The sequence below is a fragment of the Hymenobacter glacieicola genome (assembly GCF_014640315.1).
Lineage (GTDB): Bacteria > Bacteroidota > Bacteroidia > Cytophagales > Hymenobacteraceae > Hymenobacter > Hymenobacter glacieicola.
On record NZ_BMGS01000006.1, the window covers coordinates 283,808 to 341,213 of the forward strand.

The following is a 57,406-nucleotide window of genomic DNA, read 5'->3' on the forward strand; positions in this document are numbered from 1 at the left end:
TCGTAGCGCGGCCTTTATCCGAATCGGGGTAAGAAAACGGCAGGTCCGGGATGATGGCTTGGAGCTCGGAAATCAGGAAAGCTTCCGTCTGGGCTTGCGTAGCCTGGGGCGCCCGGGTTGCCAGGGTTGGCTCCACGGTAATCAGGGGTACATTGCCAAAGAAATAGGCCAAATCAAAATAAGACAGGGCCCGGACAAACCGGGCTTCGGCCACTAGGCGCTTTTTGAGCGTCTCCTCCATCTGAATGTCGGGCACGTGGGTAATTACCTGGTTGGTCCGGTAAATAGTCCGGTAGTAATCATTCCACGCAAACGAGGAGATGAAGAAATCCACGTCGGGTTGGATGAAGCGGGTAAAGTCGGCCAGGGCTACGAACGGGCTTTGGCTGTACGATTCATCGGAGCGGTGAGCCATGAAGTGCCAGCTGCGGTAGTAGCAGGCAAACTGCTGCAGTCCGGAGTAGCAGGCAAATACCCCTTTTATGGCATCCGTTTCAGTTTTCCAGAACTGATCGGTGGTGGGGGCGTTAGGATTGGACTGATCCAGTAGGTCCTTCTCGCAAGCCGTAGTCATGAACAGGCTACCCGCGAGTAAAAGGGCGGCTATTTTATTGGTTTTCATTTAGAGCTAGAAAAAGCGGTGGGAAGTGGGATACGGGTAAGCACCCGGCGCGCCGGGAGGCGTTAGAAGTTGACCTGCAGGCCGCCCGTGAAGCTGCGCACGTTGGGGTAGGCACTGAAGTCAACTCCGCGGCTAAAGAAGCCGGTACCAGTAACTTCCGGGTCGTAGCCCGTATAGTCTGTGATGGTGAATACGTTACGACCCGTTACGTACACCCGTATGCTACCCAGGCTGGGCACTTTGCTGGTTAGCGTTTTGGGGAAGGTGTAACCCAGCTGAATGTTGCGCAGCCGGATGTAGGAGCCGTCTTCCAGCCAGCGCGTGGTGTTGGCCAAGGAGTTAGAGGAGGCCGCCCGACCTAAGTTGCCCAGGCCCCCACCTTGCAGCAAGCGAGGGGTAGTAGAGGAAGGGTTTTCCGGCGTCCAGGGCTCTACGTCAGCGTTGTAGTTGTTGGGGCCAGCGTAGCTTTCCAGGTCCCGGCGGGCAGAGTTGTAAATTTTGTTGCCGCTCGATGAGTTAAAGAAAACGGACAGATCAAAGCCTTTGAAGCCGGCCGTTAGGTTTAGTCCCATCAGTAGGTTAGGAATAGACCTGCCGGAATACACTGCGTCGCTGTTGGTAATATTTCCGTCGCCGTTGGTGTCTTTGTAGCGCACATCCCCGGGTGAGGCATAGGGCTGAATAATCGTGCCGGCGGCATTCTTATGGTTGTTTACTTCTTCCTGCGACTGGAAGATGCCGTCAAACGGAATCAGGAAAAACTCCCCCAGAGAAGTACCTACTGCCGAACGCGTGAACAGCTCCCCGCCTTCAAATACCTGACCTTCCACGGGCACCGCCGTTAGCTTGTTTTTTACAGTGGTTAGGGTAAAGTCAGCGCCGTAAGTGAAGGCTTTCCGGTTTTCGTGGTAGCCTAGGGCTACTTCCAGCCCCCGGTTCTCAATGTCACCGGCGTTCTGATAGAGCGCCTGACCGAAGTGGCCTAGGTAAGTCAGCACTTGCACTGGAGCCAGCGCGTTGCGGGTTTGCGAAACGTAGTAATCCGTGGCAAGCGTCAAGCGGTCATCCAGCACACTCAGGTCCAAACCAATGTTTTTCGTGTACCGGTCTTCCCAACGAATGTCGGGGCTGGGTAGGGCCAGCTGCGAGGCACCATTTACAATGGTTTGGCTGGTACCGATAACGTAGTTCACGTTCTGGCCAACGATGGGGTAGGGTAAGTAGCTGCCACCATACAGGCCATTTAGGGCGTCGTTGCCATTGGATCCATAGCTGGCCCGCAGTTTCAGGTTATTGATGGCGGGAACGGCATTCTTGAAGAAGCCCTCCTCGCTGATGCGCCAGCCCACAGAAGCGGCCCCGAAATTACCCCAGCGGTTTTGTGGAGTAAAGCGCGAGGAACCATCCCGGCGCCCACTTACCGACAAGAGGTAGCGGTTCTTAAAATCGTAGGTGGCCTGCGCAAAAAAGGAGCGTTTGGTGTATTTAAATGAGCTACCCCCTATAACGCCTTTCTCCTGGCCCGAGCCTAGCTCGAAATAGTACTGAGGCGAGCTAGTAAAGCCCTGCGCCCCCGCCTGCACGTTATGCTGACGGTAGCTTTGCTCGGAGTAGCCAGCCACCGCATTAATGCTGTGGTCGCCAAACTGCTTGGTGAAATTCAAGCTGTTTTCGCCCAGCAAAAACAAGTCGTAACCCAAAAATTCGTTGAGGCTGGAGGTAGCAATGGGTGTGTTTTGCCGCAAAATACCTTCCTGCTGAGCATCGGCATTGCTGTAGGTGTGCCCATCCATAGCCACATTCAGCCGGTAGCTCAGAAAGTCAAAGAAGGAAAAATCGGTGCTGATGTTGCCAGCCAGGCGGTTATCGGATTGGGTGCGGCGCAGGAGCTGCTGGGCCCCAATGGGGTTGGTAGCGAAGGTGTTAAGGGCGGGCGAACCAGTGCCAAAGCCGCCCGTGTTGGCGGCATCGTACACCGGAATATTCGGAATCATCGTCAGAATGTCGATGAAGGGCGCGCCATTTAGCAACGTGGCGTCCAAGTGGGTAAGCTGGACGTTCTCCTGGAACTTCAATCGGCCCCGAGTCAACCCCGAGTTCAGACGGAGGCTGTATCGCTTGAAATCCGGACCTTTGGCAATGCCTTCCTGATGGAAGAACTCGCCCGAAACCAGGAAGTTAGTAGCTGTTTTCTCGCCGGCGCTACCCCCTGACAGCGACAGGTTGTAATCTTCAATGATACCTGTCTGAAAAAACTCATTTTGCCAGTCCGTGTCAACATTCGGGTTGAAGGCTCCACCCGGACCTTTTACTGCCCCAGGCAGGCTATTCTGCCCGTTAAAGAGCGGGTCAAGCCCCGCGTTCCGGTAAGCAATAACCGCACGGTCGGCCCATTCACTGGCATTAGTCAGGTTGTAGCGCTTGTACACCTGGTCCACGCCCCGGTACCCATTAAAGCTGATGGCAGGAGCGCCGGCCCGGCCCTTCTTGGTGGTAATTTGAATAACTCCGTTGGCCCCACGCGAACCGTATACGGCTGTGGAGGAAGCATCTTTCAAGATGTTCAGGCTTTCGATGTCATTGGGGTTCAAATCCCGGATGTTATCTGTCCACAAGCCGTCAATCACGTAAAGCGGGCCGCTGCTGGCATTACCTAGCGTGCCAATACCGCGGATATTCACGATAGGAGCATCACCCGGGCCACCGGAACCTGTTACTTGTACGCCAGGTAAACGTCCCTGCAATGCTTGTGTGGTCGTGGCAACGGGGGCTTTATTGGCTTCTTTGACGTCAAGACTGCTGACGGCACTGGTTACGTTCTGGCGATTCTCTGTTAGGTAGCCCACTACCACTACCTCGGAGAGGCTGCGGCTGTCGGGAGCGAGGGCCACATTTACCGAGGTGCGGCCGCTGACGGGCACTTCCTGGGCAGTGTAGCCTACAAAGGAAAACTGCAGCGTGCCATTGTCGGGGGCCGTTAGCGTGAAGCGGCCGTCGGCATCGGTTTGGGTGCCGACAGTGGAGCCTTTTACAATAACGTTCACGCCCGGTAGGCCGCTTCCCTTCTCATCCACAACGCGGCCTGAGACGGTAATATCAGCGCGGGAAGCTGCTAGCTGATGAGTAGGAGAATCACTGGTAATGCCAACGCCGTGGGCTAAGGCAGGCTGCAAGGGTAGGCAGCAGAGCAGGGCTGGGATGGTGGCCCGACGCATCTTGGGTATAGGCTTTTTCATGTAAGAGGGTGTGGGAATTATGGAAAGACTAACACAATCGTTTGTGTTTATTTTACTTCACAAACGATTGTGTACTGGGTCACAAAAAAAGGCTCGATGAGAAATACGGACCTGGGAGGGCTGGGAGGAATATTTGGGTAAGAAACCGCTCTTCCGCAGCAGTGATAACTTGCGTGAGTAAGATTAGCGAAATCGTAACAAATAACCAATAAATTATTACAGGTCTTTTTTAGCACACACTGCTATTATTAAAAATGTAGCGTGACTACCTATATAATCTAGAGTAAGAGATGCTATGCGTTTAAGAAAAACATACCCTGCGGAAATGCCCTCTACTATAAACAGGTATCCGGCTATCACTATAGAGTTACTCGAGAAATACGTTCGCGGAAGCCGGTGGGAGCTGCCCTTGAGGCCGGGTCGCAACTTTAGAGGAAATAGGCTGTAATTCTGCCCGAACTGCCAGTAACCCAATAGCAGCGCCCAGCCCAGCTACGAGGGCAAACGACACACGCAAGTTCAGAGCTTCCGCTACTAGTCCAATTAGGGGCGGCCCCAGCAGAAACCCCAGGTAACCAATGGAGGACACTGTAGCCAAAGCCACGCCCGGCGACACCGTCGTAGATTGACCAGCGGCGCTGTACGCCAGCGGCGTAACGGAGGCAATGCCGAAACCCACCAACAGAAACCCTACCCCGGCGGGCACTACTGATGGCCAAATCACCGCCAGCAGCAACCCAAGCGTAATCAGGGCGCTGCTGAGTTGCAGCATGCGGCTGGTTCCAAAGCGGTGGGTGAAGTAATCGGAGATGAAGCGGCCCAGGGCCATGGTACTCATGCAGGCCACGTATCCAGCCGTAACCAGGGAGGCATCTGGCCGCACTACCTTCTGAAAGTACACTCCGCTCCAGTCAAACATGCAACCCTCGCAGAGCATTCCACAAAAGGCAATCAGGCCAATGCGTACCAGGTAGGGCTCTGGGCGGCGTAGGCTAGGTCCGCCTGCATCAGGGCGGGTATCCAGGGGCAGGGTACGCTGGTGGGCCAGCAAGGTGAGCAGCAGCCCACCACCCGTAATGAGCAGAAAGTGCTGGAGCGGGGTGTAGCGCCAGTGAAGTAGGAGGGTGCCCACAGCCCCACCCAGAAAGCCGGCCAGACTCCACAGCCCGTGGAAGGAAGCCATGATGGGTTTGCCGTACGCCGCCTGTACGCCAATGGCTTGGGTGTTCACGGAAATGTTGAGCAGATTGCCCGCAAAGCCAAAAAGCACCAGGCTACCCGCCAAACTCCAGAAGCCCCCGGCCCAGCCTAACAAAGGCAAAAAGCCAGCGTACAGGCAGGTAGCCGTCAGCACTATCAGCCGGCTGCCGTACGTATGGACCAGCCAGCCCGCTACCGGCAGCGCCAGCATGGAGCCCACGGGCAAAGCCAGCAGCAATTGGCCCAGTTCGCCTTCACTAAGCTTGAGCTGCAGCCCGATGTCGGGAATGCGGGAAGCCCAGGAGGCGAAACACAGGCCGGCCACAAAGAATAGGGCGCTAACTGCTACCCGGTGCTGGACGGGAGTACGCTCCGCCATAGAAAAACATGGTAAGAAAAAGCGGAGAGGGCCCCAGGCCTTCCCCGCTTCACGGTAACACTAGCAGTATTCACCAGCCGAAAAATGGCGCCGGGGCACTTACTTCAACAAGACCAGCAGGAGCTGAGGCTACCCCGGTTGCGCGGGTGGAAAGCCAGCTATGCCGGGGTGCTGGCCAGAGCTTCCTGGCGCTTCTGCTCCAGCACGCGCATGAGTTTGCCGAAGGGCTCGGTGAACTTCTGGGCGCCTTCCTGCTCCAATTGGTTGCTCAGGGCTTCCAGGTCGAGGCCCAGCTCCGGCAGCCGGTCGAGTACGGCAATTTCCTGCTTGTCGGCCAGGCGGTTGGCCGGCTGGCCCTTGGCCCGGTAGTAGTCCAGGGTTTCCACCGGGATGGTGTTCACCGTGTTCGGGCCGATGAGGGCTTCCACGTACTTCAAGTCGTCGTAGTTGGGGTTCTTGTTGCCGGTGCTGGCCCACAGCAAGCGCTGGGGTTGGGCGCCCTGTGCCCGCAGCGCTTCCCAGCGCGGACCGGCAAATAGTTCCTGGAACACCTCGTAGGCCCGCTTGGCGCTGGCAATGGCTACCTGCCCTACCAGGCTCTGGGCCAACGCTCCTTTTTCGCCGCCTTCCGCCGCCATTTTTTCCAGCTGGGGGTCAATCAGCACGTCAATCCGGCTCAGAAAGAAGCTGGCCACCGAGTCAATCCGGCGGATGGGCTTCCCGGCCGCCACCCGGTCTTCGAGGCCCGCCAGGAAGGCTTCGGCCACCAGACGGTAGCGCTCCACGCTGAAAATCAGGGTGACGTTGACGTTGACGCCCGCGGCAATCAGCTGCCGAATAGCCGGTAAGCCCGCCGGGGTAGCAGGCACTTTAATCATCACGTTGGGGCGGTTTACCTTTTGCCAGAAATGCAGGCCTTCGGCTACCGTACCCTCGGTATCGTTCACCAACTCCGGCGATACTTCCAGGCTAACGTACCCATCGCCGCCGTTTTCGGGGTGGTCGTAGAGGGGGCGCAGCAGGTCACAGGCCTGTTGCACATCGGCCACGGCCAGCTCGGCGTAAATCTGGTCGGCCGAGAGGCCCCGCTGGGCCAGTTGGCGGATGTCGTCGGCGTAGTCGTCGGAGCCGGCAATGGCTTTCTCGAAAATGGCGGGGTTAGAGGTCACGCCCCGCAGCCCATCTTCGGTAATCAGGCGCTGTAACTCTCCATTATGCAGGATGTTACGGCGAATATAGTCCAGCCAGATGCTCTGGCCGAAATTGTGAATGGCAACGAGTGGGTTCATATGGGAAAGAGGAGGAGATGAAGGTGATGGGGTGATGGGGTGATGAGGTAATGGAGTAGATGGGCTAATGAACGTCATGCAGAGGCGGAGCCGAAGCATCTCGCGGGCTGACGTTGTGGTGCTATTGTCATGCTGAGTTGAAGCGAAGCATCGCTACCGCTGGCTAAGCAAAGAAGCCTCAACGAAAACTGCTCACTAACCTGAACCGGGCAACAAAGCGGTAGCGATGCTTCGACAAGCTCAGCATGACGTTCTTTTGAATTCAACAAGTATTACGACAGCACTTCCTTCTTCTCGATTTCGGCGGGCTGGCCCTGCAGCACCTGGTGGGCCTGCTTCACCACATTCTCGACTGAGAAACCGAACAGCTCCAAAACCGCCTCCCCGGGGCCCGATTCGCCGAAGCGGTTCATGGCAATGACGGTTCCCTCGTCGGTCACGTACTTGTGCCAGCCCATCGGTGAGCCGGCCTCAATGGCCACGCGCTTGCGCACCGCGGGCGGTAGCACCTGCTGCTGATAGGCCTTGTCCTGCTTCTCAAACAGCTCCCACGACGGCATGCTTACTACGCGGGTGGCTACGCCTTGTTGCTGTAGCGCTTCCTGGGCCTGCAGTGCCAGCGACACTTCCGAGCCAGTAGCCAGTAGCAGCAGCTGGGGCTGACTGCCTTCGGCTTCGCGCAGGATGTAGGCGCCACGGGCCACGCCCTCCCGGGCCGAGCCGAACTGGCTTTGGTCGAGCACCGGCAGCTTCTGGCGCGAGAGAATAAGTACCACCGGCGACTTAGGGGTAGTCAGGGCCACGCGCCAGGATTCCACGGTTTCGTTGGCGTCGGCGGGGCGCAGCACCACAATGTTCGGGATGGTGCGCAGGGCCGCTACCTGTTCCACTGGCTGGTGAGTAGGCCCGTCCTCGCCCAACCCGATGCTGTCGTGGGTGAACACAAACGTGGCGGCCGACTCGGCCAGGGCCGTAAGCCGAATAGCCCCGCGCATGTAGTCGGAGAAGGTGAGGAAGGTGCCGCCGTAAGCGCGCACGCCGCCGTGGTGGGCCATGCCGTTCATCGCCCCGCCCATGGCGTGCTCGCGCACCCCAAACCAGATGTTGTTGTGCTCATAAGAGCCAGGCTGAAAGCTCACAGCCCCGCTGGTGGGCATTTCGTTGGAACTGGCCAAGTCGGCGGAGCCCCCAAACAGGAAGGGCACCGACTGCTTCAGGGCGTTCAGGGCCTTGCCCGAGGCCTGCCGGGTCGCCAGAGCCCCATCGGCGGCGGTGAAAACGGGCAGCGAGGCATCCCAGCCCGCGGGCAGCTCGCCCGCAAACGAAGTTCGGAACAGTTCCCACGCTGTTGGGTACTCCTGCCGGAACGCCTCTGTTTTCTGCTGCCATTCTGCCTGCAGCTGCGCGCCGCGCTGCCCGGCCTCGGCCAGGTGCGTGCGTACTTCTTCGGGCACGATAAAAGTGGCTTCGGGGTCGAAGCCGAAAAATTCTTTGGCTTTTTTCAGGTTGTCGGGGCCCAGCGGCGAGCCGTGCACTTTGCTGGTGCCTTCCTGGGGGCTGCCGTAGCCGATGATGGTTTTCACCGAGATAAGGGAGGGGCGCTCCGTTTCCTGCTGGGCCGCCCGGATAGCGGCCTCAATGGCGTCCAGGTCGTTACCGTCCGCTACACGCTGGGTGTGCCAGCCGTAGGCTGCGAAGCGGGCCAGGGCGTCCTCGGTGTAGGAAAGGTTGGTGGGGCCGTCCAGGCAGATGTCGTTGTCGTCGTAGAGGTAGATGAGCTTGCCCAGCTTCAGGTGGCCTGCCAGCGAGGCTGCCTCGGCCGCAATGCCTTCCATCAGGTCTCCGTCCGAGACGATGGCGTACGTGTAATGGTCCATTAGAGGGTAGCCCGGCTGGTTATAGACGGCCGCCAGATGGGCTTCGGCCATGGCCATGCCCACCCCGTTGGCAAATCCCTGCCCCAGGGGCCCGGTCGTGACTTCTACCCCCGGCGTGATGTTGGACTCCGGGTGGCCCGGCGTGCGGGAGTGCAGCTGCCGGAAGGCCTTCAAATCGTCCAGCGACAAATCGTAGCCATAGAGGTGCAGCAGGCTGTAGAGCAGGGCCGAGCCGTGCCCCGCCGACAACACAAACCGGTCACGGTTCGGCCAGGTAGGGTCCTGGGGGTTGAAGCGCAGAAAGCGGGAAAACAGTACGTAGGCCATGGGCGCGGCCCCGAGTGGTAGGCCCGGATGGCCGGAGTTGGCGGCCTGCACCATATCGACGGACAGCAGCCGGATGGTGTTCACGCTTAGTTCAGCGGGGGAAGTAGCAGAGTGGGTCACAGAAAGTCAGAAAAAGGTAGGATAAATGCCAAGCTACGGCTTCGCGGGGCCTTGGGCCAGGCTTACCCGTAGCGGAGCATGAGAAAAAGGACCGGAATCGATACCGAAATCGGTGCCGGTAGCTGGCGGCCTCAGATGTACGTTGAAAAGTAAATTTTCGTAGCAATGTACACAAACGATTGTGCATCCATGCAACGGTTTTGCCCTTAAGGCTGAACTACCGGCCAGCCCGCCGCATCCCAGCTGAGCTTTTCCAGCCGAAGCTTGGAGTGGCCCTTGTCGGCGGCGTCGTAGCCGTGAAAAACCAGGTAATCCGTCTTGTCGAAGGTGTACACGGAGTTGTGGCCCAGGCCAAACCAGTCCTTGTCGCCGGCCAGTACCTGGGTGCCGCCGCCCTGCTCCAGAGGCGTGCCGGCTTTGTCTACGTAAGGTCCTGTAACGGACTTAGCGCGGCCCACCATAATCTTGTACGTGCTTTGGGGGCCGCGGCAGCAGTAATCGAAGGAGGTGAAGAGGTAGTAGTAGCCGTTCCGGCGGAAAATAAACGGAGCTTCAATGGCGCCGTCGCCGGGCAATGAATCGTTGAGCTGGGGGCTGCGGGGGCGTTTGGCAAGGGTGCGCCACTGCTCAGGCTGGGCCGGGGCCGTGAGGTCGGGGCGGAGCTTGACCAGCTTGATACCCTCCCAGAAAGAGCCAAATGACAGCCAGGGCGCGCCCGCCTCGTCGCGGATCAGGTGGGGGTCAATGGCGTTCCACATGTCGCGCCCCGGCACCGACTGCACCACCCGGCCCTGGTCGACCCACTGGTAGTCTTTGGAATTGGGGTCCAGGGTTTTATTCGTGGCCAGCCCGATGCAGGATGTGTTTTTGCCAAAGGCCGAAACCGAGTAAAACAACGAATACATGCCGTTATGAAAGGAAATATCGGGCGCCCAGATGTGGTTGTTTTTAAAGCCCGGCACGGCCTGGGTGGCCCAGGCCGGCGCCTGGGCGAAAACGGGTTTCTCCCGGGTCCAGGTTTTCCGGTCCTTCGACGACCATACCGCAATGCCGGGCCCCGTGCAGAACATGTAGTACGTGCCATTCTGCTGCGCCATTACCGGGTCGTGGGCCGGAATAAGCGCCGGGGCAGTCTGGCTCCGAGCGTCCACCTGAGTCAGCAGCAGAACCAGGGGTAGCAGGCACTTGCGGAAGGCTGAGTACATAAACGATTGTGTGGACATAAGCGGAGCTAAGTGGCAAACCGAAAATTTACTTGGCGGGCTTCACGCCTTCCGTGGTCATGACTACCCGCTTCATGGTGCCATCCTTGTTGTAGTACAGGTAATCCACGCAGACGGAGCGGCGGAAGGAGCCCCCGTCGGTGGGGATGGCGCCGTTGTGGTAGATGAAGTAGGACTGGCCCTTGAAGTCGATGATGGCCTGGTGGTTGGTGTTGGAGTTGCCGGCTACCTCGTTGAGCAAGCCCTTGAACTCCCAGGGGCCTTCCGGGCTGCGGCTCATGGCGTACGCAATTTTTTCCGGGAACTGGTAAGCGTAGCTTAGGTAGTACCAGCCGCCGCGCTTGTGTACCCAGGGCGCCTCCGTGAAGTTAGGCAGGGTAGTCACCTTGTTGATGGGCCCGTCCAGCTCCGTCATGTTGGCTTTTAGCTTGGCCCAGTAGCAGTTGGTATTGCCCCAGTAGAGGTAGGCCTGGCCTTTGTCGTCCACAAACACGGTGGGGTCGATGTCGTCCCACATGATGGGGCTCTCGGTCAGGTTGTTGGTAATCAGGGCCGAGCCCCGGGCGTCCTTAAAGGGGCCCGTCGGACTATCGGCTACGGCTACTCCAAGGGCTTTGCCCGGCACCGAGCCGTGCTCCACGGCCGCGTACCAGTAAAACTTGCCACCCCGCTCAATTACCTGGGAGGCCCAGGCATCATCCTTGGCCCAGGCAAAGGCCTTGACGTTCAGGGGCGAGGCATGCTCTTTCCAGTGCACCATGTCCTGGGAAGAGTAGCACAGCCACTCGTGCATCACGTAACCGTCGCGGCGGGGCGGGGCCTCGTCGTGGCCGGTATAGAGGTAGACGGTGCCCTTGTGCACCAGGGCGGCTGGGTCGGCGGTGTACTTGTCTTTGATAACCGGGTTGCCGGCCACGGGCACCGGGGCCGCCTGCCCCAGCGCCGCAGTGGGCGCCAGGGTAGGGGCTGCGAGCAGCAGGCTGGCCAGCAGGGGTAAAGCGGCGGGACGCAGAGTGTTTTTCATAGGGTGAGGGGCCACTGCTTAGCGCTTACCAGGAATGCGCAGCACCGTGAACGAGTTCGGGGCCAGCGTGTAGGTCACGTTCGAGGAGGAAACCGTGAACGACTCGTTTTTGGGAGCAACGTTCTGGGGCTGGTCCAGGGTATTGACGGCGTTGAGGTCGTTGCTGGCCAACACCGTGGCTTTGCCGGTTTTGCCCAGCTTTTTCACGCCTTGCAGGCTGAGGGTAACCGGCCGGGCCTCGGGCGAGTAGTTTACCAGCTTCACGATGATTTCCCCGGTTTTATCGTCGGCGGTGGCGCTGCTGAACAGGTTTTCGGCCCCGTTCTTGGCGCCCGCCCCGCGCTGCACGGGTAGCATGGTGGTGCCGGGGTTGGTGCTGTACATCTTCTGCACGTAGTAGTTAGGCGTGCCGTAGGCCTTCAGGTTGTCAAACCAGATCAAATCGGGTGTCCACTGCCAGGCATCGACGTGGGCGAAAAGCGGGGCGTAGGAGGCCATAATCACCTTGTCGGCGTTGCGTTCCAGGCCGGTCATGAAGGCCGCTTCCGAAATGGCGCAGTCCCAGCTGTTCTTGTTGTCGGGGCTGCCGATGGCCACGCTCTGGGCGGCGTACTCGCCGGCAAAAATCTTGCTGCCGGTGGTGGGGTAGTTGTCGTAGCGGCCCACGTTCTGGCGGAACCACTCGGGCTTGGCGTAGTAGTGCTCATCAATGACCTCGGCCTTCAGCTCCCGCAGGCGCTCCGTGGCCTTGGTGAACAGCTCGCCGTCGGGGCTCGGCCCGGCGCTGGATACGATGTTGATGTTAGGGTATTTCGCCTTCACGGCTTTCATGAACGGCTCGTAGCGCTCCAGGTACTGGGGCCCCCACTGCTCATTGCCAATCCCGATAAACTTCAGGTTAAACGGGGCGGCGTGACCCATGGCTACGCGCTTCGCGCCCCAGGTAGAGCTAGCCGGGCCGTTGGCAAACTCAATCAAGTCCAGCGCATCCTGAATAAACGTTTCCAGGGTCGGGTCATCCTCGGCGTGGTTATGGGCCGCAGCCGGGGCGTTGGGGCCGCTGCCGCCCGTGGCCGCACTGCTCATTGGAGCCATTTCCGAGGAGTTAAACTGACAGGCCATGCCCACGTTCAGGATGGGTACGGGCTCGGCTCCAATGTCTTCGGAAAGCTGGAAGTACTCGAAAAAGCCCAGCCCGAACGACTGGTAGTAATCGGGAGTGGAGCGGTGCTTGAACTCCATGTTCCAGCGGTTAACCAGCGGTACGCGGGAGGCCAGGTCGCCGATGGACTCCTTCCATTGGTAGCGCTCCGAAAGGGTCCGGCCCTCCACGATGCACCCGCCGGGGAAGCGCAGGAAGCCGGGGTTCATGTCCTTGAGCAGCTGCACCAGGTCGGTGCGCAGGCCGTTTTCGCGCTTATTGTACGTGTCTTTCGGAAACAAGGACACCACGTCAATATCCAGAGTGCCGGCCCCATCCAAGGTGAGCTTCAGCTGGGCCCGGGCCGCCGTGGCAGAAGGCTTCAGCACCACCGTGTACTTTTTCCATTCGTTGGTCAGGCCCGTAAGCTGGGTTTCGGCCAGAACACGGCCCGAAGTAGCCGCCTCCGGCCCCGACCCCGGCCGGCCCTGCTCTTCCAGGGCCACCCGCAGGCCGCTCACGCTACCCGCCCCGCGCCGCAGATACACCGAGAAGGTGTACTCGGCGCCCTGCTTAACGCCCATGCCCCGGAACCCCTCGTTTACCAGGCCCGCATCGGGGCCCGCCTGGGCGGCCGTCAGGCGCGCGAAGTGGTTGTTCGTGGCACTGATGGGCCGGTCGCTTACCACAGTATAGGTTTGCAGGCCCGCCCCGCCCCGGATGGCGTTCCAGCCGATAAAGTGCTGGCCCTGAATCTCAAACGACTTGTTTTTGACCAGCTCTGGGTACAGGCCACCATCGGCGGCAAAGTTGATGTCCTCGAAGAAGAGGCCATACATGGTTTTGGCAATGGGCGCGCCGGGCTTGTTTACCTGAATTGTGAGGGTGTTAGCTGCCGTGGGCTTGGTTTGGGCCAGGGCGGCGGGTAAGCCAAGGGCGCTGCACAAAGCCAGGCCCGTAGCCAGCTGCGCAATACGGGTGGGAGAAGATGTGGGCATAGGAGAAAGGAAAATGAGCGAAATGCGGGTAAGCTGGTGAGGTGACCTTGGCCGCGGGCAGAGCGGCGTAGGTTAAGAATACCGGTGGGGCTTTGGCCGGTAAGGCGAATGGCAACTAGTAGATGGCACAATCGATTGTGTAAAGTAATAAGAAAAACTCAACATGCTGGTGCTTTATTTCACAAATCAGCTTGCGGCCGGATAATCGAGCGCAGAAGAGTTACATTTAAGTCAAGCCACCTATTTCGCTAGCATGACCAGTGGCGGGTTCTTCGGCAGAAGCGGCCCATAAGATTACAAATTCTTCTATCTTTACACAAAGCATTGTGTAGCGCCTTATAGTATGGCTCCCCGAAAAAAGCAAGCCCCGGATTCAACTACCACCAGTCCCGTTTCCATGGCCGACCTGGCCCGGGAGTTGGGCGTGTCCATGACCACCATTTCGCGGGCCCTCAGTGACCACCACAGCATCGGGCCGGCCATGAAACAGAAGGTGCTCAAGCTGGCCAAAAAGTACAACTACCAGCCCAACCGTCTGGCCTCGGCTTTGCGCAAGGGCAAAAGCCAGCTGCTCGGCATTGTGGTGCCCTACATTGAGGGGCGGTTTTTTCCGTCAGTGGTGCACGGCATCGAAACGGCCGCCAGCCGGGCCGGCTATAATGTCATCATCTGCCAGTCGAACGAGGACGTGGCCCAGGAGCGGCGCAACCTGGATATCCTGCTCAGCGCGCAGGTAGCGGGCATTCTGGTGTCACTCTCGCGTACTACCCATGACTTCCGCCACTTTGAAAAGGTGCGTAGCCGGGGCCTGCCGCTGGTGTTTTTCGACCGGATTGTGGAGGGCGACAACGTAAATGCCGTGGTGCTCGACGACCAGGAAGGCGGCTACGTTTCCACCCGCCACCTGCTCAACCAGGGTTGCCGCCGCATTGCCCACCTGGCCGGTCCCCAGCACCTGAACATCTACAAAAACCGCCGCCAGGGCTACCTCGATGCCCTGCGCGAAGCCGGTTTGCCCGAGGATGAAAGCCTGATTCTGTACTCGGATATGGCCCAGGACCAGGGCGCCGAGGGCATGCGCCAGCTGCTGGCCCTGCCCTCGGCGCCCGACGCCGTGTTTGCCGCCGGTGACTACTGCGCCCTCGGGGCCTTGCAGGAAGCCCACCGCCAGGGCCTGCGCGTACCCGAAGACGTGGCCATTGCCGGCTTTAGCAACGAAACATTCACCGTCATTACCCAGCCTCCCATCACCACCATCGACCAACGGTGTGAGGAAATGGGCCAGGCTGCCGTGCGGCTGCTGCTGGAAATAATTGAAGCGGATGGGCGCCCGTTTACGCCCCGCCAAGTGGCCCTGCGGCCGGAGCTGCTGGTGCGCGGCTCCTCCGACCGGCTGCCGGCAGTGCCGGCGGGCCCCCTGCGCGACCCCTCGGCCAAGTTTATCGGCACGCTTGCCTAGCAGCCCGGCCTGCTACCTCTCATGACGGACTATCTACTTTTCCTGGACACGGAAACCACCGGCCTGCCCACCCGCTGGGACCGGCCGCACACCCAGGAGAATGCCTGGCCCAGCGTGGCGCAGGTAGGGTGGGTGGTGTATACCGCGCAGGGCGAGTTTGTGAAGGCCGATCAGGCCTACCTTCAGATTCCGGCCGGTAGTATGCCGGCTGCGGCCATTGCCATTCACGGCCTCACTCCGGAGTTTTTGCAGGCGCAGGGCCAGCCCCCGGAACCCGTATTGCGGCGCCTGCTCCAGGATTTGACTACGTACCAGCCCCGGGTAGTCGGGCATTTTCTGCAGCTTGATTTTCACGTGCTGGGGGCGGCCTTCGCCCGGGTGGGCCTGCCCAATCCGCTACCCAGCCTGCCCCAGTTCTGCACCATGGCCGCCACCTGGCCCCCGCTGCCCGGTGGCCCGGCGCGCCGCCTGCGCCTGCCGGAGCTGCACGAACTGCTGTTCGCCGAGCCCTTGCTGCACCACCACGATGCCTACGTGGACGCCGAAGCCACGGCCCGCTGCTTTTTTGAACTGCGTCGCCGCGGCTTGCTCCCCGAGGAAACCCTGACGGGCCAGCAACCCCTGACCGTGCCCGAAGGTAGGGCCCCGGGCTGGCTGGGTCCCGTGGGCTGGCGGTGGGGGCTGCTGGTGGCAGGTTTGCTTCTGCTTGTATATTGGCTGCTCTATGGATAACCGCCTTGCCTTTCTTCGAACCGTTGCGCCCTTCAACCTGCTGCCCGAAGAGGTGCTGCTGGGGGTAGTAGAGTTACTGCAGGAAGTGCGCCACCCGCGCGAAACGCTGCTGTACCAGCAGGACACGTCCAAGGTGCGCAGCCTCGATATTATCGTGGAGGGCGAGTACGAAACGTTCTTCTACGACAGCCAGCAGCACAAGCGCCTGCCCGAAGTGTACGGCCCCGGCACCTGCTACGGCGGCATGTCCATTCTGCTCAACAAGAAACGCTCCTTGCGCACGGTAGTTGTGCACAAAGGCACGCGCGTACTCCAGCTGGCCCGCCGCGACTTTCGGGCCCTGTGCCAGGCCTACGGACCGTTTTTCCACTACTTCACGGCCCGCTACGGGGAGCGGATGCTCGACGAGGAGTTTGCCCACTTCGTGAAGCCCGTCAGCCCGCCGGAGCAGAACTTTCTGGTGGCCGATCAGCTGTTTTCCCGCCGCATCAGCACCCTAGAAGTGCGCGAGCTGGTGACCTGCCCCGGCAGCGAGCCAATTTATGAAGTAGCCCGGCGCATGGCCGCCGCCAAGGTCAGCTGCCTGTTCGTGACCGATACCGCAACGGGCGCCATCAGCGGCTACTGCACCGACATTACCCTGCGCGACTCCGTTATTGCCCGCCAGCTGGATGCGGCCCGGCCGGTGGCCGAAGTTGCGGCTACGCCGCTGGTTTCTATCTCGCAGGAAGCCTTTGTGTATGAGGCCATTCTGCTGATGTTCCAAACCAAAACCCGCTACCTGCTGGTGGAGCGCGGGGGCGAGTACGTGGGCTTTCTGAGCCGCAACAAGCTGCTCAGCGACCTGGCTCAGTCGCCGTTTATGTTTATCCAGGCCGTGAAGCTGGCCCAGGGCACCCGGGAGCTGAAGCGCCGCTGGGAAATGGTGCCCGACATTGTAAACCAGCTGCTGAGCCGGGGCGTGAAGGCCGACATCGTAAACCAGGTGATTTCCACCGTGGCCGACACCATTGCCCTGAAGGTGATTGAGAATGTGCTTGCCGAGCTAGGCCCGGCGCCGGCCAAGTTCGTGTTTATAGTGCTGGGTAGCGAAGGCCGTCAGGAGCAAACCCTGCTCACGGACCAGGACAACGCCATTATCTACGAGGACAAGGCCAACGAGCAGCGCGAGGTGGTGCGGGCGTACTTCCTGCGCTTTGCTACGGCCGTTTCCGACCAGCTCAACCACATCGGGCTGCACTACTGCTCCGGCGGCTTCATGGCCAAAAACCCCAAGTGGACCCATTCCCTCTCGCACTGGAAGCGCAACTACCACCAGTGGATGAGCGAATCGAACCCCGAAACGGTGATGCAGTTTGCTACCTTCTTCGACTGCCGCTACCTCTACGGCGAGGCCAGCCTGATGCAGGAGCTGCAGGAGTTTTTGCGCCAGGAGCTGGCCCAGCCCCTGGAACGCTTCCTGTTTTTCATGGCCAAAAATGCCCTGCAGTACGAGCCCCCGCTGACGTTCTTTCGCAACATCCGCACCTTTGCTCAGGAGGGCCAGCAGGTGTTTGATTTGAAAAAGGCCATGACCCCAATTGTCGATCTGGTGCGCGTGTACGCCCTGCAGCACCAACTGCGGCCCACCAACACCGGCGAGCGGCTGGCCGGGCTGCAAGAGCAGGGCGTGTTCAATGCCAAGGAAACCCAGGAGCTGCGGCAGGCCTACTACTACCTGATGGGCATGCGCCTGCAAAAACAGGCCCGTCAGATTATCAACGACCGTACCGCCCCCACCAATTACCTGGACCCTACCTCCCTGACGCAGGTGGAACAGGTTACGCTCAAGGAAATATTCAAAGTTATCAGTGATTTTCAACTCAAGATTAAGGTCAGCTTCACCAAAACATTGTAGGAATTTTCCGGCAAATGACGGCATGCAGCCCAGCGTGCCCGGAAAAGGCACTGGCTGGTAATGAACCTGAAAGCCAGGGAATTATACTGGGCTGCCTGCGCGTTAATGAAGCGCTTCGACAGGAAGCGTGGCTATTAGGTACTCCGTATGTCTTTGGTATTATTTGATTCACCGGCTTTCACCATGATGCACAACCAGGAGCAGGGTTGGTTGCACATGGAATTGCGCGGGACGCATACGCAACAGTTGGTTGAGCACCACTGCAAGCTGATGCTAGCCGCCGTGCGTAGCACCCACACCAGAAAAATCCTGAGCGACTCCACTGAGTTACTGGACGGCTGGGCGCATACCACGTCGTGGCTGGGGCAAACTTTCTTCCCCCTGCTGGTTCGGGAGGGCGTAACGGCCGTGGCCCTGCTCAACGCCATGGACTGGCCCGGCCGCCTGTGCCTGCAGGCCATGCTGCGCCATACTGAGCAGCCGGTAGTGCAGCTTTTTGAATTCGATGAAATGATTGCGGCTCAGCAGTGGCTATGCACAAACTAAATTGTGTGAACAGTCAGGGCTGAGCAATGGCATACGTCTGCCAGGCAGAGCGCAGCATCACGGTCACGGTGTTTTGATTCGCTGCCAACAGCTCTTGGTAAGAGGATGTTACGCGCTTATTACCGCTGAGCTGCCCACCCGCCCCGCAACAAATTTGCGTAAAATCCGCAGCCCAAATCCGGGTTTTGACGGGCTTAAATGAGGGACCTAACATCTAGTTTTGCACTGTTTCTTGGAATAGTGTATACTAAAACTACTGTAAGTGCCAGCTCAGACGTTGACTATTCAGTTCGGAGGACCTCCTACTAATCAGGGAATAAGTGTACGCGGCACCTGCACCACCGCGGAAGAGGCGCAGTGCCTGCAAGAGGCTCTGGCCAAGGCCATTGCCCGCGGCAGTGATACGCTCTGGGTTGATTGCCAACAGCTACGTAGTGTTTCCTACGTAGGGCAGCAGGCTATTTTTCAGGCCGAGCAGCAGGCCCGGCTGGCTCACCTTATTATCTACTGGTGCGGCATGTCCAGCGCCCTGATTCAGGAACTCTCGGCCACGGGTCTGTACCTGCTATTGCGCAGCCTGCCCGCTACCCGCTACCAAGGACCGGAATCAGTGCGCCAGGGCAGGGCCACGGTGTTCGAGTGCTAGCCGCGCCGCCCGGCAGCGGGGCTTCTCGGTAGCCTGTTTTTCCGAGTACTGCCAAGGCGCTGGCGAGGGTTTCCTCAGATTCCAGGAGTGATTTTCTTTGCGCCGGGCAATCTGCTTGGGGTAAAGCAAGCGTACGTAGCAGAGCACCATCCTAACTTGCTTATGCATTTTCAGGCGCCTCCTGCCTCCATGCCCGTTGCGGAACAACATGCCTGGGCGAAGCGGTTGCTGCAGGCAGAGTACATTTCCGGCATCAGCCAGGAAGGAACAACGCTGGTGACAGCTGCCACCATGCAACTGCTGCAGCGTTACGTAACCGGCGAGTTTTCCCTACCCGAATTTATTGTCTTACAAACCCAACGACTCCGGGGCTGGTAGCCTCGGAGTCGTTGTTTTATGGCTAGTCGTTCTGCCGAAGCCAAGTGCGCGCCAGCTCTTCCTCCGCGAAGTAGTGAAACAGCGGCGGGTTTGTGCCCAGGGCTTGCCCCACGGCCCGTGCGGCTTGCCGCCCTACCAACTCCTGGCTTTCCACAATGGCGCAGTGGCTGTAGGCGCACTCCTGCACAGCCCGCGGAATCCAGTGCTCCACAATCCATTGCTGCTCAGCCAGGGGGAGGGGCTGGCGCCGGCGCTGGTCGGTGAGCAGTTTGCGCGCCGCATGATGCCGCAGCGCTTGTAGGGTATGCACGTAAATTGACTGTAGCTCCGGAGGGCTAATTGGGGCATCAGACCAGGTGAGCTGCACAAAACCCGCGGGGTCATAGGTGATGCTACCCAGCGGATTACGGTAATACTGCAAAATAGAAGGCATGTAAACGCAGAGCGGAAACAGGGGTGGGCCCGGGCAAGGAGGCGGCCAACGCCCTAAAAGCGCGGCCGCGTACGCTCACCCGGTAGTAGAGCGAAAGTACGCGGCCATGCCACTTAGCCAGTAGTTTTTCGATGAACTGCCCCCGCGGCCAAGCGGCCGGCAGGTAGGCTCCGCGGTTTTCGTGCGTCCGGTTTGGCCAGAAACGGGCCTTGCGGCTTGCTGCGGGAGTGGGCTGGCGGCAGGAGGAGCCCGCGGCCGGGTGCTACCCCTTAGTTACTGCGCCGAAAAGTAAGGTAGTCGAGGTAGTAAAGCACTTTCACCGAGAGGGAGTTATTGTGGGGCGTGTTGATGGTGTTGTTGAAGTTGTTGAAATACTGCGGGGTAGCTTCCTCGGCCAGCAAAAAGGTGGAGCCCGCATTCTTCCAGACGATGCTTACCTGGGAGCCCGGGGCAAACCACCAGGAGTACACCGCATCTACGTTGAAGGCGTTGTAGGTATTGTCGCGGTTGCGGCGGTAGTCCACCAGCGTTTCCTGCCCGTTGGGGCCCAGGCGGGCGAAATCGGCGTAGCGCACGTTGCTGGTGTAATGGCGCGTGCGCAGGGTAAACGACATGCGGTTGGTGAAGGTGTACGCCACCGACACAACGTTGGAAACGGTGGCCACGTCGCGGCGGCCCAGAATGATTTGACCCAGCAGGGGCTGGTCCAGAATTTCAGCGGCGCTCAGGCCCCCGTTCACGTAACCAATCTGGTTGTCGGCCAGACTCCAATCCAGGCTGTAGCGGAAGGTGAGGTGGTCATTGACGCGGTAGCGGGGGTAAAAACCAGCACTGTAGCGCAAGCGCCGCGCGCGGGCCAGGCGCTCATCCAGGCCGTAGAGGCGGCCACCGGCATTCACGCCGTACGCGAATTTGCGGCGGGAATCGGAGTTGACGAATAGCACGATGCCAGCGTTGCCGGGCACGCGCACAAAGTACTCACCCAGCGGGAAGGTCCGGGGCTCGTAAAAGTCGTGGGTGACGGGGCTGGCGTCGAAATCGTACCCTATCTGCAGGAAGCTCTTGGTGAAGGTGGTGTTGAACCCGGTGTAGAAGCTCATGTTCTGGTAGCGGGTGGGCTGGTAGAGCAGCGAGTGGCTTACCTGCCCAAAAAAGGCCATGTTGTTCACCTTCCAGAAGGGTTTGAACTTGCGGTAAGCCACGTCAAAGGACTGCGTGATGTTGTTGTTGCCGAACAGAATGCCCAGGTCGTTGGGGTTGTACGAGGCCGACTCGATGCCGTGGTTTAGGCCCCAGGTGAAGTTGCCGCTGATTTTACCGACGCCCAGCTGGTACTTGTAGCCGTCCTGGTCGTCGATTTCCCGGCTGGAGTTGAAGGCCGTGCCGCGCCGCCGCGAGTACACCAGGCTGCCATCCACGGCGTAGGCGTTTTTCTTGTTGGCAAAGCGAAACAGCCCGCCCGTCACGTTGGCATCGTAGGTGCTACCCCAGCGCGTGACGTTGGTGTTGATGAGGGAAACGTAGGAGTTGTTTTTCAGGCTCTGGTCCAGCACCATGATGTTGTAGTTGCTGAACGGCTGCGTGAGCACGCGGCGCTCCTGGCTGGTTTCATCGTTGCGCACGGTGGCGTACACGTCGTTGCTCAGGGCGTTAAAGAAGCCCACGCCCAGCCCCTGCTTGGTGCGGCCCGACACTTTGGTGGCGTTGAGCAGGCGCGTTTCGGCCGGGTTGCGCACCAGTTTCTCCTTGCTACCCAGCTGCACGCCGTAAAACCCAATGGGCGTAGCCCCCACGCGGCGGGAATAGAACAAGTTGCCCTTGTTGAACAGCTCCGTGCCTTCGGTGAAAAACTGCCGGTTTTCGTTGAATTGCACCTCGAAAGGCGACAAGTTGAGCACTTGGTTGTCGCTCTGCACCTGCCCAAAGTCGGGCACCAATGTAGCGTCCAGCGTGAAGCTTTCGTTGATGCCCCACTTCACGTCGGCCCCACCATTGAAGTTAGTGGTAGTGCGCCGGGTACCTTCCGCGTTCAGCGGATTGTGGTTGACGTAGGCCGAGACGTAGGGCGTAAGCGAGAGGCGTAGCGGGGGCTTGATGTCGCGCACTCCGCGCAGTTCGCCCCACTGGTTCACGAAACCATTGACGGCGGGCTTCACCTCGTTCCAGAAAAACTGGGCGTTGTCGCGCTTGCGCTGGCGGGCAAAGTTCAGGCCCCAGAGCTGCTCCTGGGCATTGCTGAAACGAATGGCCGAGTAGGGAATGCGCAGCTCGGCCACCCAATCGGTGCCGCGCATGCTGGTGCGCGCGTCCCACACGGCGTTCCAGTTGAAATCCTCGCCCCCGGCCGGGGAGTAGCGCGCATCCAGCTGCACCCCGGAGGTGGTAACGGTAAAGTTGTAGCCGTTAAGCTGGTCGTGGTAGGTGTCCAGGAAAACCGAGAAAATGTCGGTGTTGCCGAAATGGTCCCGCTGGGTCATTTCGCGCATGATAGAGTCCTGGGCCACATCGTGCATCACGGCCCCGATGTAGAGGTTGGCGTCATCGTAGAGGATGCGCACTTCCGTTTTTTGCTTTTCCGGCACGCCCGGGTTGGGGCGCTGCTGCACAAAATCACTTGCCACGGGCGCCTGCTGCCACACCGCCTCATCCAGCACCCCATCGAGCTTAATGCCCTCCGTAATGCGCACGGCCTGCAGCTGGCGCTTGGCCGAACCTGTGGCTGCCACGCCGGGGGGAGCCCCCCCTTGGGCCCGGGCCGTTGGGAGGTAGGCGCTTATCCATAGTCCCAGCAACAGCAGGAGAAAACGTGGGGTAAAGAGTTGATACATAGCCAGGAGGGAATTTTACAAGCGGAGGTGGGAAGGGCGAAGGCCGAAAACAACGGGCAATAAGCAAGCTGGCAGCGGCCATAACCGCGCTGGCTTATCCTATGATAGGTTGGGTAGGAGGAACTGGAAGGCTGCGCTGCGAAGGCCGCTCATGCGGGGCCCTGGTTGCAGCCAGCAGCCCCGCGGCCAGGCCACTCACTTCGCCTTGCGGATGTAGATGTTCCCGTTCAGGGTTTTCATCATAAACTCAGCGCCGCCGCCGTTGAGCTTGCCGCTCGTCCAGCTTTCCTGGCTCACGCGGTAGGTGCCGTCTTTGGCGGTGCGGGTAACCTTGGGGGCGCTGTTGTCAACGGCTAGGTCAAAGTCGCTGTATATTTCGCCCCGGTCCGATTTGAGCTTTAAATCCGCCTTGGCCCGGGCGGGCAAGCTCACGTCAATCTTGCCATTGACGCTGGAAAAGGCCATGGGCACGCCGCCGGTAATTTCCCGGAAGGTCGACACAATGTCGCCGTTCACCGTGTTGAGCACGGCTGAGCCGGCTACGTCTTCCAGGCGGATGGAGCCGTTAACATTGGAAATTTCCAGCTCCCCGGCCACGTTCTGCACCGAGATATTGCCGTCGTTAACCGTAGCCAGCTGTAGGGAAAACTGCCGGGGTACTTTAATCACGAAATCCACCGGATTCTGCCACGACTGGGTTTTCAGATACACGTGGTTGTCTTTTTCCTGGGCCGTGACGTCCAGGCCGTTCACCTTGGAGAGGCGGCGCATGCCGTTGGGAGCCGCATCATCGGAGGAGCTGGATTCGCGGCGGTTGCTGGCGCGGTTAGCCACGTCAATCACCACGTCGCGGCCGCTGGTGCCTTCCACCCGAATCGAGCCACCGACCAGTTTCAGGTGCAGCACTCCGGGTTTGCCTGGCGAGCTAAGGGCTACGATAAGTTGTTCTTTACTTGCTTGTTGCGCCGCCAGCGGCCGGGCTCCCGCCAGGACGAGCAGGGCCAGTAGGGTACGAAAAAGAATCTGGTTCATCGGGTTTGCTGTTTGATGGTGACATTGCCGTTGATGGTTTCAAAGCGGAAGTCAGGTCCGCCTTTGCCCAGCCGCACGGCCGTCTCCTTGCTGATTTTGTATTTGATACCCTGGCCGTCGCGCTGCTGGTTTTGCGTCACGCGGGCGGGCAGTACTTCGGCCTTTGGAAAATCGGTGTACATCTCGCCGTGCATGCTCTTAAAGTAGAGGTCGGCCGACACGGTGGCCGGGTAGCTCACCAAGATGTTGCCGTTGATAGTATGGTAGGACGCAGCTTGGGTAGGGGCGGCGGCGTAGCTCACGTCCACGTCGCCGTTCACGGTGTGGGCCAGCGTAGCCTGTTGGGCATTTTTGATGCTAACGGCCCCGTTCACGTTGCGCGCCTGCAGCGGCCCGGTTACGTCCTGCACCTGCACTTTGCCCCCGTTCACCGTCGAGACGCGCACTTCCATACCGGCGGGCACTTTCAGGGTGTAATCAAACTGGTAGCTGTAGCGCGGCCGCTCGTCGTTTTTCCAGTTGTCGCCGAAGCGGTCCGGCTGATTCCGGCGCTTCGGCCGCGAGTCCTGGGGGCCAGCCACGTAGAGCAGCACACTGTCGCCGTGCTGTTCAAAGCCCGGCTGGGCTTCTTTCTGGCCCTGGGCCAGCAGCTCTGCGCTGGGGGCCTTAATGGTTTTGGTGATTTCGACGACCACCGTTTTGCCGCTGTAGCCCTGCACCGTCACGGAGCCGAAAATGTTGTAGAGGGCCAGGGTAGCGCGGCGGGCGTCGCCGGCAAGAGAGAATTCGCGGCTGATTTTTTCCGTGACTTCGCGGTCCTGAGCCTGCAGAGAGCAGCTAGGCAACCACAGCAGCAGGCAAATTAGGCTGAGTATGGGGAGGAGTTTCATGGTGAGTGGAGGAAGTAGAGGGTTGCGGCGCCCGGTCACTGGACAGGGTTTCAATGCTTTGCTCGATTTTGTCTTTTACCTGCTCGTTCAGGTTATCCTGCTGGAGCAGCTTGCGCAGGGGGCGCACCGAGCGGCGCTCCTGCAGCTGCACCATCACATCGGCCAGCGCCGACTGCACCAGGGGCGAATCCTGGAGGGTGAGGGAGCGAACCAACCCTTGCCGTACTATGGGGTCCTGGCTGAGGCCTGCCAGCACTTCCAGCGAAGCCAGCCGCACGTTCACGTTCGGGTCCTGGTTCAGGGTGCTGAGCAGGGCCGCCACTACCCGCTCGTTGGTGGGTGCTACTTCCTCGGCGTAGCTCACGGCCCGCAGCCGCTGTACGGCCGAGGGGTTGTTGAGCAGGGCCAGGACCTGGGTTTGCTGCTTAGTGGCGGCGGCCGGGGCTGGCACTGCGGCGGGCGGGGCCACAGCCGCTACCCCAGACGTCTCGGGGGTACTTTTCAGGCCGTAGCCGACTACCAGCCCCACCAACAGCAGGGCCAGACTGTAGGCCAGCCGCACGGCGTAGGCCGGCTGCCACCAGGCCCGCAGGCGCTCCAGCAGCGTTTCCAGGGACCAGCGCTGCCGCCGGTGCTCCGCGTTCTGGAACTCGGCCAGCAGGGAGTAGAAGCGCGGGCGCAGCTGCTCACTGGGCTCCGGCACGGGCAAGTGGCCCAGGTTGTTCCACAGCGCCTGCACCGTTGCCAGCTCCTGCTGGCAGCCCGGGCACTGGGTCAGGTGGGCTTCTATGGCTTGATGCTCAGCCGCCGGCAGAGTGCCCGCCAGCCAGTCCATCAGCCCTTCTTGTACGCCCTCACAGTTCACGGACTTTGCTTCCATTTTCCAGTTTCAAATAAATATCCTTCAATTGGCAGAGGGCCCGGTGCGCGCGCACCTTCACGGCCCCTACCGTTGTGTCGAGCAGCTGCGCTATCTGCTCGTATTTTAGCTCCTGGAAGCGGCTTAGCACGAGCACTTCCCGCTGGTCGGCGCTGAGTTTGGCCATGGCCCGGTGCAGCAGGGCTACCTCCTGGGTTCGTTGCAGGCTGGCGTCGGCGGTGGGGCCGCCGGCAATTTTCTCGGCCCAGTCGGCTACGTCCTGGTGGTGGAGGGAGGCCTTGTTTTTCTTGGCCGCGTCGGCTAGCACGTTGCGCGCCAAGTGGTACATCCAGGTCCGGAACTCACCCTCCCCGTTAAAGGTGTGCCGGTACTTCAGCATCCGGTAGAACACGTTCTGCACCAAATCCTCGCTGGCCGTGCTGTTGCCGTTGGAGTGGTAAAAAAACGCGAATAGCGCCCGGTGATACCGCTCAAACAGCAGCCCCATCTTATCGACCTGGCCGGCCTTTACCTGCAGCATGAGCGAGTTGTCCGTAAGCGAGTTCAAGCCAGGGGTCGGTAAGATGTGGGAGCGAATTCGGCGGTGGAAACTTCGCCTTTTCGCTAAGGTTACAGCTTGAGTAGAAATATTTTTTCAGAACCGCTCAACGGCCGTTCACAGCGGTACTGGCTCCTGAAGCAAGACCACCTGCCAGCGGTACTGTGAAAGCCAATTTCTCGTCCTCATGTCCGGGGGGTCTCGTTGGTGTGCCATTTCCCGCACTAAGCTTGCCCTGTAGGGCCGGCTCCCGAACGGATTTGCGGTATGCCGTTTTGCTACCCGCTTCTGATGGTAGAAGCCAGCTGGAGCGCCTGACCAAAGTGGGGTAAAACAAGCAAAGAGGCTGGGTGAAATTGGGTATCGGTAAATACTGATTTTAGTCTCCGTATAAACCTCATTACCAGCGAAAGTAACTACAATCAAAACAGTTGATTAACTGGTAATTATTTGATATATAGCTATTTGTCGTAGCTACCAGGGCACGGTGTTTTCGAGCTCGACCTTAACATGAACTTCGGCGCGTCGTATGAAGAGCAGTCAGCTTACTTAGGCTGAGTTTTCTGTTCTTTTATCCCACTACTATGTTCGACAAACTGGAAACCTTAGATGACCTGCTCGAAATGCAGCTCAAAGACCTGTACAGCGCCGAAAACCAACTGGTAAAGGCCCTACCTAAAATGGCCAGCAAAGCCAAAGACGGTCGCCTGCGCCAGGGCTTTGAAACCCACCTCCGTGAAACCGAAAAGCAGGTAGAGCGCCTGGAGCAAATCGGTCAGACCCTGGGCATTGACCTGGATGGCCACACCTGCAAAGCCATGGAAGGCCTGATTGCCGAAGGCCAGGAAACCATGTCGGAGCGGGCCACGGATGAGGTAATGGATGCTGCCCTGATTGCCGCCGCACAACGGATTGAGCACTACGAAATTTCGGGCTATGGCACGGCTGCTCACTATGCGGAGCGCCTGGGCCAGCAGCAGGTAGCCACGCTGCTGCAGCAAACTCTCAGTGAGGAGCAGCATACGGATACCAAACTCAACGAGCTGGCTAAGAATTACATCAACGCCAAAGCCGTCTAACTGCTTTTTCTGGTCCCCTTCTACCGTGATGCCTCAGGCTGCGTTCGTTGCAACGAGCGTAGTCTGAGGCATACTACTTCTCTGCATTACTCCCATGCCTACCAAAAAACGCCCTCTTTCTTCCTGCCCCATACCCAAGGGCAAGCTTCTACTTATTGGCGGCCACGAGCATAAGGGCGATGCCCCGGAGGAAGATGAACACGCAGCACGCAACGTCAACTTTGCGCCGGAAGCTATTTTACGCCGTTTGGCCGAAGAAATAGGTAACCGGGGGCCGCTGGTGGTGGTACCTACTGCATCGGAGGAACCAATTGAAGCGGCCCAGGATTACGTGCGGGTTTTTGAACGTATTGGCGGGCCCGCGGTGGAGGTATTGAACCCCAAAACCCGGACGGAAGCCAACAACGAAGAATTCATTCGGGTGCTGGACTCAGCGGGTGGCGTGCTGTTTACGGGCGGCGACCAGCTGCGCCTTACGGCCCTATTGGGCGGTACCCTGATGCAGCGGTGCCTGCACGAACGGTACTCAAACGAGGAGTTCATAATTGCCGGCACCAGCGCCGGAGCTACGGCCATGAGCACGCCCATGATCTACCAGGGCCGCAACGACGCCGGCTTCCTGAAAGGCGAGATTCACATTACAACGGGCCTGGAGTTGATGCACGACGTGGCCGTGGATACGCACTTTGTGGCCCGCGGCCGTATTGTGCGCATGGCCCAGATTCTGGCAACCAACCCGGCCTGCGTGGGCATGGGCCTGGAGGAAGATACGGCCGTACTCGTGACAGAGGGCCGGGAGCTGGAAGTGTTGGGCAGCGGGCTGGTTATCATCCTGGATGCTCGCTCCTGCAGCTCCACCAACATCCACGAAATAGCTCCGAACACACCCTTCACCATGCGTGGCATTGACTTGCACTTGTTGGCCAGCGGGGAGCGGTACACTCTACCCATTCAGCCCCGACTGTACGCATAACCTAGCTTCTGAGCTGTAAAACGATGGGCCCGGGCTGTTACTGCAACACCAGTAACGGCCCGGGCCCACTTCCCGAAAACGGGTTCCTGGTGGCTAGGCTTCCTTGATCAGGCCATTTTCCATGGCGTATTTGATAAGCGACGCTGTATTTTTTACCTGGGTTTTCTCGATGATATTCTGGCGGTGCGTTTCAATGGTGCGCTTGCTGGTGAAAAGCTTGTCGGCTATTTCGTTGGTGGTGAGTCCTTCGGCAATCAGCTGCAACACCTCCCGCTCCCGGTTCGATAAGTCGCCGGGCTTTTTCAAATGCTCATCACCGAAATTGCCCGTCTGGTTGAGCACTTTCCGCAGCATAAACAAGCCTAGCTTACTGCACAAGTAGGATTTGCCAGCCGCTACGGCATGCAGGGCAGCCACAATTTCCGACTTATCCGCATTTTTCAGCACGTAGCCGTGGGCCCCGGCGTCGAGCACCTGACCGATATTTCGCTCGTGGTTCAACATGGAAAGAATCAGAATGCGCGTATTGGGAAACTCCTCGCGCAGGCGCTGGGTAGTAGCTAAGCCATCCAAGATGGGCATGTTCATGTCCAGCATCACTACATCAACCTGAGTTGTGGGCAGTCGATCCAGCAGTTCCTGCCCGTTGCTGGCTTCGGCCACAATATTTAGGGTAGGCTCCGTGGCCAGGGCAGCGCGTAACCCTTCCCGCACAATAGCGTGGTCGTCAACTAAAAAAATTCGAATCATGCCAGAAGACTGTAAGTGCCAGCCGAACAGGGTAGGAGGTCGGCTAGGGACGGGTAAGAAAGGGAAGAAGCGCCAGGGCTGCGGGAGCAAGCCAAATTAGGCGGGGACAAGACTACGCTATTTATGTCGCAACATCGACTAAAAAAGCATAGTTGCATTCAGCTGATACAGTATACGAATCTGAGGCTGGAAGAATAAAACATTTGCCGGCGTGGCGGAAACAGCCAGGAATTGCTTCCCACAACGCCGTGAAAAACGGTGTCAGGGAGCTAAAAAGCGCTTCCTCCGTATTTATCTCCTCCGTTTTTATTCCAATAAAAACCAGTATTTATTCTTTTTAAATATTTTCATTTCTCCGAAGCCATTGTCCGTATAGCCAAGGGAAATTTTGTGGCTGCTTGGTTTCCAGAAATCCTGACTGCAGGATGGTAAAGTGGGGCAGCTGAACGATTCACTCTGATAATCATACTATGTATAGAGCACGAATGCCCTGGTTAGCGACACTTTTGGTAGGCGGCGCACTAAGCCTAGGAGCTTGTAATGGCGACAAAGACCGCGACGCCAACACCGCCACCAGCCCGGATGCCAGCGGCGACATGGATAGCAACGGCAGTGCCGATATCAATGGCTACCCCGACGCTACCTCGGACTCCATTAGCGCCGTACCGGAGTCGCAGGGCGGCTCTACTACCGCCCACTCCCTGCCCGATGAGACGAAGGGGGCCGGCACTCCGGAGACAACTGCCCCGGTGGGCGGTGTAGGCGGCAATACAACTAGTGGGGGCGGCTCTACCTCGGGCAGTTCAACCGGCTCCACTGGTTCTACTACCGGCGGTCAGTAGGCTCAACTTCCGTACTTCTGTACGGTACCTTTTCAACTTTCTTTTCCCCAACCACACTCTTTCTGCGCTATGAAAAAAGCATCTGTTTTCCTCGGTTCTGCCTTTATTGCCGCCTTCGTTGCCGCAGCTGGCATTGAAGTATCAACGGCTACTCCCACTGCTACTCTGGAGCAAGGCACCACTACGGGTGGCACGGGCGGAGGCAGCACGTCGGGCACGACTACCAGCGGCTCTACTTCGGGCTCCACTACCTCCGGTGGCACCACCAGTGGCTCTACCTCCGGCTCGATGACTTCGGGTAGCTCAACCAGCGGTTCCACTTCCGGCTCCATGACCTCAGGCTCTACCTCGGGTAGCACTACCTCGGGCGGCAGTACCTCAGGTTCCGGCTCCATGACTTCGGGCGGCAGCACCAGCGGTTCTACTTCGGGCTCCGGCTCGATGACCTCTGGTTCCAGCACTTCCGGCCGTTCCAGCCGCTCCGGCGCTGGCTCTACCAAGGCTACCAAAAAGTCCTCTTCGGGCCGTACCACGTCTGGTCGTACCACGTCTGGTCGTACTACCTCAGGCCGCACCACCAGCGGGGGCAGCACGTCGGGCTCTACCAGCGGTAGCACTACCTACTAGGGTCGCCTAAGCTGCCTTTCTTCCGAGCCTGATAAGAACCCTGAAGCCGCCTGCTATACACTGGCCGGCGCATTCAGGGTTCTTGTCGGGCTCGGAATGGTATAGGCCTGGCAAGCTACCGCTGCTCAGTAGCTTGTAGTACGCTTTTCGCTCTTTTTCCCCTCTGTCCGGATACGGCATGCCAGCTCTTTATACGGTGTTGCGGCGCTTTTTTGAAGTAGACCTACGAGCCCTGGCGTTGCTGCGGGCGGCCGTTGCCATTGTTCTACTCATTGATATTGGTATCCGTAGCACCGATTTAGAGGCGTTTTACTCCAACATGGGCGTGCTGCCGTTGCCCGTGCTGCTGGAGCACAGCTGGAATCCGTACGAATTCTCTCTGCACGCTAGCAGTGGGTTGTGGCAGGTACAAGCGGTGCTGTTTCTGCTGGCCGCCGCCGCCGCCGTAGCCCTGATGCTCGGCTACCACACGCGCCTGATGACGTTTCTGTCGTGGGTGCTGCTGGTGTCGGTTCAGAACCGCAACCCGCTGATTCTGCAGGGCGGCGACGATTTGCTGCGGATGCTCTTGTTCTGGGGCTTCTTTCTGCCCTGGGGCCGGGTGTACTCCCTGGATGCCCGCCGCAAGCCCTTGCCCGAGAGCATGACCTACGCCAGTGCGGCCACGCTGGCCTACGTAGTGCAATTGGCGCTGGTATACTGGTGCACGGCCCTGCTTAAAAGCGGCCCTGAGTGGCACCACGAGGGCACGGCCCTGTACTACGCCTTTAGCCTCGACCAGGTAGTGCTGCCGGGCGGGCGGCTGCTGTATCCGTATCGGGGTTTGCTGCAGGCTCTGACCTGGATGACGTTCTACCTAGAAATGCTGCTGCCCTGCGTCCTGTTCATTCCGTGGCGGGTGCCGTGGTGGCGGCTGTTCTTCGTAGTGGTGATGTACGGCTTTCACCTCGGTATTAGTCTCACGCTCTACGTAGGCTTGTTTTTCCTGATTAACTGGGCCTCCGTGCTGGGGCTGCTGCCCGGCAATGCCATGGATTGGCTGGAGCGGAAGCTAGTTCCGGCCTACCAGCGCCTCGGCCCCCGGGTGGCGGCGCGGCTGGTGCAGCCCTGGAACACCCGTCTGGCCCAGTGGCGGAGCGGGGTACGGCTGCGGGTAGAAACGTCGCTGGAGCTTTCCGACGGCTTCCGGAAACTGCTGCGGGCCGTGCGGGAAGGGGCGGTGCTGGGGCTGCTGGCCTACGTGTGCTGGTGGAACCTGGATAGCATTGTGCGCCCCGAGTGGACCATGCGCCAGCCCATGCGGTGGCTGGGTTACCTCGTGCGCACGGATCAGCACTGGGGCATGTTTGCGCCCTCCGTGTTCAAGGATGACGGCTGGTATATTCTGGATGGCACTACCACTGACGGCCGGCACGTCGACTTAAACCAGGAGGGTAGGGCTACGACATTGGTCAAGCCCGCCTCGGTGGTTTCCCTGTTCCGCAACGACCGGTGGCGGAAGTATTCCGAGAACTACCTGTTCGTGGACAACTCCTTTATGCGGCCCTACTACTGCAATTACCTGCTGCGTATCTGGCACGAAAACCCGGCCCACCCGCCCCTGCGCCAGTTAGATGTCATTTATATGAAAGAAGTGTCGCTGCCCGATTATAAGGTGGCTGGCCCTACCCGTGAGGTGTTGTGTAGCTGCGCCTTACCCGCTCCCTCTGGCCGCTAACGGCGGCGGGAGAGAAGTACTCTCTTCGTTCACCTTTTTGTTCTGCTTATGTCTGCCTCAACTGCCAAACCCACCGATACTCGCGCCAATACGCCCGCCCTGCACCCCGTGGTGCCGGGGCTGTGGGGCCAGCGCAATGTGTTTGTAAACCTGTACTACCTCCGAACCCAGGAGCAGCCCGTGGCCTCGTGGGTGCTCGTGGACGCCGGCCTGCCGGGCTCCGGCTCCAAGGTGCAGCACACGGCCGAGTATTTGTTTGGGCCGGGTAACCCGCCGGCGGCCATCCTGCTCACCCACGGCCACTTCGACCACGTAGGGGCCTTGCCGCACCTGCTCAAAACCTGGCCCAACGTGACGGTGTACGCCCACCCGCTGGAGCTGCCGTACCTGCGCGGCCTCTCGGCCTACCCCCCGCCCGACCCCACCGTGGGAGGTGGGGCCATGGCGGCCATGTCGTTTCTCTATCCTAAAGCCCCGCTTGATTTAGGCAGCCGGGTGCAGCCCTTGCCCGCTGATGGCTCCGTACCGCACTTGCCGGGGTGGCGTTGGCTGCCTACGCCGGGCCACACGCCGGGCCACGTTTCCTTTTTCCGGGAGCAGGACCGCACCCTGCTGGCCGGCGACGCCTTCGTGACCACCAAGCAGGAGTCGGCTACGGCCGTGTGGCAGCAGCGCCAGGAAGTGAACGGGCCGCCCGCCTACTTCACCCCCGACTGGCCCGAAGCGCATCAGTCCATGGTTCTGCTGGCCGAATTGCAGCCGGCAGTAGCGGCCACCGGGCACGGCATTCCGATGCGCGGCGAGGTGCTGCAACGGGAGCTGCAACGGCTGGCCCGGCAGTTTGAGGAGCTGGCCGTACCGGCCCAGGGCCGCTACGTGGGCCAGTCCGCAACTGCCAATGAAACGGGCGTTACCTACGTGCCACCAGCCCCGGAGCGCGCGGTGCCGCTGTGGGCCGTAGGAGCGGGGGTGGCCGCCGTGGCCGGCCTGTACTGGCTGATTCGCCGCAACAGCACTTCTCAATCTCAGGACGTTTCTGAGTACGATTATCAGGCTAGGTACCGATAAGCTACCGGGTTTACAGTCCGCACGGGCTCCGCAGTGAAGCCCGTATTCTGAACTTTCCTTTGGCACTGTCCGAGGTTGAATGCACCGCCCGTAAAAAGGCTGGCACATGCTTCGTGCGCTTTCGTAACCGCCTATGGTACCCTCTTTCTCCCCGCCTGAAGTTGCCATTGTCCGTAAGCAGTTGGCTGCCTTACGGCACCTGAGCTTGCGGCGCCACTCCATTACGGAGCTGAGCAGGCGCATTCGACGGCTGTTAACCAGCCATCCGGTTCGCTGCATCGAACTGCCTGCGGGCGTGCTGCTTTACCGGGGCGTGCCCCGGCAGGAGCCGCCCACCTACTGGTCGGAGGTATCTTATCCGCCCCCCGAGCGGGTAGCCAACGACCAGCGGGCCAACCGGGCGGGGCAGCCCATGTTTTACGCCAGCGCCACCTGGCATCCGCCCTTTTTCGAGGCTGGAGTCCAGCCCGATGACCACATCGTTATCAGCCGCTGGATTAGTCGGCAGCCGTTGCGCCTGGTTAGCTTTCACGAGCCCGACCAGTGCTCCGATGATCCGCACGCCGACCGAAACCAGGTGCTCGGGCAGGCCCGGGCTGCCTTGCCCGAGCCGGCCCGGTTGGTGGCGGCCTTCCTGACCCGGGTACTCATCAAGCCCGTTTCGGAGCACAATTCCCACCACTACCGCCTGTCTATTGCCGTGGCCGAGGCCTGCGAGTTGGGAGAAGCCTTCGATGGCTTGCTGTACCCCTCGGCGGCCATGACCTCGCCAGCGCATAATCTAGCCTTGCACCCTACCTGCCTGGATACCGGCAAACTAGAGCTACAATACGTGGAACACCTGCGCGTAAAGCACGTGGGAGTTGATATGCTGGATGTGTGCTCCCTGGATTTTGCCAACCGCTTTGATAAGGAAGGGCGGCTGCAGTGGCTGGGGCAGCCTGGCAACTGGGTGCTGCGCGAGGCCGGCAGCAGCAGCATCTACCACCTGAAAGCTGACTGCGGCTGGCATCATTAACAGGGCTAGCCGTCGGCCTTTGGCAGGCTAGATAAGCAAAGGCAAACCGCACGAAATATATAACTGCAGTTATATATTTCGTGCGGTTTGTTACTATAACGAAATACGGATTTAGACTAGATTAATACGGATTTTGGCTTGCTGCGGAGGTGGTTTCTAAGCTGGGGGCGTACAACGGGGTGTGTTCCACCAAGTTAGCTCAGCCTCCTATGATGACAAACTCAGTATCTCAGCCCACTAACCTAGTGGCTACTCCAGCTGCACCCGCAGGAGTGCCGCGCCGAGACTTTTTACGCTACACCGGTGCTGGGGCCGCCCTTGCCGGGTTGTTTCTGGCGGGTTGCGACGATGACACCGATAACGTCGACACCAACCTGCTGGACGTAGGTACCGGCGACACCGGCATCCTAAACTATGCCTACGGTTTGGAACAGCTGGAAGCTGCTTTCTACGCCCAAATCAAGAACGGGGCCTACTACAAAGGCCTGGGAGCTAGCAGCGCCGAAAAGCAGATTCTGGACGATTTGGCCCTGCACGAGCAGGCGCACGCCGACTTTTTTAAAGGTGTCCTAGCCGGTAATGCCATTAGAGCGCTGGAGCCCGATTTCAGCAAAATCAACTTTGATGACCGGAGCAGCGTGCTGACTAACGCCCAGGCCTTCGAAGACCTAGGCGTGGCGGCCTACAACGGCGCCGGCCGCTTTATTCAGAGCGCTGCAAACCTGACGCTGGCCGGCAAAATCGTGTCTGTGGAAGCCCGCCACGCCGCCCTCATCCGCGACTTGCGGCAGTACAACTCCTTTGTGGCTTCCGATGTGGTTGATGTGTTCACTCCTAGTCCTACTAGCACGATGCCAGGCGTTGGAACCGGTACGGGCAAGGAAAGGTCGAAGCGGCCCCAGGAAGTGCTGGCTACCGCCAACCAGTTCCTGAAGGCAGGTTCCAGGCTCAGCGCCACCAGCTTTAGCTAGCGCTGTCACGCACCTGATTTTCCCTCATCAGTTCCTCACTTCTCTATTGACATTCCACCATGGATCTACTAAAACTGATTTCTGATATTGAAAAGGTTGACCCCGAGGTATACGAGCGCCTAAACCCACGGCGGCGTGTTTTCCGCCACTTTGGCCTTGCGGGCAAAGCTGTAACGGCCGCCATGTTGCCCGGTTTGGTAAGCGGCATTTTCCAGCGAGCCTATGGCCAGACCACTGCCCTAACGCCCGAGATTATTGCCGTGCTGAACCTGGCCCTAAGCCTGGAGTACCTGGAGTTTTATTTCTACGACAGCGGCCTGAAGGCTACTATTCCGACTCAGTTGATTCCGGCCACCGACCGACCAGCGTTTGAAACCATCCGCAACGACGAATCTGGCCACATTAAAGTGCTGCGTGAAGTACTAGGCTCAGCGGCTATTCCCGATCCTACCGTTAGCGCCTTTGATTATACCGGCGGGCGAGGAGTGCTGCCTGGCCCGTTTGCCACGGTATTCACCGATTACAAAATGTTTCTGGGGGTAGCCCAGTCCTTCGTCGATACCGGTGTGCGGGCCTACAAAGGCGGTGCCCCGGTTCTGATGCCGAACAAGGACATTCTGGAGTCGGCCCTGAACATTCACTCGGTTGAGGCGCGCCATTCTTCCCACGTACGCACCGTTCGGCGGGCGGTGGAAGGCGGTAACCCCAGCAACGGCACTACGCTGGCTGGCAATCTGTCCAACCTCAATAAGATACCCAAGAGCTGGATTTCGGGCATTGACAACGGCGGCCCCTCACCCGATACCAACCCTTCCACGCGTCCCGTCTACGATCGAGGCAACCCCGAAGCAATGTATCCGGCGGAAAGCAATACCACGCAGGCCGGTGCGAACATCATCAATACTGCCGCCGGTATTACAGCCGTTGCTGCCTCGGAGGCCTTCGATGAGCCCCTGGACCCCACCACGGTGAAAAGCATTGCCCGCAATTTCGTGAAAAGCACCACCAACCTGTTTGTGTAGGGTAGCAGGTACGCGTACGCACTTCGCCTCTTCCCAGCGTGTTCCTCCTTCCGTCAGGAAGCCTGGCGGCAAGCCGGGGGAGGCGACTAGCGTATCTGTTATAGCAGGAACTACACCTCGTGCTTTGTCGGGCCCCAGAAGTGAATCAGCCCGCCGGAAGCGAAAAAAGTGTGCTTGACTGTGAGGTAGTTAATAGAAGTGGTTGAATATTTTTACCAAATTCAAGCCCCTGAGTTGCAAGCAAAGGTACTGCCGTGTACTTTTGCACTCCCTTCCGAAAAGCATCAGCCAACGGCAGGGAAATGATTCTGTAGCTCAGCTGGTAGAGCAATACACTTTTAATGTATGGGTCCTGGGTTCGAATCCCAGCGGGATCACCAAAAACCCTCACTGCGCCTTGTAGTGAGGGTTTTTTGTTTGCTAGCGGTTAGGTCCGAATACTACCTCAGCAGCTGATAAGGTGGCAGGATTATTTGGCCTTGAACTGCCGGATGGCCTGCCGGGTGAAGTCCGAGAGCACCAGCCGGCCGCTAATGGCCGCCCGCTCCACTAGCAGCTGGTCCCAGTGCTCGGTTCCCGCCCAGATAACGCGTTTCAAATCCGTTAGGGCCTCGGGGTTGTAGGCGGCGAGCTTGTGGGCAAAAGCCTGCACGGCCGCGTCCAGGGCTTCTTCTGAGTCGAGCACTTCGGCGTAGAGGCCGCGCTGCTGGGCCCAGGTAGCCGAGCGGAACTCGGCCGCATCCAGGGCCAGCTGGGCGTAGGCCGCCACACCAATCTTGCGCTCCACGGCCGGGCCCACCACAAACGGCCCGATGCCCACGACCAGCTCGCTTAGCTTTACCGAAGCTTGGGCGGTAGCAAAGCAGTAGTCGGTAGCCGCCGCCACGCCCACGCCGCCGCCAATGGCCTTGCCCTGCACCCGGCCGATAATGATTTTGGACGAGGTGCGGCAGGCGTTAATCACCTTCGCGAAGCCCGAGAAAAACTCCAGCCCCTGCGCCTCATTTTCAATGGCAATCAGCTCATCGAAGGAGGCCCCGGCGCAGAAAGTCTTGGCGCCTTCGCTTTTGAGAATGATAACTTTTGTAGCAGCCTGCTGGCCAACCTGCGTAATGGTGTCGGCCAGCTTCGTCAGCAGGGCGCCGGGCAGGGAGTTGTGGCTGGGGTGGAAGAAGCTAATGGTGGCAATTCCTTCCGGAGTGGTGTGGGTAGTAACAGTTCCTGTTTGCATGTGGCACTAATAACTGTCATCCGGAGCCCCGCAAAGGACCTTGTTACTCTGGAACGAACTGGTGTTACGTTCAGCGTTTTAGCGTGATAAGGTCCTTCGCGGGGCTCAGGATGACAGAGGTTTACATTTACGCTTGTTCCTTCTTCTTGACCATCGTCAGGATGGTTGCTACGGCTACGGTTTCGCCGGTTTCATCCGAGACGTCCACGAGCCAGCGCACGATGCCTTTGGCTACGTCCTGCTCGTCGCGCTTCTCCTGCCCGATTTTCTCCTTCACTGTCAGCTTCACCCCGATGGTCATGCCGGGGTAGACGGGCTTGGTGAAGCGGCACTCGTCGAGGCCGTAGTTGAGCAGCACCGGGCCCTTGCGCGGGTCCACAAACATGCCGGCGGCCTTGCTCAGGATGTAGTAGCCGTGGGCCACGCGGCCCGTGAACAGCGTGCCCTCCAGGGAAGTAGCATCGACGTGGGCGTAGAAATTGTCGCCGGACACCTGGGCGAAGTTGGTGATGTCGGCCTCCGTGACGGTGTGGCGGTGGGTGGTGTAGGTCTGCCCGATTTCCAGCTCCTCGAAGTAGTGCTGGAAGGGGTGCTTGTCCTTTTCCATCTGCTTGGCCTTGGGCTGGTACACCTCCGTAATGGCGGTAATCATGCTAGGCGAGCCTTGAATGGCCACGCGCTGCATGAAGTGCTCCACCCCGCGCATGCCGCCCATTTCCTGCCCGCCGCCGGCTCGGCCGGGGCCGCCGTGAATCAGCAGGGGTAGGGGCGAGCCGTGGCCGGTGCTTTCCTTGGCTACCTCCTCGTTAATCACCAGGATGCGGCCGTGGTGGGTGGCTGCGCCCAGCACAAACTCCTGGGCTGTGCGCGGGTCGTTGGTAGCTACGGAGCACACCAGGGAGCCCTTGCCCATGTTCGAGAGGGTTATGGCCTCGTCGAGGTTGCGGTAGGGCATCAGGGTTGCCACGGGTCCGAAGGCCTCTACCTCGTGGGAATCGGTGAACTTGAACGGCTCGGGGTTCAGCAGCACAATCGGCGACATGAAGGCGCCCGTTTTGCAGTCGGCCCCGATTACCTGCACGTTGTCCAGGTCGCCGTACACGATGGGCGTGTTCTTGGCCAGCTCCCGCACCTGCTCCCGCACGCGGTTGGCCTGGGTCATGTTCACCAGCGCGCCCATGCGGACGCCCTCCGCCTGCGGGTGGCCGACGGTGGTTTGAGCCAGGGCTTTGCCGAGGGCAATCTGCACGTCTTCCAGCAGGTTTTCGGGCACGATGGCCCGGCGGATGGCCGTGCATTTCTGGCCGGCTTTGGCCGTCATTTCCTTGCGGATTTCCTTGATAAACAAGTCGAATTCCACGGTGCCCGGCACGGCATCCGGCCCCAGCACCGAGGCGTTCAGCGAGTCGGCTTCCATGGTAAACGGCACGGCCTCAGTGATGATGCGCGGGTGGGCCCGCAGCTTGCGGCCGGTTTCCGCCGAGCCCGTAAAGGTTACCACGTCCTGGTAGGTTACGTGGTCCAGAATGCCCTGGCCGGTGCCGCACACCAGCTGCAGGGCGCCTTCGGGCAGAATCTTGGAGGCAATAATTTCGCGCACCACCGCTTCGGTGAGGTAGGCCGTGGGCACGGCCGGCTTCACGATGGCGGGCATGCCGGCCAGCAGATTCACGGCAATTTTCTCCAGCATGCCCCAGATGGGGAAGTTGTAGGCGTTGATGTGCACGGCCACGCCTTCCTTGGGCACCAGGATGTGGTGGCCCATGAAGTTGCCGGCCTTGGATAACGCAATCGGGTCCGACTCCACGTAGAACGGCTTGTCGGGGAATTTGCGGCGCAGGGAGGCGTTGGCGAACAGGTTGCCGATGCCGCCCTCAATGTCAATCCAGGAGTCGGCGCGGGTGGCGCCGCTCCGGTAGCTGAGGGTGTAGAAGTCTTCCTTCTTGCTGTCCAGGTGCAGGGCCAGGGCCTTAATCATGCGGCCCCGCTCGTGGAACGTCATCTTGCGCAGAGCCTGGTTGCCGGTGCGGCGGGCATAGTCGAACATGGCCGCGTAGTCGAGGCCTTCACCGTTGGCAACGGCAATGACTTCGCCGGTAGAGGCATCGTGCAGCTCGTGCTGCTCACCTGAGCCGGCCATCCAGCGGCCCATCACGTAGTTTTCGAGGGTGGGAGTCATATAGTTAGGGTAGGAGGGTAGGAGGGTGTGGGGGTAGGAGTTGTTAGAACGTCATTCCGAGCGCAGCGAGGAATCTCGCGGGCTGACGTTGCCTAAGTACTTGTCCTGCTTGATCTGGCGTCCGCGCAGCCGAAGCATCTCTCCCGCTGGCTAACTCCTGATGCTCGCACAACGAAGCGGTAGAGATGCTTCGCGAGGCTCAGCAGGACGTTCTTTTGCAAAACTACTCGCCTGCTTTGCGCTCGGCCCAGGTTTGGTAGCTGCCCTGCTGCACCTGCCGGTCGGCGGGGACTTCCCGGAGCGGTTCGCAGGGCTGCAGGGTGGCGTGGAGGTCGGCGGGCAGCTGCATGTAGATGCGGGTGCCTTCGGTTTTCCAGGCCAGCATCTCGTCGCTGACTTCGCGGATGATTTTGTGCGGATTGCCTACTACCAGGCTGCGGGGCGGAATAACTTCGTCGGCCCGGATGAAGCTCAGGGCCCCGATGATGCTTTCGTCGCCGATTTCCACCCGGTCCATGAGCACGGCGTTCATGCCCACCAGCACGTTGCGGCCGATGGTGGCGCCGTGAATGATGGCGCCGTGGCCGATGTGGGCCATTTCCTTGAGCCGGGTGGTGGTGCCCGGAAACATATGCACGGTGCAGTTTTCCTGCACGTTGCAGTTGTCCTCAATGATGATCTGGCCCCAGTCGCCGCGGATAGCCGCACCCGGCCCGATATACACGTTGCGGCCGATGATGACGTTGCCCGTCACCGTGGCTTGCGGGTGCACAAACGCCGACTCGTGCACTACCGGAACCAAGCCGTTAAACGAGTAAATCATACCTTTTCAATGATGGCGGCGTAGCCCTGACCCACGCCCACACACATGGTCACGAGGGCGTAGCGCTTGTTTTGCTGGTGTAGCTCCAGGGCCGCCGTGTTGAGGATGCGGGCCCCGCTCATGCCCAGCGGGTGGCCCAGGGCAATGGCCCCGCCGTTGGGGTTGATGCGCGGGTCGGAGCCCTCCAGGCCCAGGCCGCGTACGCAGGCCAGGGTTTGGGCCGCAAAGGCCTCGTTGAACTCAATCAGGTCGATATGGTCCAGGGTGAGGCCGGCCTTTTTCAGGGCCTGCTGCGAAGCTGGCACCGGCCCGATGCCCATGGTGCGCGGCTCCACGCCCGCTACCCCCATAGCCACGATGCGGGCCCGGGGCGTAAGGTTGTGCTGCCGGATGCCCTCTTCCGAAGCCAGCAGCAGGGCCGCCGCCCCATCGTTCAGGCCCGAGGAGTTGCCGGCCGTCACGGAGCCGTTCTTGCGGAATGCCGGGCGAAGGTTGGCCAGCCCCTCCAGGGTAGTGTTCGACTTGATAAACTCGTCCTGGGCAAACAGCACCGGCTCGCCTTTGCGCTGGGGAATGGCTACGGGCACGATTTCCTCGGCGAAGCGGCCGGAGTCGCGGGCCCGGCCGGCGCGCTGGTGCGACTCGTAGGCGAACTGGTCCTGATCCTGGCGGCTGATGTGGTACTGATCCACCAGGTTTTCGGCCGTTTCACCCATGGCATCGGTGCCGTATAGGTCCTCCAGCTTCTCATTGACAAAGCGCCAACCAAAGCTGGAATCGTACATTTTAGAATCAGTGCCGAAGGCTTTGCTGGGCTTCGACATGACGTAGGGCGCGCGGGTCATGCTCTCGACCCCACCGGAAATAAACAAGTCCCCGTCGCCGCTCTGGATGGCGCGGGCGGCGGCAATGCTGGCCGAAAGGCCCGAGGCGCACAAACGGTTCACGGTTTCGCCGGGCACGGAGGTGGGGAGGCCCGCCAGTAGCAGGGCCATGCGGGCCACGTTGCGGTTATCCTCGCCCGCTTGGTTGGCGCACCCCAGTATGACATCAGCAATAGCCGCCGGGTCAACGGAGGCGTTGCGCCGGAGCAGTTCCTGAATGACATGGGCCGCCAGGTCATCGGGCCGAACGGCGGCCAGGGTGCCGCCGAAGTTGCCGATGGGAGTCCGGATGCCGTCGATGATATAGGCTTGGGTCATGGGTAGTGAAATGGTGAGATGGTGAAATGGTGAGTTTGATGTTCAGGTGGTGTGGGAAGCCGGACCGTTCAAGGCGGTCAAACTCACTATTTCACCATCTCACCATTTCACAAGATTTCATTGCTGGTGCGGTAGGCGGTGCCTTTGAACAGGGCCAGGGCTGCGCCGTGCTGGTTGGTGGCGCGCACGTGGTACACGCCTACTTTGTGCTTGAGGCTTTCCTCGCGGGCTTCCACGGTGATGACGTCGCCGAGCTTGCCGGCTTCGAGGTAGTCAATCGTGACGGTGAGGCCCACGCTCTGGCGGCCGTGGCTGTTGCAGGCGAAGGCAAAGGCCGAGTCGGCGGCGGCGAAGGTGACGCCCCCGTGCAGGGCCGCGAAGCCGTTGAGCATGTCGGGCCGCACCGTGAAGTGCAGCCGGCAGTAGCCCGGCCCCACTTCGTCGATTTCCAGCCCCAGCCAGTGACTGAACGCGTCGTGGCCCAGCATCCGGTCCTTTACGGCCTCGGCCTTGCGGCTAGCGTTAGTGGTTTCCGGCTGGTTCATGCTGAAAGAAAGTGTGCCCAGCCTTTACCATGCGGCGCAGCAGGGGGCTGGCCCGGTACCGGTCCTCGTGGTACTCTTCGTACAGGCTGTCGAGGGTAGCCAGCACGGTGGCCGGGCCTAGCTCATCAGCCCAGGCCAGCAGGCCCTTGGGGTAGTTGACGCCCTTGGTCATGGCTAGCTCCAGGTCCTGCTGGGAAGCCACGTTCAGGGCCAGCGCGTCCACGGCTTCGTTGATGAGCATGGCCAGAATGCGGTAAAGCACCTGACGGCCCAGCGCTTCGTCGCGGGTGGGCTCGGGCAGGGCGGCATCGGCGGCGTAGCTGTAGAAGCCCCGGCCCGACTTCCGCCCGTAGTAGCCGGCCTCAAACAGGCGCTTTTGGGTGAAGGAAGGCTTGTAGCGCGGATCGAAAAAGAACGAGGTGAACACCGACTCCGTAACGCGGTAGTTCACGTCGTGGCCGATGAAATCCATCAAGGCAAACGGCCCCATGCGAAAGCCGCCCAGCTCGGTCATGGCCCAATCGATGGTGGCCATGTCGGCCAGGCCTTCCTCCAGCATGCGGATGGCCTCGCCGTAGAACGGCCGCGCCACCCGGTTCACAATAAAGCCCGGCGTATCCTTGGTCAGCACCGGCAGCTTGCCCCAGCTCTGCACCAGGTCGCGCACCTGCTCGGCCAGGCCGGCCCGCGTCTGCACGGCCGGAATAACTTCTACCAGCTGCATGATGGGGGCCGGGTTGAAGAAGTGAATGCCGATGAAACGCTCGGGTTTCTGGCAGGCGGCGGCAATGGAGGCAATGGACAGGGAAGAGGTATTGGAGGCCAGAAGGCAGGTTTCCGACACCAGCATTTCTACCTCCCGAAACAGCTGCTGCTTCACGCCGAGGTCTTCCACCACCGCTTCCAGCACCAGCTCGCAGTCGGCGAAAGAGCTGATGTCCTCCGTCAGGTGCAGGCGCGCGAAGATGGCCGCGGCCATTTCAACGGTCAGTTTGTCCTTCTCCGCTAGTTTGTCTAGGCTGCCCTGAATGGATTTGCCGGCCCGCTGCAGGGCCTGGGTGTTCTGATCGAGCAGGCGGACGGTGTGGCCGGCGGAGGCTACCACCTGGGCAATGCCCGCGCCCATGGCCCCGCTGCCGATAATGCCGATAATCATGTGGCTCGTGTTTCGTTGAACGAGGTAGAGACGCAATATCTAGCGTCTGTTGGTGAGTTTGTCCCGTTTGTCATTCCGACGCAGGAGGAATCTGAGTTAAGCCGTAGCAACGATTTAATCCAGATTCCTCCTGCGTCGGAATGACAATTCAGATGGGTTGATTTGGCGCTGCGGCATTGCATGCGGCGCCCCTACTGCCCCGTGAAGGTTGGCTGGCGCTTCTCCAGGAAGGCCGCTACCCCTTCGCGGTAGTCGGAGGTGCTGCCGGCGCGGAGCTGGAAGTCGGCTTCGTAGCGCAGCTGCTGGGTTAGGTCGTTGCTGAACGACACGTTCAGGAGCTGCTTGGTGTAGGCCAAGCCTTTGGTGGGCATGGCGGCCAGCTTGCGCACCAGCGCTTGGGCTTCCTGCTCGAAGGTGTCGTCGGGGAAGGTCTTGTAAATCATGCCCATCTGCACGGCTTCCGGGGCCGATACCTTGTCGCCGGTCATCATCAGGGCCGAGGCTCGTTGCATCCCAATCAGGCGGGGTAGGAAGAACGTGCCGGCGCTGTCCGGAATCAGGCCAATCTTGCTGAAGGCCTGAATAAAGGCGGCCGATTCCTTGGCTACCACAATGTCGCAGGCTAGGGCCAGGTTGGCACCCGCGCCGGCGGCAACCCCATTCACGGCCGCTACCACCGGCTTTTCCAGCGCCCGAATCAGCTCCACAATGGGGTTATAGAGCTTCTCCACAATCTCCGCTACTTCCGGGCTATCCGGGCCGGTGATTTCCGCCAGGTCCTGGCCGGCGCAGAAGGCTTTGCCGGTGCCCGTGAGCAGCACGGCGCGCACCGCCGGGTTCTGCTGGCACTCGCGCAAGTGCTGCTGCAAGGCCAGGGCTACCTCTTTATTAACGCTGTTGAAAACCTGGGGCCGGTTAAAGCAGATAGTGGCGACGCCGCCATCAAGGGAAAAGAGCAGGGAAGAAGTTTCGGACATGAGTGGGTAGGGTGGTGGAGAACAAAAAGAACGTCGTGCTTTATCTGGCGTCCGCGCAGCCGCAGCATCTCTACCGCTGACTAATCAATGAAGCTTACAACGAAGCGGGAGAGGTGCCTCGCGGGGCTCAGCATGACGGTCTTAGTCTGATGTAATGTCTATGTCAGCTGTAAGGTCAGCTTAGGCGTGGCATTTAAAGTAGTCGAAGGGTTCCAGGCAGTCGTCGCATTGGTAGTGGGCTTTGCAGGCCGTGGAGCCGAACTGGCTGACCAGGTGGGTGTGTTCCGACTTGCAGAGTGGGCAGCGCACGGCCGTATCGGCCCCGAACAGGTTGAGCAGATGGCCGGTAGCGGTGCCGTCGACGGGCGGGGCAATGCCGTATTCTTCCAGCTTCTGGCGGCCGGCGGCGCTCATCCAATCGGTGGTCCAGGCGGGACTGAGCTGGTTGTGAATCTGCAGCTTGGTAATGCCTTCCGCCAGCAGCCGCAGCCGGATTTCGGTGGCAATGGTGTTCATGGCCGGGCAGCCGGAGTAGGTCGGTGTGATGGTAACGTGCACTTGCTCGCCCTCCACCCGCACGGCGCGCACGATGCCCAGGTCCAGGATGCTGAGCACGGGCACTTCCGGATCGGAAACGTCTTCCAGCAGCTGCCAGATGTGCTCTTCGGTAGGCATAAGGGGGTAGGGTAATAAGATGATGAGGTTAGAAAGACGTCGAGCTAAGCGTGCTGAATCAACGCCGCCGCTTCCCGACTTAGAGTAGAGACGCAATATTTTGTGTCTCGTCGTCAGAACAACCGGCCTCAAACGGCGCGGCTTAAACGACCTCAGCAACCGAAGCTAACGACGAGACGCAATATCTTGCGTCTCTACAGCCGGTTTACCACTGCAAACCGGGATAGGTGCGCTGCAGGTATTGCAACTCGGCCAGCAGGTAGCCCAGATGCTCGGAGTGGCGGCCGTCTTTGCCGCCTTTCTGCATGAACACACCCTGGGGCACCGGCAGGGTCGCTTCCTCGAACACGCGGGCCGCGTGAGCGTCAATCTGCTGCTGAAGGGGGGCGTAGTCGGGCAGATAGCCGGCGGCTTGCAGGGCCTTTTCGGTGGCCGACGGGGTAGTCAGCTCGCCGGCGTAGCGCCAGAGGTTGCCGAGGGCTTTTTCCACCCGGCGGCGGCTTTCCTCGGTGCCGTCGCCCAGCCGAATTACCCACTCCGAGCTCCACTTGATGTGGTAGGCCGCTTCCTTCACCGACTTCTCAGCAATGGCCGCCAGCTGCGCATCGGGGCCCGACTTGAGCTGCAGCAGCAAATGGTAGTGGAAACAGTCGTAAATAAACTGCCGCACAATGGTGTGGGCGAAGTCGCCGTTGGGCTGCTCCACCAGCAAGGGGTTGCGGTACTCCACGGCCGAGCGCAGGTAGGCCAGGTCGTCCTCGGTGCGGCCCTGGCCTTCCAGCTCGGCGGCGTACTGGTAGTAGCTGCGGGCCTCGCCCAGCAAGTCCAGGGCAATGTTGGCCATGGCCAGGTCCTGCTCCAGAATGGGGCCGTGGCCGCACCACTCGGAAAGGCGGTGGGCCAGAATCAGGCTGGTATCGGCCAACTGCAGCACGTAGGCAAACAGCTGGGCCGGCGTTTCGGGCGTGGGCGCGGCGGCGGCTGGCGCGGGCATCGGGGAGTCCGTCATCATTACATGTGCTTGATGGAATCCGGCACCTGGTAAAAGGTCGGATGGCGGTAGATTTTGTCGTTGGCCGGCTCGTAGAAAGCGGCCGAGTCGTCGGGGTTGGAGGCGTGCACGTGCTTGCTTTCTACTACCCAGATGCTGACGCCTTCCAGGCGGCGCGTGTACACGTCGCGGGCGTTTTGGATGGCCATTTCGGCGTCGGCGGCGTGGAGGCTACCCACGTGCTTGTGGTCAAGGCCCTGCTTGCTGCGGATGAAAACTTCCCACAGCGGCCATTCTTTTTGGGACATATATTGGGAGGGCGTGAGGGTAGGAGGGTAAGAGTTTAGGAGGGAGTGGGAATGGATACGCCCGGAAATTATCCGTCCTGCTGAGTTTGCCGAAGCATTTCGCGGGCTGACGCTGGGTGGGAACATCAGCATTCAAGCAAAATGCCCCGACAAGCCCAGCAGGACGGGGTATGCTAGGGTGCGTTAGGCGGCTACGGCTTTGGCTTCTTCGCGCTGCTTGCGCTTCTCGGCGTGGGCCAGGGCGGCCTCCCGGACCCAGGCGCCTTCCTCGTGGGCTTGCACGCGGGCCTGCAGGCGCTCCTGGTTACAGAGGCCGTTGCCCTTCACCACGTTCCAGAACTCTTCCCAGTCCACATCGCCGAAGTCGTAGCCCTGCTTGGCCTCGTTCCACTTCAGGTTGGGGTCCGGCACCGTGAGGCCCAGGAACTCGGCCTGGGGCACCATCATGTCCACGAATTTCTGGCGCAGCTCGTCGTTGGTGAAGCGCTTGATGCGCCAGTTCATCGACTGGGCCGTGTTCGGCGACTCCGAGTCCTTGGGGCCGAACATCATCAGTGTGGGCCACCACCAGCGGTTGAGGCCTTCCTGGGCCATGGCCTTCTGCTCCGGCGAGCCTTCGCACAGAGTTTGCATGATTTCAAAGCCCTGACGCTGGTGGAAGCTTTCCTCCTTGCACACGCGCACCATGGCGCGGGCGTAGGGGCCGTAGGAGGTGCGGCACAGCGGCACCTGGTTCAGGATGGCGGCGCCATCAACCAGCCAGCCCACGCAGCCCATGTCAGCCCAGCTGAGGGTAGGGTAGTTGAAAATGCTCGAATACTTGGCTTTGCCCGAGTGCAAGTCGGCCAGCATTTGGTCGCGGGAGGCACCCAGGGTTTCGGCGGCGGAGTAGAGGTAGAGGCCGTGCCCGGCTTCGTCCTGCACCTTGGCCAGCAGAATGGACTTGCGCTTAAGCGAAGGTGCCCGCGTAATCCAGTTGCCTTCCGGGAGCATGCCCACCAGCTCGGAGTGCGCGTGCTGGGAAATCTGCCGGATCAGCGTTTTGCGGTAAGCGTCGGGCATCCAGTCCTTGGGCTCAATGCGGACATCGGCGTCAATGCGGGCCTGAAACTGTTCTTCCTGGGTGAGTTCTAGCGTTTCCATGCCTCTTAAACAAAGCTTAACTAACATTCGTTAGTTAAATGTAGAGAAAAGTTTAGGTTGTACTACTGAATTCTTTGAATGTTCTAATCGCTCCTATCTTGAGTAGGCCTGAAATTCTCATAAGCAGTAGCATTATGTTTTCTGCCTTCAGACGTGAATTGTGTCAGGCCTTCGTAATGGTGGAACATACGGCTACTTAAAAGTTGACCATTTAAATACCACCGCTTCATAATCAGGCGGCCAGCCATAAATATGTATTCCTCTCTATGAGCTCCATATACAGTCTTCTTAACAGTCCATAATTTCCCAGTATCCATTTCAATCGTGGTTTACTGGTCGAAATCCACCGTAACCTTTTCGGAGGTGGGGCGGGCTTGGCAGGAGAGGACGTAGCCTTTGGCTACTTCAGTGTCGGAGAGAGAGTAGTTCACGTCCATTTCCACGGTGCCTGCCGTGATGCGGCAGCGGCAGGTGCTGCACATGCCGTTTTTGCAGGAGTAGGGGGCATCGGCGCCGGTTTCGAGCAGGGCGTCCAGAATGGTGTCGCCGTAGTACGACATTTCCAGGATGCGCTTCGTGCCTTCCAGCTGCACGGTTACCTGGCTGTGCTTGTCGTACTGGCCGGCGGGGCGCTGGGCCTGACGGGCGGCGGCGCGCTGGGCGCTGCCGGCGGAGGCAAACATCTCGAAGTGAATCTTTTCCGGCGCTACCCCAGCCTCGGCCAGCACGTCCTTTACGTCGTTAATCATCTCCTCCGGCCCGCAGATAAAGCACTCGTCAATTTCGCGGGCGGGCACAATCTTCTCCAGGAACAACCGGGCTTTCTCGGCGTTGATGCGGCCAAACAGCAGGTCCGTGTCGCCCTGCTCGCGGCTGAGGATGTGGTAGACGCTCAGGCGGTTCAGGAAGCGGTTTTTCAGGCCCTCAATTTCCTCCTTGAAGATGATGGAGTTGCGGCCCCGGTTGCCATAAATGAGGTAGACCCGGCTGTTGGGCTCGGTCAGGAGCACCGTTTTGATGATGGACATGACCGGCGTAATGCCCGAGCCCGCCGCAAACATAACGTAGAGCTTCTGCTGCTCCGGGTGCAGCTCGGTGTAGAAGTGACCCATTGGGGGCATTACTTCCAGCTCTTCGCCCACGCGCAGCTGCTCTACCGCCAGCGACGAAAAGCGGCCTTCCGGTACTTTCTTGATGGCCACGCGCCACTCGTTTTCCAGGGGGCTGCTGCAAATGGAGTAGGAACGGCGCAGCTCCTCGCCATTGTGCTCCCGCCGGAACGTCAGGTACTGGCCCTGGGTGAACTTGAACGTCTCGCGCAGATCGGCGGGCACGTCCAGGGCCACGCTCACGCAGTCCGGCGTCTCCCGAACGATGCTCTTGATTTTGACTTTATGAAAACGACTCATGTTGTTTAGCTATTAGCCGCTAGCCATTGGCTGTTAGCTTTCGTCAGCCGAGAGGCTAACAGCTAAGAGTCAATAGCTAACAGCTCTATTTCTTCTCTAGCCCCGTCAGGAGCATGGTGACGATGTTGGCTTCCAGCTCCTCGGCCGACAGCTCGCGGCCGGGGCGGTACCAGAGCTCTACCCAGCGCACGGCCGAGAGGATGGTAAACAAGGCCACCGACACGTTGACGGGTTGAAACTCGCCGGCGGCAATGCCTTGCTCAATCAAGGCCGCGAAGCCTTTTTCGTACTGCTTGCGGGCATCCTTGAACTCGGTGAGGGCCGGCTCGGGTAGGTATTTCCAGTCGTGGTTGGCCACGGATACGGCCGCGCCGTCCTCAATCATCAGCCGAATGTGCAGGCGAATCAGCGACTTAATCTTCTCAACGAAGGGCGCTTCCGTGGCCTCAATTTCGGCCAGCTGGGAAATATAGGTGCTTGACACCCGAAAGCAGATCAGCTCCAGAATCTCGTCCTTGGACTTGATGTGGTTGTACATGCTGGCGGCTTCGATGCCTACTTCGCCGGCCAAGTCGCGCATGGAAGTACCACTGAAGCCTTTCTGCTTGAACAGCTTGGCCGCTTCTTCCAGAATCAGTTGGCGCTTATTGGTTTTGCGGGTTGTAATCATGGGTGGGAGGTAGGGTGCTGATAGCCCTACGCCAAAGGCCTGCTAAAGATTGCGCAAATCGTTGCCGTGGTTTAACATTCCGCCTTCGCGGCTAGGTAGGAAGCTTATGCTCACGCTCAGTAATTTACAGACCAGAACAACGTGTACCCCAGTCTTGCCGCGGTTGCCCGGCAACTCCGGGCCGGTTATCAACAAGCCCCAATATACTACTTTAATTTCCGCAAACGAATGTTTGTTAGTCTGGAAGGTCAAGATGTTACCCGGAGGTAGAACAGACCAAGCAACCAAGCAAAAAAACTGTCCTGCTGAACTGGCCGAGGCACCTTTTGCCTTGGCTAAACTGAGTACCACTCGCTTCAGCAGACATTCATGTAACTAAAGCTGGGGTTTGCCAGTCTAGCAGAAGAGTATTCCACTGACCTTCTCTCCTGAGCTATATGGCAAACTCCTCAAACTCCCAGCGTCTTCAACACCAGATTGCCCTCGTGACGGGGGGGAGCTCCGGCATTGGGGCCGGCGTAGCCCGGGCCATGGCCGCCGAAGGCGCCACCGTCATTGTCAACTACGCCCACAGTGCCGACGAAGCCGCCGCCGTTGTGGCCGACATTGAAAAGGCGGGCGGCCGGGCTGTGGCCATCAAGGCCGATGTCAGCAAGGAAGACGAGGTACTCCACATGTTCGACCAGATTCGGGAGCAGTTCCAGACCCTGCATATTCTGGTTAACAACTCCGGTATTCAGCAGGATTCGCCCTTTCTGGAAATGAGCCTGGCGCAGTGGCAGAAGGTGATTGACGTGAACCTGACCGGACAGTTTCTGTGCGCCCGCGAGGCGGCCCGGGAGTTTGTGCGGCGCGGTCCGCAGCCGGAAGTATCCAAGGCCACGGGCAAAATCATTTGTATGAGCTCGGTGCACGAGGTTATTCCCTGGGCCGGGCACGTCAACTACGCCACCAGCAAGGGCGGCATCATGCAGCTGATGAAGAGCATGGCCCAGGAGCTCGCGCCCCAGCGCATTCGGGTGAACAGCATCGGGCCGGGCGCCATTGCTACCCCCATCAACCTCTCGGCCCGCGACACGCCCGAGGAAGAACGCAACTTGCTAACCCTGATTCCTTACGGCCGCATCGGCGACCCCGCCGACATTGGTATGGTAGCCGTGTGGCTGGCCTCCGACGAAGCTGATTACGTGACGGGTACCACCATCTTCGCCGACGGCGGCATGACCCTCTACCCTGGTTTTGCCGATAACGGCTGAGTTGCGGTAAGCGGCCGGGTTATCTGGTAGCCCGCCGCAGTGCAGGCTTCATGTGCTACCCCTTAAGGTCCGGCGAAGAACAGGTAACTGCTCGCTGGCGTATTTTGTATGACCCAGGAACAACAACGGCAGCAACAGGCCCAGGAAGGACAGGCCGCATGGCACCGCTTCGGGCCCTACGTATCGGAGCGGCAGTGGGGCACGGTGCGTGAGGACTACTCCGCCAACAGCCAGCCCTGGACCTACACCACCCACGATATGGCCCGCAGCCTGGCCTACCGCTGGGGCGAGGAAGGAATCGGCGGTATCTCCGACGACCAGCAGCTGCTGTGCCTGGCCCCCGCCTTTTGGAATGGGCAGGATCCTATCGTGAAGGAGCGTTTGTTTGGGCTGAGCGGGCCCGAGGGCAACCATGGCGAGGACGTCAAGGAGCTATACTACTACCTAGATAACACGCCCACGCACTCCTACATGCGGATGCTGTACAAGTATCCGCAGCACGCCTACCCCTACGAGTGGCTGGTGCAGGAAAACGCCCGCCGCGGCCGGCACAAGCCCGAGTTTGAGCTGCTGGATACCTGCATTTTCCGCGAGAACCGCTACTTCGACATCTTTCTGGAGTACGCCAAAGCCGGCCCCGAAGATCTGTTGCTGCAAATAACGGTGCACAACCGGGCCAGCGAAGCGGCGGTGCTGCAGGTGCTACCCCAGTTATGGTTTCGTAACACCTGGGCCTGGGGCTACGAGGACTACCGGCCCCAGCTTCGTGCCCTGGCGGAAGGCCATATTCGAGTGGAGCATGCTAAGCTCCCGGCCCTGCAGCTCTACTGCGACGTGCCCGCTGCCGCGGATGCAGGCCCCACGCTGCTGTTTTGCGACAACGATACCAACTGCCAGCGCCTGTACGGTACCCCCAATGCCGGCGCCTACTGCAAGGATGGCATCAACGACTACCTGGTTCATGGCAATCAAGCGGCCGTGAACTCCGCCCGGCTGGGCACCCGCGCGGCGGCCCACTATACGCTCAGCGTGCCGGCTGGCGAAAGCCGGGTGGTGCGCGTGCGCCTGGCCGCCCCCGAGCTACCCGAGCCTTTCGCCGATTTTGCCGCCATTGTGCGGCAGCGCCAGGCCGAGGCCGACGAGTTTTACCAGCACCTGCAAACCGACCTCCACAGCCCCGATGCGCGTAACGTGCAGCGCCAGGCCCTGGCCGGCATGCTCTGGAGCAAGCAGTTTTATTACTACGATGTAGCCCAGTGGCTGCAGGGCGACCCGGCCTCGCCGCCGCCACCCGCCGCGCGCCTGCGCAGCCGCAACCACACCTGGCCCCACCTCAACAATGCCGACATCATCTCCATGCCCGACAAGTGGGAGTACCCCTGGTACGCGGCCTGGGACCTGGCTTTCCATTGCATCCCGCTGGCCATGGTCGATGCCGAGTTTGCCAAAAATCAGCTTCAGCTGCTTTGCCAAGACTGGTACATGCACCCCAACGGCCAGCTGCCGGCCTACGAGTGGAAACTGGAGGATGTAAACCCGCCGGTACACGCCTACGCTACCTGGCGGGTATACAAGATGGACCGCAAGCTCCGGGGCGGCCAGGGCGACACGCCGTTTCTGGAAAGCGTGTTTCACCGCCTGCTGCTCAACTTCACGTGGTGGGTAAACCGCAAGGACCGTAACAACCGCAACGTGTTCGAGGGTGGTTTCCTGGGCTTGGACAACATTGGCGTGTTCGACCGCTCGGCCCCGCTGCCCACCGGCGGCTACATCGAGCAGGCCGATGGCACGGCCTGGATGGCCATGTTTGCTTTAAACATGATGCGCATGGCCCTGGAGCTGGCCAAAACCAACCCGGTGTACCAGGACATGGCCAGCAAGTTTTTCGAGCATTTCCTCTACATCGCCCAGGCCATGACCAACCTGGCCGACCAGAAAATCGACATGTGGGACGAGGAGGATGGGTTTTACTACGATGTGCTCAACACTCCCGAGCACGGCCGCCTACCCCTGCGCATCCGGTCCATGGTGGGGCTGATTCCCTTATTTGCCGTGGAGGTGCTCGACGAGGACACCCTGCAGCAGATGCCCCGCTTTGTGTACCGCCTGAACTGGTTTCTCAACCACCGCCCCGCGCTGGCCGCGCTGGTGTCGAGGTGGCAGGAACCGGGACGCGGCCAAAGCCACCTGCTTTCCCTGCTGCGAGGGCACCGCATGAAGCTGCTGCTGCGCCTGGCCCTGGATGAGGCCGAGTTTCTGTCTGCTTACGGGGTGCGGGCCCTCTCGCGCTACCACTTGGCGCGGCCCTACGTGTTCGAGTATGCCGATGGGAAGAAGGAAGTTGTGCAGTATGAGCCCGGCGAGTCGAGCACTTCCCTGTTCGGGGGCAACAGCAACTGGCGCGGCCCGGTCTGGCTGCCGATGAACTTTCTGCTGGTAGAGTCCTTACAGCGCTTCTACCACTACTACGGTCCCGACTTTAAGGTGGAGTACCCCACCGGCTCCGGCCAGTTCAGCACGTTGCTGGAAATTTCGCAGGCCCTCACCGAGCGGCTCACCCGCCTGTTCCTGCGCGATGCCGACGGCCGCCGCCCCTGCCTCGGACCCGACAAGCAATTCCAGACCGACCCCAACTTCAAGGACTACCTGCTTTTTCACGAGTATTTCCACGGCGACTCGGGCCAGGGCCTCGGGGCCAGCCACCAAACCGGCTGGACCGGCCTGATTGCCAAGCTACTGCAGCCCCGTTCCCCTGAATAGGTAGCCCCAGAGCCGGCTTTGGCCCGCCGGGCCATTCTTGTGGCCGGCGTGCTACTGGCCTGGCCTACATCTTACCTACCTCGCGCTATTATTTTTTTCATTCTACTACTTGATAGGCATGAGCAAAACGCAAATCGGGGTCATTGGCCTCGGCAAAATGGGGACAGGCCTGGCCCGGCAGGCTGCCGAAAAAGGCTACCCCGTCGTGGGCCTCGATATTCATCCCCGCCCTGATCTGGAAGCGGAAAACCTGCGGGTGGTCGGCAGCATAGAAGAGCTGGTTAGCAAGCTGAAGCGTCCGCGCAAGGTGTTTCTCTACATCCCGGCCGGGGCGGCCGTAGATGGGCTTATCCAGCAGTTACTACCCCATTTGGAAGCCGGCGACATTATTGTGGACGGGGGCAACTCCTACTGGGGCGACTCCATCCGGCGGGCGGCGCGGCTGCGCGAGCAGGGCCTGCACTTCCTGGACTGCGGCGCCAGCGGCGGCCCCGGCGGAGCCCGCACCGGCGCTTGCTACATGGTGGGCGGCGCACCCGAAGCCGTGGAGCAGCTGCGTGAGTTTTTCGTGGCTACGTCGGTGCCGGGCGGCTTCCTGCACACGGGCGCGGCCGGCACGGGCCACTACGTGAAGCTGGTGCACAACGGCATCGAATTCGGCATGCTGCAGGCCATAGGCGAGGGCATGGGCCTGCTCACCCACTTTCGCGAAAAGCTGGATGTCAGCGCCATTCTGGGCTTGTGGAACAACGGCTCGGTGGTGCGCTCCTGGCTGGTAGAGCTCATGAAAAAGACTTATGATGAAGAAGCCGGCTTCAACGTGCCCAGCTACATTGAGGACACCGGCGAGGTAAACTGGCTGGTGGCCGACGCCCTGCATATGGAAGTACCCATTCCCGTCATTTCCCAGTCGGTAATGCAGCTTTTTACCTCCCGCGACAAGGAACCAACCTGGGCCAAAGCCATTGCCATGATGCGCCACGGCTTCGGTGGGCACCCCTACGGCGAAGACAAAGGCCTGCAGCGGGAGCGGCAGTACGGCCGGGTGGGGGAGTACGAAATGTCCGAGGAAACCGGCGAGCGGGCCGACCAGCAAACCACGGGCCCGCAGTAGGGGTAAGGTTTACGGCGCAGCTTCTGCCCTCCGGCACCGCCCCTGGCCAACTGGCCCGGTAAACAGCCGCGGCAAGTAAGCGGGTAGGGCCGGGGCAGCGGTGGGTTAGGAGCAGGGCAAAGCAAGCAAGCGGGCCGGGAAGTAAAGAAAAATGCCTATACTCCCTCATTCAAACCCTGCTTTGTCATTTTTCGGAGCCTTTTTGCCGGCTCCGCTGTTCTTTCTGCGTGACTGATTCTACCACTACCGCCGCCCGCCCCGACCTACTGCGTATTCCCTACGACGACTACCGCGCCCTGCCGGCCATTGCCAACTCCGACCTTTCGCGTTTGCGCGATGCCCTCAACGGGCGTCCTCCGCGCCCCCACGATTCCGTGGGCGGAGCTCTCGGGCTGGGCACGGCCTTTCATACCGCCATTCTGGAGCCCGACTTGTACCAGCCCGGGCAGCCCGGCATCAATGACACCCTGATCTGGTGGATGGTGGACGGCGTGAAGCTCAACCCCGAGGTGAATGCCCTGCTTGAGCAAGGTATTCCGGAGCCCAGCTGCATTTTTACCGAGCCCCTGACCAGCACCCTCTGCAAGCTCCGCGCCGACCTGGTGGTAGACCAGCCCGGCCAGCCCTACACCATCGTGGACTTTAAAACCACCATGGCCCGCGACCATAACCACTTCGTGGAGCAGTGCACCCAGTATGACTACGACCGCCAGGCCGCGTTTTATGCCGATGCCCTGCACGCCGACCGGTTTCTGCTGATTGGGGTGCAGAAGGTAGAACCCTTTAAGGTGTTCGTGTACGAGGTGCCCCCGCTGATGCGCAACGAGGGCCGGGCCAAGTACCTGCGCCTGCTTAAGCTGCTGCAACCCGAGGCTCCGGTGCCCATGTCGGTGGTGCAGGCTGTGCGGGATGTGCGCAACGCCCTGAATGGATCGGAATGAGTTTGCCGCGCCGGCCGCCGCTGGCTTTGCTGATCTAACGCAACGCTTTTATTTATCAGGATACGTGTAAAAGGAAAATAATTGCCGGTTTTAATTAGGATAAATAATTACGCTGATTTATACTTGCATAACATCTGACGAAAAACAGACCTTTCATATGCGTCATTTCCGCAATAACCTCCAGAATAATAACTCGAATAATCTTATTCGAGACTGGAAGGCTATTGCTCCCTTGGAGAACTGAAAAATCACTACTTGATTTTCTTTTAAAGCCTTCCACTACCTGGAAGGCTTTTTTTATGCCTGCGGGCCAGCTTAGCACGCGCAGTAGCTGGTAGTAGCCCGTAGTAATTGCGCACAAGTAATTTCTGAATTCTTGAAAAAACTCCCATTTGGGAGAAGGGAATTCGTGTGCCTTTTCGAACTGAAAAAACCAATCATAAACTCCTAAAATAAATAGCCATGAGCGCCCCGGATTTATTGAAAACTGAGGAAGCAATTTCCTTTGTAAAGGATACTTTCGCTAAAGAACTCAGTGCCCAGCTGCAGCTCAGCAAGGTTTCGTCGCCGATTGCTGTGCTGGACGGCACGGGCATCAACGACGACCTGAACGGGGTGGAACGCCCCGTGGGGTTTCCGATTAAAGCCCTGGATGAGCGGCGGGCAGTGGTGGTGCACTCCCTGGCCAAATGGAAGCGGGTGCGCCTGCAGGAGCTGGGTATTGAAGCGGGTCGGGGCCTGCTCACCGACATGCGCGCCCTGCGCCCCGACGAGGAGTATTCGCCCATTCACTCCATTTACGTGGATCAGTGGGACTGGGAAAAGCACATCAGCCCCGAGCAGCGCACGCCGGCTTTCCTGCGGGCTACCGTAGAGCGCATCTATGAGGCCCTGAAAACCACGGAAGCGCGCGTAACGGCCGAGTACCCGGAAATTACGCCCGCGCTGCCCGGCAAAATTACCTTCCTGCACGCCGAGGACCTGCTGAAACAGTACCCCAGCCTCACGCCCAAGCAGCGGGAGCACGAGGCCGTGAAGCAATACGGCGCCGTGTTCCTGATGGGCATCGGGCACGAGTTGAGCCACGGCGAACCCCACGACGGCCGCGCCCCCGACTACGACGACTGGAGTACTGAAACCGAAGAAGGCTATCGGGGCCTCAACGGCGACATTCTGCTCTGGCACCCCGTGCTGCAAACTTCCTTCGAGGTATCCTCGATGGGTATCCGGGTGGACAAGCACGCGCTGGTGCGCCAGCTGGCCCTGCGTGGCTGCGAAGACCGGCAGGAACTGTCGTTTCATGCGCAGCTGCTTAAGGACGAGCTGCCCCAAAGCATTGGTGGCGGCATTGGCCAGAGCCGGGTGTGCATGTTTATGCTGCGCAAGGCCCATATCGGGCAGGTGCAGGTGAGCATTTGGCCGGAGGCCGTGCGCGCGGAGCTGGCCGGAGCCGGAGTTGGGCTGCTGTAGGCAGCCACAAGCTAGCTGCCGCGGAGGCAGCGGAGGCGGGGGAGCAGGTTTGGCGGCCGTAGCTCCTCCGCCTTTTTTGTACGCGTCAGGCCAGCCGCCGGGTAGCAGAGCAGGCGGATGGGGAGCAGCCGAGCCGCCCGAATGAAACAGCGGAAATTTTGGGCCGGCTGGTAGAGCGAACCGGGCTGCTGGTAGAGTAAAAACGGGGCAGGAGGCTCAAGAACCGAATTCGGCGCGGGGCTTGCAAGTGGGCAGTCAAGCGCTTAACACTACTTCACTGGCTCGTCGCTTTCCTTTGGAACGGCGGCTACTTCTACACTTTCACCTTTCCCATTCTCATGAAAACCGCCCTGCTTTCCCTCGCCACTGGTCTCGTTCTGTTTTCTTCTACCGCTTCATTTGCTGCCCCAGTTCCTGACCACCGGGATGATGACAAACGCCGCAAGGGGTACACTAAATACAACGACCGAAACGACCGGGACTTTAATTACGGCTACGACAAAAAACACCGGGTAACGCCCGCCGAAAAAGCCCGTTGGGAAGCCACCCAGCGCAACGAGCGCCGGGACGACTACCGGGATAACCGCCGCGACAACGACAACCGCCGTGAAGACCGGAACGACCGAAACTTCAACTATGGCTACGAGAAGAACCACCGCGTAACGCCCCAGGAGCGTGCCCGCTGGGAGGCGGCCCACCGCAACGACCACCGGTAGCACGTTGCTTCCCTCAGTAAAACCAGACGGCCCTTCCTCCTAGCCTTGGGAGGAAGGGCCGTCTGGTTTTATGAGCAA

The 57,406-nt window shown here is 59.9% G+C and carries 49 protein-coding genes and 1 tRNA gene (1 of these 50 only partly in view); 22 read left to right on the top strand and 28 right to left on the bottom strand.

What is annotated here, in order from left to right:
* The 8 genes from IEW18_RS13235 to IEW18_RS13270 all read right to left on the bottom strand — a co-directional run.
* On the bottom strand, positions 1-622 hold the start of the coding sequence (locus IEW18_RS13235; protein ID WP_188558336.1) for a RagB/SusD family nutrient uptake outer membrane protein. The gene continues 956 nt to the left of window position 1, outside the view; only the first 622 of its 1,578 coding nucleotides appear in the window; its start codon is at positions 620-622; the stop codon falls past the left edge of the window.
* A gap of 62 nt (positions 623-684) precedes the next feature.
* Complete coding sequence (locus tag IEW18_RS13240) at positions 685-3,858, bottom strand: SusC/RagA family TonB-linked outer membrane protein (RefSeq protein ID WP_188558337.1); 3,174 nt, start codon at positions 3,856-3,858, stop codon at positions 685-687.
* Between the two features lie 367 nt (positions 3,859-4,225).
* The gene (locus IEW18_RS13245; RefSeq protein ID WP_188558338.1) at positions 4,226-5,437 is read right to left on the bottom strand and encodes an MFS transporter; all 1,212 of its coding nucleotides are present in this window, start codon (positions 5,435-5,437) and stop codon (positions 4,226-4,228) included.
* Between the two features lie 158 nt (positions 5,438-5,595).
* Positions 5,596-6,726 carry a transaldolase gene (gene tal / locus IEW18_RS13250; RefSeq protein ID WP_188558339.1) on the bottom strand — a complete coding sequence of 377 codons (1,131 nt, stop codon included), beginning with the start codon at positions 6,724-6,726 and terminating at the stop codon, positions 5,596-5,598.
* A 272-nt stretch (positions 6,727-6,998) separates the two neighbouring features.
* Entirely contained in the window at positions 6,999-9,050 is a 2,052-nt protein-coding gene (gene tkt / locus IEW18_RS13255) for a transketolase (RefSeq protein ID WP_188558340.1), read from the bottom strand.
* A 206-nt stretch (positions 9,051-9,256) separates the two neighbouring features.
* Positions 9,257-10,273 carry an arabinan endo-1,5-alpha-L-arabinosidase gene (locus IEW18_RS13260; protein ID WP_229728733.1) on the bottom strand — a complete coding sequence of 339 codons (1,017 nt, stop codon included), beginning with the start codon at positions 10,271-10,273 and terminating at the stop codon, positions 9,257-9,259.
* A gap of 28 nt (positions 10,274-10,301) precedes the next feature.
* Positions 10,302-11,297, bottom strand: a complete 996-nt coding sequence (locus IEW18_RS13265) for a glycoside hydrolase family 43 protein (RefSeq protein WP_188558341.1) — start codon at positions 11,295-11,297, stop codon at positions 10,302-10,304.
* Between the two features lie 18 nt (positions 11,298-11,315).
* Entirely contained in the window at positions 11,316-13,436 is a 2,121-nt protein-coding gene (locus tag IEW18_RS13270; protein WP_188558342.1) for an alpha-L-arabinofuranosidase family protein, read from the bottom strand.
* 343 nt (positions 13,437-13,779) lie between these two features.
* Here IEW18_RS13270 and IEW18_RS13275 point away from each other — a divergent pair, with 343 nt between their 5' ends.
* The 6 genes from IEW18_RS13275 to IEW18_RS13300 all read left to right on the top strand — a co-directional run bounded on the left by IEW18_RS13275 (position 13,780) and on the right by IEW18_RS13300 (position 19,094).
* Complete coding sequence (locus IEW18_RS13275; protein ID WP_188558343.1) at positions 13,780-14,895, top strand: LacI family DNA-binding transcriptional regulator; 1,116 nt, start codon at positions 13,780-13,782, stop codon at positions 14,893-14,895.
* A 21-nt stretch (positions 14,896-14,916) separates the two neighbouring features.
* Positions 14,917-15,627 carry a 3'-5' exonuclease gene (locus tag IEW18_RS13280; protein ID WP_188558344.1) on the top strand — a complete coding sequence of 237 codons (711 nt, stop codon included), beginning with the start codon at positions 14,917-14,919 and terminating at the stop codon, positions 15,625-15,627.
* Positions 15,620-17,524: a DUF294 nucleotidyltransferase-like domain-containing protein gene (locus IEW18_RS13285; protein WP_188558345.1), complete on the top strand. Its 1,905-nt coding sequence runs from the start codon at positions 15,620-15,622 to the stop codon at positions 17,522-17,524. Before IEW18_RS13280 ends, IEW18_RS13285 begins: the two co-directional genes overlap by 8 nt.
* Positions 17,525-17,671: 147 nt before the next feature.
* The gene (locus tag IEW18_RS13290) at positions 17,672-18,070 is read left to right on the top strand and encodes a hypothetical protein (protein WP_188558346.1); all 399 of its coding nucleotides are present in this window, start codon (positions 17,672-17,674) and stop codon (positions 18,068-18,070) included.
* Between the two features lie 262 nt (positions 18,071-18,332).
* Complete coding sequence (locus IEW18_RS13295) at positions 18,333-18,716, top strand: STAS domain-containing protein (protein WP_188558347.1); 384 nt, start codon at positions 18,333-18,335, stop codon at positions 18,714-18,716.
* A gap of 189 nt (positions 18,717-18,905) precedes the next feature.
* A complete protein-coding gene (locus tag IEW18_RS13300; protein ID WP_229728734.1) occupies positions 18,906-19,094 on the top strand; it encodes a hypothetical protein in 189 nt (62 codons plus the stop codon).
* A gap of 22 nt (positions 19,095-19,116) precedes the next feature.
* On the opposite strand, the gene IEW18_RS13305 is transcribed toward IEW18_RS13300, so the two are convergent.
* The 6 genes from IEW18_RS13305 to IEW18_RS13330 form a co-directional block, all read right to left on the bottom strand.
* Positions 19,117-19,527: a hypothetical protein gene (locus tag IEW18_RS13305; RefSeq protein ID WP_188558349.1), complete on the bottom strand. Its 411-nt coding sequence runs from the start codon at positions 19,525-19,527 to the stop codon at positions 19,117-19,119.
* A gap of 269 nt (positions 19,528-19,796) precedes the next feature.
* Positions 19,797-22,355 (bottom strand): DUF5916 domain-containing protein, encoded by a 2,559-nt coding sequence (locus tag IEW18_RS13310; protein WP_188558350.1) that lies wholly within the window; start codon positions 22,353-22,355, stop codon positions 19,797-19,799.
* 195 nt (positions 22,356-22,550) lie between these two features.
* Entirely contained in the window at positions 22,551-23,387 is an 837-nt protein-coding gene (locus tag IEW18_RS13315; RefSeq protein WP_188558351.1) for a DUF4097 family beta strand repeat-containing protein, read from the bottom strand.
* On the bottom strand, positions 23,384-24,277 hold the full coding sequence (locus tag IEW18_RS13320) for a DUF4097 family beta strand repeat-containing protein (protein WP_188558352.1): 894 nt from the start codon (positions 24,275-24,277) through the stop codon (positions 23,384-23,386). Before IEW18_RS13320 ends, IEW18_RS13315 begins: the two co-directional genes overlap by 4 nt.
* The gene (locus IEW18_RS13325; protein WP_188558353.1) at positions 24,225-25,157 is read right to left on the bottom strand and encodes a HEAT repeat domain-containing protein; all 933 of its coding nucleotides are present in this window, start codon (positions 25,155-25,157) and stop codon (positions 24,225-24,227) included. The genes IEW18_RS13320 and IEW18_RS13325 overlap by 53 nt, the downstream gene beginning before the upstream one ends.
* On the bottom strand, positions 25,132-25,677 hold the full coding sequence (locus IEW18_RS13330; protein WP_188558391.1) for an RNA polymerase sigma factor: 546 nt from the start codon (positions 25,675-25,677) through the stop codon (positions 25,132-25,134). The genes IEW18_RS13325 and IEW18_RS13330 overlap by 26 nt, the downstream gene beginning before the upstream one ends.
* A 602-nt stretch (positions 25,678-26,279) precedes the next feature.
* On the opposite strand from IEW18_RS13330, the gene IEW18_RS13335 reads away from it, so the two are divergent.
* Positions 26,280-26,774: a YciE/YciF ferroxidase family protein gene (locus IEW18_RS13335; RefSeq protein WP_188558354.1), complete on the top strand. Its 495-nt coding sequence runs from the start codon at positions 26,280-26,282 to the stop codon at positions 26,772-26,774.
* A gap of 94 nt (positions 26,775-26,868) precedes the next feature.
* On the top strand, positions 26,869-27,747 hold the full coding sequence (locus tag IEW18_RS13340) for a cyanophycinase (RefSeq protein WP_188558355.1): 879 nt from the start codon (positions 26,869-26,871) through the stop codon (positions 27,745-27,747).
* Positions 27,748-27,840: 93 nt separating this feature from the next.
* Here the strand turns inward: IEW18_RS13340 and IEW18_RS13345 are convergent, their stop codons facing one another.
* Positions 27,841-28,497 carry a response regulator gene (locus IEW18_RS13345; protein ID WP_188558356.1) on the bottom strand — a complete coding sequence of 219 codons (657 nt, stop codon included), beginning with the start codon at positions 28,495-28,497 and terminating at the stop codon, positions 27,841-27,843.
* 485 nt (positions 28,498-28,982) lie between these two features.
* Here IEW18_RS13345 and IEW18_RS13350 point away from each other — a divergent pair, with 485 nt between their 5' ends.
* From IEW18_RS13350 to IEW18_RS13385, 8 genes are all read left to right on the top strand, one after another.
* Positions 28,983-29,339 carry a hypothetical protein gene (locus IEW18_RS13350; RefSeq protein ID WP_188558357.1) on the top strand — a complete coding sequence of 119 codons (357 nt, stop codon included), beginning with the start codon at positions 28,983-28,985 and terminating at the stop codon, positions 29,337-29,339.
* A 69-nt stretch (positions 29,340-29,408) separates the two neighbouring features.
* Positions 29,409-29,966: a hypothetical protein gene (locus IEW18_RS13355; protein WP_188558358.1), complete on the top strand. Its 558-nt coding sequence runs from the start codon at positions 29,409-29,411 to the stop codon at positions 29,964-29,966.
* Positions 29,967-30,144: 178 nt separating this feature from the next.
* Complete coding sequence (locus tag IEW18_RS13360) at positions 30,145-31,683, top strand: HTTM domain-containing protein (protein ID WP_188558359.1); 1,539 nt, start codon at positions 30,145-30,147, stop codon at positions 31,681-31,683.
* 48 nt (positions 31,684-31,731) lie between these two features.
* Complete coding sequence (locus tag IEW18_RS13365; protein ID WP_188558360.1) at positions 31,732-32,751, top strand: MBL fold metallo-hydrolase; 1,020 nt, start codon at positions 31,732-31,734, stop codon at positions 32,749-32,751.
* Between the two features lie 133 nt (positions 32,752-32,884).
* Positions 32,885-33,769, top strand: a complete 885-nt coding sequence (locus IEW18_RS13370; RefSeq protein ID WP_188558361.1) for an RES domain-containing protein — start codon at positions 32,885-32,887, stop codon at positions 33,767-33,769.
* Positions 33,770-33,978: 209 nt separating this feature from the next.
* Positions 33,979-34,740 (top strand): ferritin-like domain-containing protein, encoded by a 762-nt coding sequence (locus IEW18_RS13375; protein WP_229728735.1) that lies wholly within the window; start codon positions 33,979-33,981, stop codon positions 34,738-34,740.
* Positions 34,741-34,799: 59 nt separating this feature from the next.
* Entirely contained in the window at positions 34,800-35,762 is a 963-nt protein-coding gene (locus IEW18_RS13380; protein ID WP_188558362.1) for a ferritin-like domain-containing protein, read from the top strand.
* A 304-nt stretch (positions 35,763-36,066) separates the two neighbouring features.
* Positions 36,067-36,142, top strand: a tRNA-Lys gene (locus IEW18_RS13385).
* An 89-nt stretch (positions 36,143-36,231) separates the two neighbouring features.
* Here IEW18_RS13385 and IEW18_RS13390 read toward each other — a convergent pair.
* The 13 genes from IEW18_RS13390 to IEW18_RS13450 all read right to left on the bottom strand — a co-directional run bounded on the left by IEW18_RS13390 (position 36,232) and on the right by IEW18_RS13450 (position 49,071).
* Positions 36,232-36,993: an enoyl-CoA hydratase/isomerase family protein gene (locus tag IEW18_RS13390; RefSeq protein ID WP_188558363.1), complete on the bottom strand. Its 762-nt coding sequence runs from the start codon at positions 36,991-36,993 to the stop codon at positions 36,232-36,234.
* A 127-nt stretch (positions 36,994-37,120) separates the two neighbouring features.
* Positions 37,121-39,172 carry a phenylacetic acid degradation bifunctional protein PaaZ gene (gene paaZ, locus IEW18_RS13395; RefSeq protein ID WP_188558364.1) on the bottom strand — a complete coding sequence of 684 codons (2,052 nt, stop codon included), beginning with the start codon at positions 39,170-39,172 and terminating at the stop codon, positions 37,121-37,123.
* A 223-nt stretch (positions 39,173-39,395) separates the two neighbouring features.
* A complete protein-coding gene (locus IEW18_RS13400) occupies positions 39,396-39,995 on the bottom strand; it encodes an acyltransferase (protein WP_188558365.1) in 600 nt (199 codons plus the stop codon).
* The gene (gene pcaF / locus IEW18_RS13405; RefSeq protein WP_188558366.1) at positions 39,992-41,197 is read right to left on the bottom strand and encodes a 3-oxoadipyl-CoA thiolase; all 1,206 of its coding nucleotides are present in this window, start codon (positions 41,195-41,197) and stop codon (positions 39,992-39,994) included. The genes IEW18_RS13400 and pcaF overlap by 4 nt, the downstream gene beginning before the upstream one ends.
* A gap of 107 nt (positions 41,198-41,304) precedes the next feature.
* Positions 41,305-41,742, bottom strand: coding sequence for a hydroxyphenylacetyl-CoA thioesterase PaaI (gene paaI, locus IEW18_RS13410; RefSeq protein ID WP_188558367.1), 438 nt, complete (start codon positions 41,740-41,742; stop codon positions 41,305-41,307).
* Positions 41,720-42,934: a 3-hydroxyacyl-CoA dehydrogenase NAD-binding domain-containing protein gene (locus tag IEW18_RS13415; RefSeq protein WP_229728736.1), complete on the bottom strand. Its 1,215-nt coding sequence runs from the start codon at positions 42,932-42,934 to the stop codon at positions 41,720-41,722. The genes paaI and IEW18_RS13415 overlap by 23 nt, the downstream gene beginning before the upstream one ends.
* A gap of 155 nt (positions 42,935-43,089) precedes the next feature.
* Complete coding sequence (locus tag IEW18_RS13420) at positions 43,090-43,875, bottom strand: enoyl-CoA hydratase-related protein (RefSeq protein WP_188558368.1); 786 nt, start codon at positions 43,873-43,875, stop codon at positions 43,090-43,092.
* Positions 43,876-44,055: 180 nt separating this feature from the next.
* Complete coding sequence (paaD, locus tag IEW18_RS13425) at positions 44,056-44,550, bottom strand: 1,2-phenylacetyl-CoA epoxidase subunit PaaD (protein ID WP_188558369.1); 495 nt, start codon at positions 44,548-44,550, stop codon at positions 44,056-44,058.
* Between the two features lie 205 nt (positions 44,551-44,755).
* Entirely contained in the window at positions 44,756-45,562 is an 807-nt protein-coding gene (gene paaC, locus IEW18_RS13430; RefSeq protein ID WP_229728737.1) for a 1,2-phenylacetyl-CoA epoxidase subunit PaaC, read from the bottom strand.
* Complete coding sequence (gene paaB, locus IEW18_RS13435) at positions 45,562-45,849, bottom strand: 1,2-phenylacetyl-CoA epoxidase subunit PaaB (protein ID WP_183405028.1); 288 nt, start codon at positions 45,847-45,849, stop codon at positions 45,562-45,564. The genes paaC and paaB overlap by 1 nt, the downstream gene beginning before the upstream one ends.
* Positions 45,850-46,032: 183 nt before the next feature.
* Entirely contained in the window at positions 46,033-46,992 is a 960-nt protein-coding gene (gene paaA / locus IEW18_RS13440; protein WP_188558370.1) for a 1,2-phenylacetyl-CoA epoxidase subunit PaaA, read from the bottom strand.
* 329 nt (positions 46,993-47,321) lie between these two features.
* Positions 47,322-48,401 carry a 1,2-phenylacetyl-CoA epoxidase subunit PaaE gene (gene paaE, locus IEW18_RS13445; RefSeq protein ID WP_188558371.1) on the bottom strand — a complete coding sequence of 360 codons (1,080 nt, stop codon included), beginning with the start codon at positions 48,399-48,401 and terminating at the stop codon, positions 47,322-47,324.
* Between the two features lie 85 nt (positions 48,402-48,486).
* Positions 48,487-49,071: a TetR/AcrR family transcriptional regulator gene (locus IEW18_RS13450; RefSeq protein ID WP_188558372.1), complete on the bottom strand. Its 585-nt coding sequence runs from the start codon at positions 49,069-49,071 to the stop codon at positions 48,487-48,489.
* 437 nt (positions 49,072-49,508) lie between these two features.
* On the opposite strand from IEW18_RS13450, the gene IEW18_RS13455 reads away from it, so the two are divergent.
* The 6 genes from IEW18_RS13455 to IEW18_RS13480 all read left to right on the top strand — a co-directional run bounded on the left by IEW18_RS13455 (position 49,509) and on the right by IEW18_RS13480 (position 57,328).
* On the top strand, positions 49,509-50,327 hold the full coding sequence (locus IEW18_RS13455; RefSeq protein WP_188558373.1) for an SDR family oxidoreductase: 819 nt from the start codon (positions 49,509-49,511) through the stop codon (positions 50,325-50,327).
* A 108-nt stretch (positions 50,328-50,435) separates the two neighbouring features.
* Positions 50,436-53,087, top strand: a complete 2,652-nt coding sequence (locus IEW18_RS13460; protein ID WP_188558374.1) for an MGH1-like glycoside hydrolase domain-containing protein — start codon at positions 50,436-50,438, stop codon at positions 53,085-53,087.
* A 118-nt stretch (positions 53,088-53,205) separates the two neighbouring features.
* Positions 53,206-54,201 carry an NADP(+)-dependent, decarboxylating phosphogluconate dehydrogenase gene (locus tag IEW18_RS13465; RefSeq protein ID WP_188558375.1) on the top strand — a complete coding sequence of 332 codons (996 nt, stop codon included), beginning with the start codon at positions 53,206-53,208 and terminating at the stop codon, positions 54,199-54,201.
* A gap of 227 nt (positions 54,202-54,428) precedes the next feature.
* The gene (locus IEW18_RS13470) at positions 54,429-55,142 is read left to right on the top strand and encodes a PD-(D/E)XK nuclease-like domain-containing protein (RefSeq protein ID WP_188558376.1); all 714 of its coding nucleotides are present in this window, start codon (positions 54,429-54,431) and stop codon (positions 55,140-55,142) included.
* 462 nt (positions 55,143-55,604) lie between these two features.
* Complete coding sequence (gene asnA, locus IEW18_RS13475) at positions 55,605-56,612, top strand: aspartate--ammonia ligase (RefSeq protein ID WP_188558377.1); 1,008 nt, start codon at positions 55,605-55,607, stop codon at positions 56,610-56,612.
* Positions 56,613-56,950: 338 nt separating this feature from the next.
* Complete coding sequence (locus tag IEW18_RS13480) at positions 56,951-57,328, top strand: hypothetical protein (RefSeq protein ID WP_188558378.1); 378 nt, start codon at positions 56,951-56,953, stop codon at positions 57,326-57,328.
* Positions 57,329-57,406 lie beyond the last annotated feature (78 nt).

Coding starts and splice junctions, on each gene's coding strand:
- IEW18_RS13455 (WP_188558373.1), top strand. CDS start 49,509: ATGGCAAACTCCTCAAACTCCCAGCGTCTTCAACACCAGATTGCCCTC.
- IEW18_RS13245 (WP_188558338.1), bottom strand. CDS start 5,437: ATGGCGGAGCGTACTCCCGTCCAGCACCGGGTAGCAGTTAGCGCCCTA.
- pcaF (WP_188558366.1), bottom strand. CDS start 41,197: ATGACCCAAGCCTATATCATCGACGGCATCCGGACTCCCATCGGCAAC.
- IEW18_RS13330 (WP_188558391.1), bottom strand. CDS start 25,677: ATGCTGCAGGTAAAGGCCGGCCAGGTCGATAAGATGGGGCTGCTGTTT.
- IEW18_RS13350 (WP_188558357.1), top strand. CDS start 28,983: ATGCCCTGGTTAGCGACACTTTTGGTAGGCGGCGCACTAAGCCTAGGA.
- IEW18_RS13370 (WP_188558361.1), top strand. CDS start 32,885: ATGGTACCCTCTTTCTCCCCGCCTGAAGTTGCCATTGTCCGTAAGCAG.
- tal (WP_188558339.1), bottom strand. CDS start 6,726: ATGAACCCACTCGTTGCCATTCACAATTTCGGCCAGAGCATCTGGCTG.
- IEW18_RS13315 (WP_188558351.1), bottom strand. CDS start 23,387: ATGAACCAGATTCTTTTTCGTACCCTACTGGCCCTGCTCGTCCTGGCG.
- IEW18_RS13240 (WP_188558337.1), bottom strand. CDS start 3,858: ATGAAAAAGCCTATACCCAAGATGCGTCGGGCCACCATCCCAGCCCTG.
- IEW18_RS13335 (WP_188558354.1), top strand. CDS start 26,280: ATGTTCGACAAACTGGAAACCTTAGATGACCTGCTCGAAATGCAGCTC.
- IEW18_RS13390 (WP_188558363.1), bottom strand. CDS start 36,993: ATGCAAACAGGAACTGTTACTACCCACACCACTCCGGAAGGAATTGCC.
- paaA (WP_188558370.1), bottom strand. CDS start 46,992: ATGGAAACGCTAGAACTCACCCAGGAAGAACAGTTTCAGGCCCGCATT.
- paaD (WP_188558369.1), bottom strand. CDS start 44,550: ATGCCTACCGAAGAGCACATCTGGCAGCTGCTGGAAGACGTTTCCGAT.
- IEW18_RS13375 (WP_229728735.1), top strand. CDS start 33,979: ATGATGACAAACTCAGTATCTCAGCCCACTAACCTAGTGGCTACTCCA.
- IEW18_RS13310 (WP_188558350.1), bottom strand. CDS start 22,355: ATGTATCAACTCTTTACCCCACGTTTTCTCCTGCTGTTGCTGGGACTA.
- IEW18_RS13355 (WP_188558358.1), top strand. CDS start 29,409: ATGAAAAAAGCATCTGTTTTCCTCGGTTCTGCCTTTATTGCCGCCTTC.
- paaZ (WP_188558364.1), bottom strand. CDS start 39,172: ATGACTCCCACCCTCGAAAACTACGTGATGGGCCGCTGGATGGCCGGC.
- paaB (WP_183405028.1), bottom strand. CDS start 45,849: ATGTCCCAAAAAGAATGGCCGCTGTGGGAAGTTTTCATCCGCAGCAAG.
- IEW18_RS13265 (WP_188558341.1), bottom strand. CDS start 11,297: ATGAAAAACACTCTGCGTCCCGCCGCTTTACCCCTGCTGGCCAGCCTG.
- IEW18_RS13400 (WP_188558365.1), bottom strand. CDS start 39,995: ATGATTTACTCGTTTAACGGCTTGGTTCCGGTAGTGCACGAGTCGGCG.
- paaE (WP_188558371.1), bottom strand. CDS start 48,401: ATGAGTCGTTTTCATAAAGTCAAAATCAAGAGCATCGTTCGGGAGACG.
- asnA (WP_188558377.1), top strand. CDS start 55,605: ATGAGCGCCCCGGATTTATTGAAAACTGAGGAAGCAATTTCCTTTGTA.
- IEW18_RS13420 (WP_188558368.1), bottom strand. CDS start 43,875: ATGTCCGAAACTTCTTCCCTGCTCTTTTCCCTTGATGGCGGCGTCGCC.
- IEW18_RS13285 (WP_188558345.1), top strand. CDS start 15,620: ATGGATAACCGCCTTGCCTTTCTTCGAACCGTTGCGCCCTTCAACCTG.
- IEW18_RS13460 (WP_188558374.1), top strand. CDS start 50,436: ATGACCCAGGAACAACAACGGCAGCAACAGGCCCAGGAAGGACAGGCC.
- IEW18_RS13380 (WP_188558362.1), top strand. CDS start 34,800: ATGGATCTACTAAAACTGATTTCTGATATTGAAAAGGTTGACCCCGAG.
- IEW18_RS13480 (WP_188558378.1), top strand. CDS start 56,951: ATGAAAACCGCCCTGCTTTCCCTCGCCACTGGTCTCGTTCTGTTTTCT.
- IEW18_RS13305 (WP_188558349.1), bottom strand. CDS start 19,527: ATGCCTTCTATTTTGCAGTATTACCGTAATCCGCTGGGTAGCATCACC.
- IEW18_RS13360 (WP_188558359.1), top strand. CDS start 30,145: ATGCCAGCTCTTTATACGGTGTTGCGGCGCTTTTTTGAAGTAGACCTA.
- IEW18_RS13345 (WP_188558356.1), bottom strand. CDS start 28,497: ATGATTCGAATTTTTTTAGTTGACGACCACGCTATTGTGCGGGAAGGG.
- IEW18_RS13300 (WP_229728734.1), top strand. CDS start 18,906: ATGCCCGTTGCGGAACAACATGCCTGGGCGAAGCGGTTGCTGCAGGCA.
- IEW18_RS13260 (WP_229728733.1), bottom strand. CDS start 10,273: ATGTCCACACAATCGTTTATGTACTCAGCCTTCCGCAAGTGCCTGCTA.
- paaC (WP_229728737.1), bottom strand. CDS start 45,562: ATGATGACGGACTCCCCGATGCCCGCGCCAGCCGCCGCCGCGCCCACG.
- IEW18_RS13290 (WP_188558346.1), top strand. CDS start 17,672: ATGTCTTTGGTATTATTTGATTCACCGGCTTTCACCATGATGCACAAC.
- IEW18_RS13320 (WP_188558352.1), bottom strand. CDS start 24,277: ATGAAACTCCTCCCCATACTCAGCCTAATTTGCCTGCTGCTGTGGTTG.
- paaI (WP_188558367.1), bottom strand. CDS start 41,742: ATGAACCAGCCGGAAACCACTAACGCTAGCCGCAAGGCCGAGGCCGTA.
- IEW18_RS13270 (WP_188558342.1), bottom strand. CDS start 13,436: ATGCCCACATCTTCTCCCACCCGTATTGCGCAGCTGGCTACGGGCCTG.
- IEW18_RS13280 (WP_188558344.1), top strand. CDS start 14,917: ATGACGGACTATCTACTTTTCCTGGACACGGAAACCACCGGCCTGCCC.
- IEW18_RS13465 (WP_188558375.1), top strand. CDS start 53,206: ATGAGCAAAACGCAAATCGGGGTCATTGGCCTCGGCAAAATGGGGACA.
- IEW18_RS13325 (WP_188558353.1), bottom strand. CDS start 25,157: ATGGAAGCAAAGTCCGTGAACTGTGAGGGCGTACAAGAAGGGCTGATG.
- IEW18_RS13275 (WP_188558343.1), top strand. CDS start 13,780: ATGGCTCCCCGAAAAAAGCAAGCCCCGGATTCAACTACCACCAGTCCC.
- IEW18_RS13365 (WP_188558360.1), top strand. CDS start 31,732: ATGTCTGCCTCAACTGCCAAACCCACCGATACTCGCGCCAATACGCCC.
- IEW18_RS13340 (WP_188558355.1), top strand. CDS start 26,869: ATGCCTACCAAAAAACGCCCTCTTTCTTCCTGCCCCATACCCAAGGGC.
- IEW18_RS13450 (WP_188558372.1), bottom strand. CDS start 49,071: ATGATTACAACCCGCAAAACCAATAAGCGCCAACTGATTCTGGAAGAA.